General features: G+C 55.4%; 58 protein-coding genes and 1 pseudogene (2 of these 59 only partly in view). 19 read left to right on the forward strand and 40 right to left on the reverse strand.

What is annotated here, in order from left to right:
• Positions 1-743 carry the 3' portion of a 3-isopropylmalate dehydrogenase gene (gene leuB, locus C8N30_RS06790; RefSeq protein WP_025063752.1) on the forward strand. 364 nt of this gene lie to the left of the window's left edge, so 743 of the gene's 1,107 nt are visible here — the last part of the coding sequence; its start codon lies beyond the left edge, outside the window; it ends in the stop codon at positions 741-743.
• 110 nt (positions 744-853) lie between these two features.
• Positions 854-1,945: a cupin domain-containing protein gene (locus C8N30_RS06795; RefSeq protein WP_025063753.1), complete on the forward strand. Its 1,092-nt coding sequence runs from the start codon at positions 854-856 to the stop codon at positions 1,943-1,945.
• 283 nt (positions 1,946-2,228) lie between these two features.
• Here C8N30_RS06795 and arsC read toward each other — a convergent pair whose 3' ends face one another.
• The 4 genes from arsC to C8N30_RS06815 form a co-directional block, all read right to left on the reverse strand.
• Positions 2,229-2,651, reverse strand: coding sequence for an arsenate reductase (glutaredoxin) (gene arsC / locus C8N30_RS06800; protein ID WP_025063754.1), 423 nt, complete (start codon positions 2,649-2,651; stop codon positions 2,229-2,231).
• Positions 2,648-3,715 (reverse strand): ACR3 family arsenite efflux transporter, encoded by a 1,068-nt coding sequence (gene arsB, locus C8N30_RS06805; protein WP_025063755.1) that lies wholly within the window; start codon positions 3,713-3,715, stop codon positions 2,648-2,650. The genes arsC and arsB overlap by 4 nt, the downstream gene beginning before the upstream one ends.
• Before the next feature lie 34 nt (positions 3,716-3,749).
• Positions 3,750-4,082 (reverse strand): ArsR/SmtB family transcription factor, encoded by a 333-nt coding sequence (locus C8N30_RS06810; RefSeq protein WP_025063756.1) that lies wholly within the window; start codon positions 4,080-4,082, stop codon positions 3,750-3,752.
• A 139-nt stretch (positions 4,083-4,221) separates the two neighbouring features.
• Positions 4,222-4,665, reverse strand: coding sequence for a winged helix-turn-helix transcriptional regulator (locus tag C8N30_RS06815; RefSeq protein WP_025063757.1), 444 nt, complete (start codon positions 4,663-4,665; stop codon positions 4,222-4,224).
• 272 nt (positions 4,666-4,937) lie between these two features.
• Here C8N30_RS06815 and C8N30_RS06820 point away from each other — a divergent pair, with 272 nt between their 5' ends.
• The 4 genes from C8N30_RS06820 to C8N30_RS06835 all read left to right on the forward strand — a co-directional run bounded on the left by C8N30_RS06820 (position 4,938) and on the right by C8N30_RS06835 (position 9,237).
• The gene (locus C8N30_RS06820; protein WP_232222842.1) at positions 4,938-6,275 is read left to right on the forward strand and encodes an MATE family efflux transporter; all 1,338 of its coding nucleotides are present in this window, start codon (positions 4,938-4,940) and stop codon (positions 6,273-6,275) included.
• Complete coding sequence (locus C8N30_RS06825; RefSeq protein ID WP_025063759.1) at positions 6,272-6,733, forward strand: MaoC family dehydratase; 462 nt, start codon at positions 6,272-6,274, stop codon at positions 6,731-6,733. Before C8N30_RS06820 ends, C8N30_RS06825 begins: the two co-directional genes overlap by 4 nt.
• A gap of 799 nt (positions 6,734-7,532) precedes the next feature.
• Positions 7,533-7,697: a hypothetical protein gene (locus C8N30_RS19285; protein ID WP_170151149.1), complete on the forward strand. Its 165-nt coding sequence runs from the start codon at positions 7,533-7,535 to the stop codon at positions 7,695-7,697.
• A 640-nt stretch (positions 7,698-8,337) separates the two neighbouring features.
• Positions 8,338-9,237: an alpha/beta hydrolase gene (locus tag C8N30_RS06835; protein WP_170151162.1), complete on the forward strand. Its 900-nt coding sequence runs from the start codon at positions 8,338-8,340 to the stop codon at positions 9,235-9,237.
• A gap of 284 nt (positions 9,238-9,521) precedes the next feature.
• Here the strand turns inward: C8N30_RS06835 and C8N30_RS06840 are convergent, their stop codons facing one another.
• On the reverse strand, positions 9,522-10,094 hold the full coding sequence (locus C8N30_RS06840) for an MOSC domain-containing protein (protein ID WP_025063762.1): 573 nt from the start codon (positions 10,092-10,094) through the stop codon (positions 9,522-9,524).
• Positions 10,095-10,764: 670 nt separating this feature from the next.
• On the reverse strand, positions 10,765-11,835 hold the full coding sequence (locus C8N30_RS06845) for a response regulator (protein WP_147419685.1): 1,071 nt from the start codon (positions 11,833-11,835) through the stop codon (positions 10,765-10,767).
• Positions 11,836-12,328: 493 nt separating this feature from the next.
• On the opposite strand from C8N30_RS06845, the gene C8N30_RS06850 reads away from it, so the two are divergent.
• The 4 genes from C8N30_RS06850 (at position 12,329) to C8N30_RS06865 (ending at position 16,305) form a co-directional block, all read left to right on the forward strand.
• Positions 12,329-12,811, forward strand: coding sequence for a putative pterin-binding protein (locus C8N30_RS06850; protein ID WP_025063764.1), 483 nt, complete (start codon positions 12,329-12,331; stop codon positions 12,809-12,811).
• Positions 12,808-14,172 (forward strand): sensor histidine kinase, encoded by a 1,365-nt coding sequence (locus tag C8N30_RS06855; protein ID WP_025063765.1) that lies wholly within the window; start codon positions 12,808-12,810, stop codon positions 14,170-14,172. Before C8N30_RS06850 ends, C8N30_RS06855 begins: the two co-directional genes overlap by 4 nt.
• Before the next feature lie 166 nt (positions 14,173-14,338).
• Complete coding sequence (locus C8N30_RS06860; RefSeq protein WP_025063766.1) at positions 14,339-14,914, forward strand: TRAP transporter small permease subunit; 576 nt, start codon at positions 14,339-14,341, stop codon at positions 14,912-14,914.
• Positions 14,914-16,305 (forward strand): TRAP transporter large permease, encoded by a 1,392-nt coding sequence (locus C8N30_RS06865; protein ID WP_025063767.1) that lies wholly within the window; start codon positions 14,914-14,916, stop codon positions 16,303-16,305. The genes C8N30_RS06860 and C8N30_RS06865 overlap by 1 nt, the downstream gene beginning before the upstream one ends.
• Positions 16,306-16,362: 57 nt before the next feature.
• Here C8N30_RS06865 and C8N30_RS06870 read toward each other — a convergent pair whose 3' ends face one another.
• The 6 genes from C8N30_RS06870 to C8N30_RS06900 all read right to left on the reverse strand — a co-directional run bounded on the left by C8N30_RS06870 (position 16,363) and on the right by C8N30_RS06900 (position 24,152).
• Positions 16,363-17,457 carry a TRAP transporter substrate-binding protein gene (locus C8N30_RS06870; protein WP_025063768.1) on the reverse strand — a complete coding sequence of 365 codons (1,095 nt, stop codon included), beginning with the start codon at positions 17,455-17,457 and terminating at the stop codon, positions 16,363-16,365.
• A 1,459-nt stretch (positions 17,458-18,916) separates the two neighbouring features.
• Positions 18,917-19,858, reverse strand: coding sequence for an AAA family ATPase (locus C8N30_RS06875; protein WP_025063769.1), 942 nt, complete (start codon positions 19,856-19,858; stop codon positions 18,917-18,919).
• Positions 19,855-22,164, reverse strand: a complete 2,310-nt coding sequence (locus tag C8N30_RS06880; protein WP_025063770.1) for a DDE-type integrase/transposase/recombinase — start codon at positions 22,162-22,164, stop codon at positions 19,855-19,857. The genes C8N30_RS06875 and C8N30_RS06880 overlap by 4 nt, the downstream gene beginning before the upstream one ends.
• A complete protein-coding gene (locus C8N30_RS06885; protein ID WP_025063771.1) occupies positions 22,161-22,907 on the reverse strand; it encodes a hypothetical protein in 747 nt (248 codons plus the stop codon). The genes C8N30_RS06880 and C8N30_RS06885 overlap by 4 nt, the downstream gene beginning before the upstream one ends.
• A 500-nt stretch (positions 22,908-23,407) precedes the next feature.
• On the reverse strand, positions 23,408-23,716 hold the full coding sequence (locus C8N30_RS06895; RefSeq protein ID WP_025063772.1) for a hypothetical protein: 309 nt from the start codon (positions 23,714-23,716) through the stop codon (positions 23,408-23,410).
• A 67-nt stretch (positions 23,717-23,783) separates the two neighbouring features.
• Positions 23,784-24,152, reverse strand: a complete 369-nt coding sequence (locus C8N30_RS06900; protein ID WP_025063773.1) for a hypothetical protein — start codon at positions 24,150-24,152, stop codon at positions 23,784-23,786.
• A gap of 371 nt (positions 24,153-24,523) precedes the next feature.
• Between C8N30_RS06900 and C8N30_RS06905 the strand changes: the two genes are divergently transcribed.
• Together C8N30_RS06905 and C8N30_RS19475 are read left to right on the forward strand one after the other, a co-directional pair.
• The gene (locus C8N30_RS06905) at positions 24,524-25,201 is read left to right on the forward strand and encodes an SDR family oxidoreductase (RefSeq protein WP_025063774.1); all 678 of its coding nucleotides are present in this window, start codon (positions 24,524-24,526) and stop codon (positions 25,199-25,201) included.
• Positions 25,202-25,415: 214 nt separating this feature from the next.
• Positions 25,416-25,610 (forward strand): hypothetical protein, encoded by a 195-nt coding sequence (locus C8N30_RS19475; protein ID WP_025063775.1) that lies wholly within the window; start codon positions 25,416-25,418, stop codon positions 25,608-25,610.
• Positions 25,611-25,621: 11 nt separating this feature from the next.
• Here C8N30_RS19475 and C8N30_RS06915 read toward each other — a convergent pair whose 3' ends face one another.
• From C8N30_RS06915 to C8N30_RS06935, 5 genes are all read right to left on the reverse strand, one after another.
• Positions 25,622-26,653: a reverse transcriptase family protein gene (locus C8N30_RS06915; RefSeq protein WP_025063776.1), complete on the reverse strand. Its 1,032-nt coding sequence runs from the start codon at positions 26,651-26,653 to the stop codon at positions 25,622-25,624.
• On the reverse strand, positions 26,640-26,966 hold the full coding sequence (locus tag C8N30_RS06920) for a helix-turn-helix domain-containing protein (RefSeq protein WP_051567238.1): 327 nt from the start codon (positions 26,964-26,966) through the stop codon (positions 26,640-26,642). Before C8N30_RS06920 ends, C8N30_RS06915 begins: the two co-directional genes overlap by 14 nt.
• An 825-nt stretch (positions 26,967-27,791) precedes the next feature.
• On the reverse strand, positions 27,792-28,340 hold the full coding sequence (locus C8N30_RS06925) for a luciferase domain-containing protein (protein WP_025063778.1): 549 nt from the start codon (positions 28,338-28,340) through the stop codon (positions 27,792-27,794).
• A 43-nt stretch (positions 28,341-28,383) separates the two neighbouring features.
• A complete protein-coding gene (locus tag C8N30_RS06930) occupies positions 28,384-28,878 on the reverse strand; it encodes a nuclear transport factor 2 family protein (RefSeq protein ID WP_025063779.1) in 495 nt (164 codons plus the stop codon).
• Positions 28,879-28,904: 26 nt separating this feature from the next.
• On the reverse strand, positions 28,905-29,384 hold the full coding sequence (locus tag C8N30_RS06935; protein ID WP_025063780.1) for an ester cyclase: 480 nt from the start codon (positions 29,382-29,384) through the stop codon (positions 28,905-28,907).
• Between the two features lie 128 nt (positions 29,385-29,512).
• Between C8N30_RS06935 and C8N30_RS06940 the strand changes: the two genes are divergently transcribed.
• Entirely contained in the window at positions 29,513-30,397 is an 885-nt protein-coding gene (locus C8N30_RS06940; RefSeq protein WP_025063781.1) for a LysR family transcriptional regulator, read from the forward strand.
• Between the two features lie 98 nt (positions 30,398-30,495).
• On the opposite strand, the gene C8N30_RS19290 is transcribed toward C8N30_RS06940, so the two are convergent.
• Positions 30,496-30,828, reverse strand: coding sequence for a helix-turn-helix domain-containing protein (locus C8N30_RS19290; protein ID WP_025063782.1), 333 nt, complete (start codon positions 30,826-30,828; stop codon positions 30,496-30,498).
• 223 nt (positions 30,829-31,051) lie between these two features.
• Here C8N30_RS19290 and C8N30_RS06950 point away from each other — a divergent pair, with 223 nt between their 5' ends.
• Positions 31,052-31,426 carry a hypothetical protein gene (locus C8N30_RS06950; protein WP_025063783.1) on the forward strand — a complete coding sequence of 125 codons (375 nt, stop codon included), beginning with the start codon at positions 31,052-31,054 and terminating at the stop codon, positions 31,424-31,426.
• Positions 31,427-31,975: 549 nt separating this feature from the next.
• On the opposite strand, the gene C8N30_RS06955 is transcribed toward C8N30_RS06950, so the two are convergent.
• From C8N30_RS06955 to C8N30_RS07050, 20 genes are all read right to left on the reverse strand, one after another.
• Positions 31,976-32,782: a copper-binding protein gene (locus tag C8N30_RS06955; protein ID WP_025063785.1), complete on the reverse strand. Its 807-nt coding sequence runs from the start codon at positions 32,780-32,782 to the stop codon at positions 31,976-31,978.
• A 45-nt stretch (positions 32,783-32,827) separates the two neighbouring features.
• On the reverse strand, positions 32,828-34,186 hold the full coding sequence (locus C8N30_RS06960; protein ID WP_120222843.1) for a multicopper oxidase family protein: 1,359 nt from the start codon (positions 34,184-34,186) through the stop codon (positions 32,828-32,830).
• Between the two features lie 14 nt (positions 34,187-34,200).
• Positions 34,201-35,667, reverse strand: a complete 1,467-nt coding sequence (locus C8N30_RS06965) for a TolC family protein (RefSeq protein WP_025063787.1) — start codon at positions 35,665-35,667, stop codon at positions 34,201-34,203.
• Positions 35,667-35,909: a hypothetical protein gene (locus C8N30_RS06970; protein ID WP_025063788.1), complete on the reverse strand. Its 243-nt coding sequence runs from the start codon at positions 35,907-35,909 to the stop codon at positions 35,667-35,669. Before C8N30_RS06970 ends, C8N30_RS06965 begins: the two co-directional genes overlap by 1 nt.
• A 584-nt stretch (positions 35,910-36,493) precedes the next feature.
• Positions 36,494-37,252, reverse strand: coding sequence for a glutaredoxin family protein (locus C8N30_RS06975; protein WP_025063789.1), 759 nt, complete (start codon positions 37,250-37,252; stop codon positions 36,494-36,496).
• Positions 37,253-37,263: 11 nt separating this feature from the next.
• Complete coding sequence (locus tag C8N30_RS06980) at positions 37,264-37,740, reverse strand: DUF305 domain-containing protein (protein ID WP_025063790.1); 477 nt, start codon at positions 37,738-37,740, stop codon at positions 37,264-37,266.
• 69 nt (positions 37,741-37,809) lie between these two features.
• Positions 37,810-38,202: a Cu(I)-responsive transcriptional regulator gene (gene cueR, locus C8N30_RS06985; protein ID WP_025063791.1), complete on the reverse strand. Its 393-nt coding sequence runs from the start codon at positions 38,200-38,202 to the stop codon at positions 37,810-37,812.
• Between the two features lie 10 nt (positions 38,203-38,212).
• A complete protein-coding gene (locus tag C8N30_RS06990; protein ID WP_025063792.1) occupies positions 38,213-40,720 on the reverse strand; it encodes a heavy metal translocating P-type ATPase in 2,508 nt (835 codons plus the stop codon).
• Between the two features lie 174 nt (positions 40,721-40,894).
• Complete coding sequence (locus tag C8N30_RS06995; RefSeq protein WP_232222844.1) at positions 40,895-41,335, reverse strand: c-type cytochrome; 441 nt, start codon at positions 41,333-41,335, stop codon at positions 40,895-40,897.
• Complete coding sequence (locus C8N30_RS07000; protein ID WP_025063794.1) at positions 41,317-42,615, reverse strand: multicopper oxidase family protein; 1,299 nt, start codon at positions 42,613-42,615, stop codon at positions 41,317-41,319. Before C8N30_RS07000 ends, C8N30_RS06995 begins: the two co-directional genes overlap by 19 nt.
• Before the next feature lie 7 nt (positions 42,616-42,622).
• Positions 42,623-43,471: a copper resistance D family protein gene (locus tag C8N30_RS07005; RefSeq protein ID WP_025063795.1), complete on the reverse strand. Its 849-nt coding sequence runs from the start codon at positions 43,469-43,471 to the stop codon at positions 42,623-42,625.
• A gap of 2 nt (positions 43,472-43,473) precedes the next feature.
• Positions 43,474-43,815 (reverse strand): copper resistance CopC family protein, encoded by a 342-nt coding sequence (locus C8N30_RS07010; RefSeq protein WP_025063796.1) that lies wholly within the window; start codon positions 43,813-43,815, stop codon positions 43,474-43,476.
• Positions 43,816-43,835: 20 nt separating this feature from the next.
• On the reverse strand, positions 43,836-44,270 hold the full coding sequence (locus tag C8N30_RS07015; protein ID WP_025063797.1) for a c-type cytochrome: 435 nt from the start codon (positions 44,268-44,270) through the stop codon (positions 43,836-43,838).
• Between the two features lie 189 nt (positions 44,271-44,459).
• A complete protein-coding gene (locus tag C8N30_RS07020) occupies positions 44,460-44,708 on the reverse strand; it encodes a hypothetical protein (protein ID WP_051567239.1) in 249 nt (82 codons plus the stop codon).
• 119 nt (positions 44,709-44,827) lie between these two features.
• Complete coding sequence (locus C8N30_RS07025) at positions 44,828-45,439, reverse strand: class I SAM-dependent methyltransferase (protein ID WP_025063798.1); 612 nt, start codon at positions 45,437-45,439, stop codon at positions 44,828-44,830.
• 10 nt (positions 45,440-45,449) lie between these two features.
• Positions 45,450-47,783 carry a heavy metal translocating P-type ATPase gene (locus C8N30_RS07030; RefSeq protein ID WP_025063799.1) on the reverse strand — a complete coding sequence of 778 codons (2,334 nt, stop codon included), beginning with the start codon at positions 47,781-47,783 and terminating at the stop codon, positions 45,450-45,452.
• Between the two features lie 66 nt (positions 47,784-47,849).
• Entirely contained in the window at positions 47,850-49,157 is a 1,308-nt protein-coding gene (locus C8N30_RS07035; protein ID WP_025063800.1) for an APC family permease, read from the reverse strand.
• Complete coding sequence (locus C8N30_RS07040; RefSeq protein WP_025063801.1) at positions 49,157-49,828, reverse strand: TVP38/TMEM64 family protein; 672 nt, start codon at positions 49,826-49,828, stop codon at positions 49,157-49,159. The genes C8N30_RS07035 and C8N30_RS07040 overlap by 1 nt, the downstream gene beginning before the upstream one ends.
• 1 nt (position 49,829) lies before the next feature.
• A complete protein-coding gene (locus tag C8N30_RS07045; RefSeq protein ID WP_025063802.1) occupies positions 49,830-50,216 on the reverse strand; it encodes a DUF302 domain-containing protein in 387 nt (128 codons plus the stop codon).
• Positions 50,217-50,425: 209 nt separating this feature from the next.
• Positions 50,426-50,917: an EF-hand domain-containing protein gene (locus C8N30_RS07050; RefSeq protein ID WP_025063803.1), complete on the reverse strand. Its 492-nt coding sequence runs from the start codon at positions 50,915-50,917 to the stop codon at positions 50,426-50,428.
• 634 nt (positions 50,918-51,551) lie between these two features.
• Here C8N30_RS07050 and C8N30_RS07055 point away from each other — a divergent pair.
• Positions 51,552-52,019: pseudogene (locus tag C8N30_RS07055) on the forward strand (transposase); the annotation flags it as partial.
• 385 nt (positions 52,020-52,404) lie between these two features.
• Here the strand turns inward: C8N30_RS07055 and C8N30_RS07060 are convergent.
• Complete coding sequence (locus C8N30_RS07060; protein WP_025063804.1) at positions 52,405-53,724, reverse strand: MFS transporter; 1,320 nt, start codon at positions 53,722-53,724, stop codon at positions 52,405-52,407.
• An 8-nt stretch (positions 53,725-53,732) separates the two neighbouring features.
• A complete protein-coding gene (locus C8N30_RS07065) occupies positions 53,733-53,993 on the reverse strand; it encodes a metal-sensing transcriptional repressor (RefSeq protein WP_025063805.1) in 261 nt (86 codons plus the stop codon).
• An 84-nt stretch (positions 53,994-54,077) separates the two neighbouring features.
• On the opposite strand from C8N30_RS07065, the gene C8N30_RS07070 reads away from it, so the two are divergent.
• The 4 genes from C8N30_RS07070 to C8N30_RS07085 all read left to right on the forward strand — a co-directional run.
• Positions 54,078-54,434 carry a hypothetical protein gene (locus tag C8N30_RS07070; RefSeq protein WP_025063806.1) on the forward strand — a complete coding sequence of 119 codons (357 nt, stop codon included), beginning with the start codon at positions 54,078-54,080 and terminating at the stop codon, positions 54,432-54,434.
• Between the two features lie 61 nt (positions 54,435-54,495).
• Positions 54,496-55,224 carry a HupE/UreJ family protein gene (locus C8N30_RS07075; RefSeq protein ID WP_025063807.1) on the forward strand — a complete coding sequence of 243 codons (729 nt, stop codon included), beginning with the start codon at positions 54,496-54,498 and terminating at the stop codon, positions 55,222-55,224.
• A 17-nt stretch (positions 55,225-55,241) separates the two neighbouring features.
• Entirely contained in the window at positions 55,242-55,865 is a 624-nt protein-coding gene (locus C8N30_RS07080; RefSeq protein ID WP_025063808.1) for a hypothetical protein, read from the forward strand.
• Positions 55,866-56,261: 396 nt separating this feature from the next.
• Positions 56,262-56,582, forward strand: the beginning of a protein-coding gene (locus tag C8N30_RS07085) for a TniQ family protein (protein ID WP_232222879.1). Its footprint extends 1,521 nt past the window's final position; 321 of the gene's 1,842 nt are visible here — the first part of the coding sequence; it begins with the start codon at positions 56,262-56,264; its stop codon lies off the right edge, out of view.

Genomic DNA, 56,582 nt, shown 5'->3' on the forward strand with positions numbered 1-56,582 from the left:
AAAAACATCTGATCGCAGGCCTCGATATCATGATCGTGCGTGAGCTGACCTCTGGTGTCTATTTCGGGGAGCCGCGGGGTATCTTTGAGGAAGGCAACGAGCGGGTTGGCATTAACACCCAGCGCTATACCGAGAGCGAGATCGGCCGCGTAGCACGCTCCGCATTCGAGCTGGCACGCCGTAGAGGCAACAAAGTCTGCTCGATGGAAAAGGCCAACGTGATGGAAAGTGGCATTCTGTGGCGCGAGGTTGTGCAAAAAGTGCATGATGAGGATTATCCCGATGTCGAGTTGAGCCATATGTACGCGGACAATGGCGCGATGCAGTTGGTGCGCGCGCCGAAACAGTTTGATGTGATCCTGACCGACAATCTGTTCGGCGATATTCTGTCCGATTGTGCGGCCATGCTCACCGGCTCGCTGGGAATGCTGCCTTCCGCCTCGCTGGGCGCACCCAATGCGGACGGGCGGCCAAAGGCGCTTTACGAGCCCGTTCATGGCTCTGCACCGGACATCACAGGGCAAGGCAAGGCCAACCCGATTGCGTGCATCCTCAGCTTTGCCATGGCCCTGCGCTATTCATTTGATCAAGGTGACGAGGCCACACGTCTCGAAAAAGCGATCGAGAAAGTTCTTGCTGATGGTGCGCGCACTGCGGACCTGATGGGTGAGGAAGGTGGCACGCCTATATCGACGTCTCAGATGGGCGATGTAATTCTCGCAGCTCTCGACGCGAGCCTGTAACGCAGAAAAACCGGCAGGCGCGCCTCTGCGAGATGCGCCTGCCATTTGCAGATTGAGACCTGCTGGAAAAACTGGCACCGTTCGGCAAACCACTGCCGAAGGGCTCCCAGATGACAAAAACACCCATCCTTGCCGAAGTGCTGCTGCCGACGACCGAGCTGCGCAATGATCTGCCGTTTTTTACTAAAACACTCGGCATGCGGCTCGAGAATATCTTTCCCGCCGACGACCCGTCAGTCGCCAGCTTTTCCGGCCACGGCCTGAGAATCAGGATCGAGAAAGGGGCTGATGTGCCGCCGGGACATATCCGCATACTAACCGATGATGTGGACGGCTTTGCAGATGGCAAGCGCGAGTTGAACGCGCCAAACGGCACACGCGTAACCATCATCCCTCTGACGCCGCAGGTCGAACATATCACTACACAGCACGAATTTGCCGTACGGCGGCTTACCGATGAGGCCCCTTGGGTCATTGGGCGCGCAGGCATGCACTACCGCGATCTTATCCCTTCGCGCCTCGGCGGCTCAATCATCGCGAGCCATATCCGCATACCCGATGGCGGACCCGTACCTGACATGGTCCATTACCATACGGTCGGGTTCCAACTTATCTTTTGCTATCGGGGTTGGGTCGATGTTCTGTATGAAGATCAGGGTGATGTAATCCGCCTACACGCTGGTGATTGCGTGACACAACCCCCCGGCATCCGCCACCGTGTTGTCGAAGCATCGCCAAACATCGAAGTAATCGAAATCGGCGTACCCGCAGAACATATCACCACAATTGACCATGACTTTACCCTGCCCAACGGCACCGGTGATCCGGCCCGCGAATGGGACGGGCAGACCTTCGTTCACCACATCAAAGAGCGGGCCGTATGGGCGCCTGCCCACATCCCAGGCTTTACCGCACGCGATACAGGTATCACCGCAGGCACCAAGGGCATCGCTGGTATTCAGGTTCTGCGCCGTGCCGAAGGTGCTTCATCCGCTTTCAGTCATACAGCGGACATCCATTTTACATTCGTCATGGAAGGCACAATGACGCTGCACGCCGAAGGTCAACAGGACCGCACGCTGGAGGCCGGCGACGGATTCGTCATCCCGCCTGAAATGGTCGTCAGTTACACTGACGCATCCGAAGACATAGAGCTGCTAGAGGTTGCTCTGCGCGGTGATTTCAATACCGTTCTGGCATGACCAAACTTGAGCTAAGCAATCATAACGCGCGTTAAGTGCGGCGAACCTGATCTGGGTCAGCCACCTGCGTCATGCTGAAGGAAAACACTGCCCTCAAGGTGGGATATGCAAAGTTCGAAGACTGCGCGATGCGATTTTTAACTGCACAAAGCGTCCCTCCGTTGCGACGGCGGCAATGGACGCTTTGACAGCTAAGCGGCTCGGGACACGTGTCGACCGCACTGTTGCAAACAAGCGATATGTCTCAATGGTTGGAAGATCGACTAATCAGAGGTTTGGAGTATCAGCCAACGCGGTTTCCCTCCGCATCAATCAGGGGCGTACCGTCTTCTTTCGACATCGCACCTGGCGGCAGGCGGTCGAGCAGGTTCAGCACTGTCTCGCTCGGCCGACAGAGCTGTACACCCTTGGACGAGCAGACAATGGGACGATTTACCAGAACGGGATGCTTCAGCATGGCAGCGAGTATCGTATCGTCGTCCACCGAAGGGTCGAGCAGGCCGAGTTCCTCAGCGGGGGATTTTGTTGTCCGCAGAGCGGAGCGCGGCGTGAGACCGGCGGCGGCGAACAGCGCCAGAAGCTGCGGGCGAGTCCAGCCAATTTTGAGGTACTCGATCACCACAGGCATCTCGCCTGAAGCCTCAATGATCGCCAATACGTTACGCGAGGTGCCGCAGTCGGGGTTATGATGGATGACGATGCTCACGAGGCGCCTTCTTCCTTTGGGAACCAGTGCTGCGTTCGGTTGGCGAACGCGACAAGCGAAAGCATTACCGGAACTTCCACGAGGACACCGACGACAGTAGCAAGCGCCGCTCCCGATCCCAGTCCGAACAGGCTGATGGCCACGGCGACGGCCAACTCGAAGAAGTTGGACGTGCCTATCATCGCACAGGGGGCTGCCACATTAAAAGGGATGCCCCAAGCCCGCGCCGCGCCGTAAGCTAAGAAAAAGATACCGTATGACTGAATGAGCAGAGGCACCGCGATCAAAGCGATAACCAGCGGGCGATCAAGAATGACTTCACCCTGAAAACCGAACAGCAAAACGACCGTCATCAGCAGCCCAAGGATTGCGAAAGGCTGCACGCGGGACTTGAATGCACCCACCGCTGCCTCGCCACCCTTCGCGACAAGATTTCGGCGCGTTAAATACCCGGCCACAAGCGGCTGCAGGACATAGAGACCTACTGATATCAGGAGCGTATCCCACGGCACGACGATATCGGTCACGCCCAGCAGAAAAGCCACGATGGGCGCGAAGGCGAAGACCATGATTACGTCGTTCACGCTAACCTGTACCAACGTGTAAGTCGCATCGCCACGCGTGAGGTTCGACCAGACAAACACCATCGCAGTGCAAGGTGCGGCCCCCAGCAAGATGACCCCTGCGAGGTAGGCTTGCGCGTCCTTCGGCGGAATTAGTCCCGCAAAGACGTATTCGAAGAACAGCACGCCTAGCGCTGCCATCGTGAAAGGCTTGACCAGCCAGTTTACCACCAGCGTCACAATTAGTCCCTTTGGCTTGTCGCCGACCTGCCGCAACGCACCAAAATCTACCCCCACCATCATCGGATAGACCATCGCCCAGATCAGCACTGCCACGGGCAAGTTGACCGAGGCTACCTCCAGCGAAGCTAGAAAGGAAAAGAGATTAGGAAAGAGGTTGCCCAGCAGCAGCCCAGCGCCGATGGCAAGTGCCACCCAAATGGAAAGCCAGCGTTCAAAAGTTCCCAGACCCGCCGCAGCGGGAAGTGATATATCGGTCATTTCGAGTGAGTATCCATTCTAGGGGTTTCTCGCATCAGCAAGCACAAGCGAGCTCATTGATGACGGGCTGGCACAGTTCGGGACGTCCTCCGCAGCAATCCTCCATTAGGAAGGCCAACAGACCGCGCATCCCGTCCATGTCAGCGAAGTATCGGATACCACGCCCTTCCCGCTTGCTGCGGATCAGGTCGGCACGAGACAAAATGCTTAGGTTAGCCGACATCGTATTCTGACGAACCCCAAGAGTGTCGCTTATATCGCCTGCAGTCATGCCAATCTCTCCGGCCTTAATGAGCAGGCGGAATACATCAAGCCGCGTAGATTGACTGAGAGCAGCAAAGGCGTTGAGAGCTTTTTCTATATCCATAAATCTGGATATGTCGATATATCATGATGAAAGTCAAGCACTTTTGGGAGGTGTTGGGTGCCCTGCAAAGATAGATAGGATTCACAAGGGGATCATGAAAAACGAAACTGAAAAGCATGACAATGAGCGGACAAAATACTCAATTTTCTGCCACCGCCTTGACATTTCGGTAGCTGATTTTCTTGCCTGAGTTAGCATCGACCAACATGGGCGCAATAGGATCTCCTGTCTCCCGCGAGAACAGCTGCACTGAGGGCACGCCCTCCGTCGGAACATGCTCGTTTGCCCATTCGATCAATGTCACCAGTAGCGGATACAGGGCCTTGCCGCGATCGGTCAGCCGGTATTCATGGCGCAGCGGTCGCTGTTGGTAGGCCTCACGTTGCAGCACGCCTGCCGCCTCGAGTTTGCGCAGCCGATCGGCAAGAACATGGCGTGTAATACCAAGCCGCTCCTGCATCTGCTCAAACCTGCGGATACCCAAAAAGCAATCTCGCAGGACCAGCATGGTCCAGCGGTCGCCAACCACGGAAAGGCCGCGTGCGACGGGACAAGATTCCTTGTGAAGATCATTCCATTTCATGATGATTATATAGCAGGGATTGACAGGTTCTGAAAGAGAACTTACCAATAGTTAGTTCCTAAAAGGAATGCACCTCCTGACTGCTCGTTGAGCCGGTCAAGACTTTACAAAAGGTGAGCAAAAGCAGTGAATAATGTAAGATGCTTTCTGACCTCACAGATTAGTGACCGCCGTCCAAAAGGCGTCAGCGAATGACCTCGGGCGGCCAGACTTCGGCGGCAAACACAATGGCAAATGCGGCCGCGATCTCACGCGCCTCCAGGACGCGGCTCATGCTTGAGGCACCAATCGCACCTACCCTTGCGAAGCTGGCGGCGCCGAACGTGCTGGCGATGTTCGTGCAGGCTGCGCAAAGCATTGCCGAGGCCTATTTCGCAAGCCTACTCGGAGTAACCGCCTTGGCAGGATTAGCACTGGTGTTCCCGTTGGTTATGCTGACGCAGATGCTCTCGGCGGGCGCGATCGGCGGTGCGATTTCTGCCTCCGTCGCGCGCGCACTCGGTGCGGGGGATGTAGGCAGGGCGGCGACGCTTACGCTTGCCGCATGGATCATCGCGATCGGCCTAGCAGTGACTATGGCTGTGCTTGTCGCACTGTTTGGCACATCCTTCTTCATGATGCTGGGCGGCGGAGAAGAAACGGTTGCTGCCGCTACGACCTATGCGCTGGTCTTCTTTCCAGGCTGCGTGGCAATCTGGCTCTGCAATGCTTCGCTCAGCGTAATTCGCGGCACTGGCAACATGCAGATACCCGCACTCCTCTTGTTGATGGTGTCAGTGATCTCCATTCCGCTTTCGGGTGGCTTTGCGCTTGGGTGGGGACCGTTGCCGGCACTCGGCATGGCAGGCCTTCCACTCGGTGTGATCCTCGCCTTCTGCATTGGGGCGATCTTTGCGATCGGGTATATCGCCTTGGGGCGTACGGGTCTGTCGTTTCAAGGGACGATCGGTCGCATCGCTCCAGATATGTTTAGCGACATCCTTAGCGTAGGCACGCTTGCTGCGATCAATACTGTACTAACGACAGTCACAATCATCATGATGACGGGGCTGGTCGGTCGTTACGGCGAGGGGGCACTGGCGGGCTACGGTTTAGGCGCTCGACTGGAATTTCTGATGATCCCGGTTATCTTCGGGATCGGAGCTGCGATGACGGCGATGGTCGGCGCCAATATCGGTGCCGGTCGCACCGACCGCGCGCTGCTTGTGGCTTGGACCGGCTCGCTTGCTGCGGCGGGCATTGTAGGCAGCATCGGCTTGCTGTTGGCGATCTTTCCGGACCTCTGGTTGGGAATGTTCCTTGCCCCCTCCAACACCGCAGCACTCGATGCCGGGCGCAGCTACTTCCGCATTGTGGCGCCTTTTTATGCCTTCTTCGGGCTTGGGCTCGCGTTCTATTTTGCGTCACAGGGGGCTGGCCGTATGCTTTGGCCCGTGATTAGCAGTCTGAGCCGTATGGTCATCGCTCTATTCGGAGCACTGCTTCTCACGACACACACAGGCATGGGGATCGACGGTATATTCACTGCCATCGGCTGCGCCATGCTGGTCTACGGGCTGATCATTGCAATCGCCATCCAGCGCGGTGGATGGAGAAAAAGACAGTTATGACGCAAATGTATCTTGAAGATTTTAAGGCTGGCCAGACTTACAGCTCGGGCCAGATAGTTGTAACAGAGGAGGAAATCATCCATTTTGCTAACCAATTTGATCCGCAGCCCTTTCACCTTGACCCGGAGGCGGCCAAGACAACCTTTTTTCGCGGATTGGCAGCAAGCGGCTGGCACACCGCAGCAATGACGATGAAACTTCTTGTCGGTGGTGAAATGGCACCTGCAAACGGAATTATCGGCGCAGGATTCGAATCTCTGAACTGGCCCAGACCCGTCCGGCCCGGTGACACGCTGCGGGTATTTTCAGAAGTTCTGGAGGTACGGCCCTCGAAATCCCGACCGACCCAAGGTATGATCAAAGTTCGCAGCAGGACATTGAACCAAAATGAAGAGGTTGTTCAGGAGTCCGTCGGTAATTTGGTTGTTATGACACGACAGACAAGCACGATCTCATGATCTGAGTTTTTGACAACAAGGTCGGCAAGAAACTAAGCAAAATTTCAAGCGATAAAGCACGCATCTTTGCGTTTAGCTTTAGCCTATTCTTGTCACAGCTCAAAAGCTAAAGCCGGGTTGGTTTTGCCACCGCTTGAGGTGGACAAACAGCAGTTCAGTTTTCTTCAGCCGGGTGCGGGCAACTTGAACGCCTCAATATCCGCGAGGTCTCGAATGGCGTGTCGAACCTCCTCATCCATCAGCCGAATGACGACGCGCGTTCCAGCCATTTTTATTCAAGTTCTTCAGGCGCGGCCTTTCTTTCATGATTGGCATCGACGTGACGAGTGCTTTCGTCGATCAACGCTACAGTGCTGCGATCATACCATTATCTGCGCAGACACCAACCACAGGATCAAAGGCACGCCGCATGGGATCATCATCAGTAACACGCCTATGTCGGTTCTTGTTAAAGGCTGAAGGTTCTGACACCGCCCCTTCAAGGTCGAGGCGGCGAAACCAGCGTAGGCGAAGTTCACGTGAACTTCTTCGCAAGGTCGGACCTCTCATCAAATTCCTTAAGGTTCGTCTACCAGCGCATCCGGATCTTCAACTCTGGGTCAATCGACGAACGGCCTGTGGGTCTATAAAGCGAGGTCAGTTCAATGCGAAGGGCTGTAAAGTTCCCAAATCGATCCACGTGGCGCAGCAGGTGACCTTTGAAAAGGTAATCTTTCAACCGAAGCCGGTAAAAGAGCTCTTCCTTGCGTTCAATCTGGTCCTTAGGACAGCTAGCGTTTGGACGATCAGCCGCGCCTTAATGAGCAATGATCGCGCAACCTCGGCGGATGACCGCACCGTCCACATCGAGCAATATACTGGGCGCATCCTCGCGGATGTCCGGTTTGCGGAGTATTCGGTATACGCACAGGGCATGGTCGGCCGCTTTGCAGCACCGCCTATGCCAAGCGAACTGCCGCTCTGACAGGGAGCCATACTCACCGGTCTTGGCGTATCGCTGCCTTTCCCAACGGCGGGCATTACGCCCCTGGCGGTGCTGTTACTAGACTGGATATCCTTCTCGCACATTCCGGCAATACATCGGGTTCTATCATAAATAAAACTGCGCCACCCTCCAAGGCATGTGCAACAACCTTTGCCTGTTTCCAAAACGCTGGTCAAAACTCAATCAGTTGTGAAAGATTTAGACCTCCCACATCGTACCTGACTTCTAAACTAGTGCACAAATTTGGCAAAGAAGGCTCGTTTCCGCCCTTGGCTGCAAATGCATTGGCTGAACTTCAATGGATGGCAGCTGTGCGAATATAACGACCTCTTCGATTGTCCAACCCCAAAGGTTGCAGTTGTAATGCTCCAGTCGCATTAAAGCGAAGCATTGAAGGGATGCCAACTTGAACTCAGATGCGCAGGTAAGATCGTTGTAACCTGTAAGTTCGATTGGCACTCTCACGCTATTGGAAGTATCGAGACGGGGCCGCGCTATCTAAGATAGCTCGATACACCTTGCAAATATGCAACCGAGTGTCGCAAGGTCATTGAGTCAGGTGTACAATATTGAGGTCTGTTAAGAAGGTTTGATGATTGGATTAAGGTTAATTAGCTGTTTGGCCCATTTTTGGCTCATGGGCGCGTTGCTGATGACGCCTGCAATGGCAGAGGTCCGTTTTGACAACGCTTTGGGCAGTGAGACTTTGGGGCGGCCCGTAGCCTACGCGCTCTATTTGCCGCCTGGATATGACCAAGACAAACGCGCCTATCCCGTGCTCTATTTACTGCATGGTGGGGGCAGCGGACAACCAAGCGATTGGTTCACTCTTGCAGGCCTCGACCAGACACTGGACCGAATGATCCGCGATGGTAAAATTCGCCCCTTGATTGCGATCGCCCCTGACGGGCGCCGGAACAGCGCTAACGATATTGCAACATATTTTTTGGATGACCACGACGGTCAAGTCGCTTGGCAAACTATGTTCTTTGAAGATTTTATACCCGCCGTAGAAAAGCGCCACCGTGCCATTGGTGGTGGTGACGCTCGCGCAATCCTCGGGATTTCAATGGGTGCGGTAGCAGCAACCATTTACCAAATGCAGGAGCCCAACGCGTTTGCAGGAGTATCCGCCCTGAGCTCAGCATTCAGAACAGAGGAGCAGCTTCTGGACCTCTCCACCGAGGGATACCAAAGTCGGTACGCCGGCATTATTGGGCCTGACTTAAAGGGCAAAGAGCGCCTGAACGTGGCTTGGACAGAATTACTACCTGAGAGTCTTGTAGACCAAACTGACAAAGCGCGCTTTCAGCGTATTCCGAGACTATACTTTGAGATCGGCTCTGATGACCCCTTTTTCGAAGCAAATGCAGATCTACATGTCGTATTCAGAGATGCGGGAATCAAACATCGGTTCCGTGTCACTGAAGGCGGGCATGATTGGAATTTTTGGCGCACCTCACTGGAAGAAGCGTTGTTGCATATAGATGCAGTGCTGACGCGCGGTTATGGAGAGTAACAGACAATTCTGTCACAGAAATCGTGGTTAGGATGTGCTTTCGCTTTTTCCTACAACCGACATTCATACATTGGGCTCTTTGTAGGCTTTCGCTTCGTTTGCATCCAGTTTTTACTTCAGTTGTACACGCCCATGGCCACTTGGCAGGCGGAGCGGCATTTGAGTATTCCGCCTTAATCCTCCGCTTCATTAAGCTCTTTGGCGACCCACCAAACTCAGGGGTAGAGAGGGTAAATATCTGGCAGGTAGTCTAATCCTGCATATTCAGACATTTCCAACGCACATCAAAGTTTGATTAGTCGATCCCCAACCTTAACAGTCCCGTCTCTCACGATTTTACAAAGAATTCCACGTAGGCGAAAATCACGGTTCTCGCGCTTGTTGATCCATCTCAGGCTATCGTTCCCATACCTGTCGCGCCACTTGATGCAAGCCGTGTTGAATTTATCGCTTACTTCCAGCAGCGCCGAACCAACACTTAATCTAGTTCCGACCGGGAGGTTCGCGGCGCTGAGGTCCATATCCACAACAATAGGATCACCAGGATGAACAGTGTTCGTACGATCGCGCCAGCACAGATCCATGACCCGCTGTGAGAGAATAGAAACTTGAATTCGGGGATCCGGTTCGCCGTTAGGTAGGGTTAACCAAGGCTTCTTGGTCCATCTTTCCCCGATGATGCCGTGAGAGACGCTCATCTCTAATGCAACGGGAAACGTCCGGAGGCCAAAATCAGGTCGAAAGCACAACTGCCCTATCGTAGCGCCACTGTTCGGTGAAGCCAAAATGTGATCCAGCGCTGCTTCGCATTCAGAAATCGTTGCGTGTTTGGGAGTTTGTGGCTCTATCGCTTCCAACTTCGTATTCCTTGTCCAGCTTAATAATCGCTTGTCCAGCCTATCATGTCTAAGCCAGTGAAAAGTTTTATTTTTCAAGCATGCACCGCTTCATTCGGACCGAACCTATTGCTGCAGTTTGATCAGCAAGTACCCAGTGCGGGCGGCTTGATGCGCGCCGGATAGCATTAGAACAGAGTATTTGGAAGTCATGTGGTTGGTTACGCGATGAACCTCACCGCCTGTTCACGCCAATTCTGTGAACTAAATGTGATCAGCCAACCGCTTGGCCATTAATTGACAGCAAATAGCAGATCTTTGTCATGCGGCAGCAAAAACAACCGTGCTCTTGCTCTCTTCAACATGGCGATCAACAGCAAGTTGTGAGGTTGCGATCTTTGTTGATTGCAGGTCATAGACGCAATGGCGTCAGCCAAGATCAAACAATGCGTATAAGGCCTGCAAACCACAACCCTAGGGTTAGTTCGTTTCGAGATAGCTGAAAACACGGGTGTGTCAGTGTTTAGGGTATCACGAGCAACTCACCAGCCATTCAATTACTGCTTGCGATACAACTATGCACAACAGCATCCGCAAGATGGGTGTGGAGCTGTGATATGTACTGACAGTTTGGGAAGCCGTCTAAATCAATATTTTAGTCCATTTGACACGGACGGCCTAAAGCTTGAATTTATCGCTTGAACAGACCCGCGACTTTTCTACCCTGTTTGTCCAGCACTCTAGTATCTGCAAGATTTATCAGTTGGTTTGCTGCGATACGAGCGCGTTCGGCCTTCGCGCTTCGCAGTTGGACCGGCCCTCCGACAGATACGGCAATCCCGATATATTCATCAGCATTACGTTTTGAATTGTTGGCATGCATAGCATTCTCGATTTTGGCCTCGATATCAATCGCAAGCATTGGATGCACCGAATTCACCGCGATCAGGAGCGTTCCGTTATTGGTGTAGGCCATCACTGTTTGATCGGGTTTGAAACATTTGGCAGATGATTCAGCAACATCCTGAAGCAGCGGAGCAAAAAATCGAGATGAGAGCTGCATGTCGACCGCTTCGATTGCCTCAATGACAACCGCAAACATCTGGATATCAGTCACCTGTTTTGCGGGCAATTGGCTTAGGTAACTCGAAAATGCTTCGAAATCGACAAGACTTCCAATACCTTCGACCTTTATTTTGTCCGGGAGTTTGAGGGCATAGGTCGGAGCCAAGTCTAATTTGTATTCTGTGTTTGTCTGTCTGACCTGATCTCGCTGAGCGAGGATCAGCTCCTGCGCTATTCGCAAACGGTCGCTCAATTCTGCAATATCGAAGGGTTTCGCGACATAGTCTGTGGCACCGGCTCTGTAGGCGTCACCCATAACCGCGATGTCCCGTTTCGCGGTTAGCATGATTATAGGGGTTTCACTATATTGGGGCATCTGTCGAACAAGCTCACAGAGTTCCACACCGTCCATTACAGGCATACTGATATCGAGCAAGATGCAATCAAAGGAAATTTCGCTGCTTTTCAACAGCTCTAGCGCCTGCCCACCTGAAGCAACGGCTGTCAGCTCGGAAAACCCAGCCTTTGCCGAGATAAGCGGCATAATTTCGAGGATAAATGGGTCATCATCTACAGCAAGGATCCTCATTGGCACCTCGATAGGCGCGGTCAGCTCTTTGTTGGAGGAATTAACAGGATCTGAGTCATCTCCTTGGACCCGATGGTCCGCTGGGGATAGAACATCACCGCGACGCATAAATATATTCGTGATTACCCGGGCAACAGACAAAAGGATGATAGTTGTGGATCCGACCAATGTATAAAGGCCGAAGGCAAGCCAAAGTGATGACCCGAGGTGAAGGGCGGCAGCGAATGCGAACAAGCCAAAAAAGGCCCCGACAATAAGGTATAAGACTATCAATTACTCAACTCGTATATTCTGACTGTTCAAACGCAAAAGTCATTGGAAACCAGTATATTTGGTCGTTGCTCCGAAGGTTCATCCATAATTTCAACTTTGGCAGCCGCTTAAAGCGTTCAAGGGGCAAGGGCTAGGACTACTTTTATTGCTACTTATTGGCGAAATTATGACCTACAAGTCAGCGCCCTGAACACCCACAGTGTCCTCCGATCCCAGCTTTGCCCGCCCTCCCTTCGTACAGAAGGCTATTTATGTCTTAATACCACCATTTTTTTCGCCTATAGGTAGAGTGTGCCAAGAACGCTCAAGTATAAGCAAAGGGAAAAAGATGTCTGTCACGGTAAGAACAAAGCAGCTCTTGGTTGCACTTACACTTTGCTTTTTCGCTCTTCCTGTTGCAGGAAAGACGGAGCAAATTCTTACAGTTGAGGCCAATGGTAAGATCGCAAGCTATACGCTTCAAGATTTATCAAATCTTCCGCAGGCCTTTGTCAAAACCAGAAACAACTACGTCGATGACATAACTACATTTTCCGGCCCAACATTGCGATCAATTCTCGAGCAAAATGGTATCGGCCCAAATGACGATATAGAACTTCATGCGCTAAACGATTTTTTTGTAAGTGCACCTGCCAAGGATGCGTATAACTACAATGTCATTCTGGCCATCCTGATGAATGAGAAAGAGATGTCGGTCCGAGACAAAGGGCCGATTTGGGTTATTTATCCCATTGATGAACATCCAGAGCTGAATGATGACATCTACAATGGTCGGCTCGTCTGGCAACTTGACAAAATAACACTCAAATGAACTTCATAAAACGGCCGATCCGGACCACTTTGCTTGTTCTTTTCATCGTGGCCGCAGCCCTGAGCGGCGGCGTTCTTTGGGCATTGAATGAACATTTGCGGAAAGTTGTTGTCGTTGAGCAAGGTGATCCCTTGTGGGTGACGTCCCAGCTACAGCACGAGTTTTTGAGGCTAAAGGAATCAATAAACCTCTATGGTGATGGCGAGTTAACGGGCAGTAACGTTGCCTTGAGATTCGACATTGCCTGGAGCCGCATCAATATAATGCAATTAGGAGCCATGGCCGCTTTTTCTTCTGCGCTCCCAGAAGAAGAAAATCCTATCGCATCTCTTGAAGAGACTTTCAGGTCAATTGAACACGCGATACAGGCACTTCAAGTATCAGAAAATTCGCTAACAGAACGTGCTCAGAATGCGAAGCTCTTGCAAGATAGTTTGCAGCCGTACGATCCCAGGCTGAAACGGTTTGCACTCCTGTTAGCGCAAGAAAAATCCCGATCTATGTACGAGTACCGCAGCAACGCGCTCTCGCTCGCCGGTGCTATCGGATACCTATTAGCGGCCATTTTGTTACTGACAACAGCATTTTGTGGTTTTCTAGTGCTGGATTTACGAGAAAGCCGTGCAACAACCCTAAAATTAGAGGATCTGGCTAATAGAGCTAGCGCAGCATCGGCAGCGAAAGATCGCTTCATGAGCGCTATCAGCCATGAATTGCGAACGCCGCTAACTTCAATTCGCGGAGCGATAGGGATCCTGATTAACACATTTGATGCAATGCCGGCGGCCCAAGCTAAGAAAGTCATTGCTATAGCTGAGCGGAACTCCGAGAGGCTTTTGACGCTGGTAAATGACATACTGGATGCTCAACAGGTCATGGAGGGAAAGGTTAAGTTGCGTTTGGAACTTATTGATCTATCGCACATCATCTGGGCTGCCGTCGAAGATTGCCAAGCATATGCCGATCAGATGCATGTCACGTACAAGGTCGAAATCCAAGATGAACCGCTGATGGTCGAAGCGGATAAAGACAGGATCTCTCAAGTCATATGCAACCTTTTGTCGAACGCGGCCAAGTTTTCAAATTCCGGCGACGAGGTCACTGTACGCGCCTTTAAATCTGGCAACCTCGTAAAGGTCGAAGTCGAGGACCATGGTGTAGGGATCGCAGAGGAAGAACACGAAAGCATTTTTACACGTTTTCATCAAATCAATCCCGGTGAGACCGGACCAAATAAAAGTAGTGGATTGGGTCTGAACATCTCAAAAGAATTGATCGAAATGCATGGTGGAAATATTAGTTTTTCTAGCTCACTGGCAACCGGAGCAATTTTTAGATTTAGCTTGACGGCAAAAGGTTGATCTATCGGTAAGAGCATCCCGCCCATACCTTCAGTTATCACGCTCGCTTCAAACACTGAGGCCCATCAGTCAATTTCAGCACAAAACCATTTGGCCTCACCAGTTGCATTGCACGGGTACAAATTTTGTGGCAATCGAAACATCATATCACAACCGAGGGCTTGATATGCGGGTACTTGCTATAGGATTCAGGATTATCTGCGGCCTCAATGCCTTGATTGGTCATATTTTTTCATGGTTATCACTCGGGATTGTTCTTGTCTGCTTCACGGTGGTTGTGCAGCGATATTTTTTCGCCACCTCTTATGTCTGGATGCAGGACCTCTATATCTGGCTGAACGGTGCAATGTTTACGGCCGTCGCGGGCTTTGCGCTGATGCGGAACGACCATGTTCGCGTCGATATTTTCTATAGGCCCGCAAAAATGCGCACAAAAGCTGTTGTAGATCTTATCGGTGCGGTGTTCTTTTTACTTCCTTTCTGCGCTGTAGTTTACGCTTACTCTATCCCGTTTGTAACACGCGCGTGGAGCTATTCCGAAGGTTCCGCCAACGTCGGCGGCATGCCGGGACTTTATATACTGAAAAGCTTCATCATTGTATTTATCGCATTGCTGGCGCTTCAAGGGCTTGCGATGATATTGAAATCGATCATCGTGATCGCTGGTCATTCAGACCTGCTGCCTGTGTCGCAGCGCTATCGAGAGAGTGCGAATTTGTCCGACAGTGAAGGTGACGCATGATGGATCCCGTACTCATTGGCGAACTTCTGGCCGGACTCATGTTTTTCGGCATCATCGGCTTTCTATTGCTGGGTTTTCCCGTTGCTTTTACTTTGGCAGGTGTATCCCTGATGTTTGCTGCCGTTGGCATGGCATTCGGGGTTTTTGATCCGTCTAATTTCGGCGCACTTCCCAACCGCTACATCGGATTTATGACCAGCGAGGTTTTGGTCGCTGTACCGCTGTTTATCTTTATGGGTGTGATGCTTGAACGATCCAATATCGCCGAGCAATTGCTTCTGACGATGGCAAAGCTTTTTGGAAACCTGCGTGGCGGGCTTGGCATGTCTGTTATCATCGTGGGCTCCATGCTGGCCGCGTCGACAGGGGTCGTCGGTGCCACTGTGGTAACTATGGGTCTGATCTCACTACCTGCTATGCTAAGGGCGGGCTATGATCCTAAATTGGCAACAGGCGTGATCTGTGCAAGCGGTACGCTGGGTCAGATAATTCCGCCCTCTACAGTATTGATATTCATGGGCGATATGCTGTCCGGCATAAACTCTCAGGTACAGATGGCAAAAGGTAATTTCGCCCCCACTGCCGTATCTGTTGGTGACTTGTTTGCCGGAGCCCTGCTCCCAGGCTTCCTTTTGGTGGGGCTGTATCTTGCCTATACTATCTTTAAGGCAATAACAGATCCTGAAAGCTGCCCGGCCACGCCGGTTCCCCCGGAAGAGAAGAAATATCTCCTGCGAGAGGTCGCCGTGTCACTGTTGCCACCCATGCTGTTGATCCTGTCCGTGCTGGGCTCAATCCTTGGTGGAATTGCTACACCGACCGAGGCGGCGTCGGTGGGTGCAGTAGGTGCAATGATCCTTGCAGCATTGCGCTGGAGGTTGTCCTTTACCATCCTGCGGGAGACCACCGTAGCAACGGCGACGATTACGTCGATGGTGTTTGTCATTCTGCTGGGCGCTTCGGTATTTTCGATCGTTTTCCGGCTGATGGGTGGCGATAATCTGGTACACGAGTTCCTATCCAATCTGCCCGGCGGTCCCTTGATGGCAGTGGCTGTCGTGATGGCCATCATGTTTGTCTTGGGATTCATTCTCGACACATTCGAGATTATCTTCATTGTGATCCCGATTACGGCGCCCGTGTTGCTGATGATGGATGTTGATCCCGTCTGGCTAGGAGTGATCGTTGGGGTGAACTTGCAAACTTCGTTCCTGACACCCCCATTTGGTTTTGCGCTGTTCTATCTGCGCGGCGTCGCGCCGGACACTTTGCCAACTTCAGCCATCTATAAGGGCATCCTACCGTTTGTGGTCCTCCAGGTTCTTGCGATCGCAATCCTGTTCGCATTCCCCGGAATTGTTACGTGGCTGCCACGACTGATCGCCGGATAATACGTAAAAGGCCCGGCACATGTACCGGGCCTTTCAGCTTTTACAAAACAATATAGTTTAGTACTTAAGGTACTTCTGACGCGATACCTGATAGGGTAGGTCAACCATTTCTGTCCGCTCACGCACAAGGCTTAAACCTTCAATAAAGCTTTCAGTCACCTTCTTGACCATCGGATCATCACTGTTGCGCAGCTCTTCGATAACTTCTTGCGATGCCTTTGCACCCGCCTCCATGATATCTTCAGGGAAAGCACGAACAGTAACGCCGTGTTCGTTGACGAGAGTGCGCAGCGCGCGTGGATCATTCGCATAGAAATCTGCCGCGACCTGATCGTATTCCGCCTGACAGACATCTTTTACGATCGCTTGTAAGTCCTCCGGCAGCGCCTGATACTTGGCTTTGTCCACAACAAGCTCTGTCGCCAGGCCGGATTCAACGAAGGATGGCATGTAGTAATTCTTAGCTACCTGATGGAAGCCGAGTGCCAGATCGTTGTAAGGGCCGACGAATTCAGCAGCGTCCAGTGTACCCGATTGCAATGCTTGGAAGATCTCGCCTGCAGCCATGTTGGTGACTGTCGCGCCCAGCTTTTCCCAGACACGGCCACCAAGGCCAGGTGTACGGAAACGAACGCCTTTCAGATCTTCCACGCTTTTGAGTTCGTTCTTGAACCAACCACCTGCCTGCGTACCCGTGTTGCCGGACAAGAAACCTTGAACGCCAAACTGGTCATAAACCTCGTCCCAGAGTTCCTGACCGCCAAGATAGCGCATCCATGCTGTCAACTCTGGCGTGGTCATGCCGTATGGCACACCGGTAAAGAACGACAAGGCAGGTGATTTGTTCTGCCAGTAATAGGCCGCACCGTGGCTCATCTCGGCAGTACCGTCGATGACAGCATCCAGCGACTGCAACGGCGGAACCAGTTCACCAGCCGAGTATACCTGAACAGTCAACCGACCGCCCGACGCGGCCGTGATACGGTCCCCAAGACGCTGCGCGCCGACACCCAGTCCGGGAAAGTTTTTTGGCCAAGTGGTAACCATACGCCATGTTATATTCCCCTGGGCAACTGCAGGCGCAGCAAGCCCTGCAGCAGTCGCGCCGACACCTGCGATACCAGCACGCTTAATAAAAGAACGACGATCCATAGATCCTCCCAAATCTGAAAAATACCCGCCAACAGGACAATGCCTGAACTTGCAGTTTGGCCAGCAAGGCCAACATGGCTAACTAAATATCTACACTAAGGAATGTCCAGCCGACTTGTTTTTTACTCTCATAAAACAAGGAGAATTCCAGAAGCACCATTATAATATAAAAAGGATGCTCTGATGTCATATCGCCTTTGATGATGTGACTAAATCTCTGATAGATTTAAAATCCTGACTCATCGCTGCATAAATATCAATAAAAATGCCGAACAGTTTATTCATCAACAATTGACGATTGCCTGACGTCAGTGCCCGTCCGCAATTTTGTGGATTTGAATGAGTGAGAATTTCTGGTTTGTCTTATCAGGATGAGGCAGAAGCCGAACGCATCGGAATAGAAGATCGGCATTGTCCTCGCGGGATTACGAGGCGTGGAAAGAACCGCCGTTCCTTGTCGCCGATGGCGCACAACCGAGAGCCCTTATAATAGCCGGCCCAGAGCATTCCTTGGAGGCAGGCAAGCATCAGCTTTCTGGCGATACTGCGCGTCAGGCGGCATTGCCCGAGGTGAAGATGCTTAGTGATGTGTCACTGCGTTGAAAGAATGCTTGGCTAATCTGACGCTTGAAAGAAGTGTGCTCAAAAAAAGCATTACCAGACTAAGGGGGACGGAGAATAATGTATCCCGCATTTGGAAAAATTAGAAATCATCCGTGTCGCCGAGGGACCCCACCTAACGGCAACGGGATACAATCTAATATATAACTGTAGGTTGGACGCGTTCGCGGATCATTCGTCGCGTCCTGAGCCGGTTTGGGACCGCATTCCGGATGCACACAGAGAGAATTTGCCTGAGGTTTCATTAGAACACGGGGCACTGTCGACACACCAGCTTTCCGTAACCAAACCGATGAGAAAAGATAGCTAATCTCTGGATCATTAGATTACCCGCTTCCAGTTAGTGAATTGTGCAGTAATGTCCCAAAAGGGGCATATTGAAAGTCAATGGTCTAATCTCGGCACTAAACTATATCGGTCGTTAGAGCGGCTAACTGATTCAAAGGTGAAATCACAGCCATCAACAAGATGTCCCTCTCAGGACAATTCTGCCGGGCGGTAAAAAAGCCGTTTGCGGCATAAAAAATTGCCGCATAAATATTCACAAAAACGAGCATGCGCCTCCAGTGCTAGAGCAGCTCTAATGTCCAATTTTATATAACAACGGACACTAGTCGCAAAAAATTTGCCAATGAGGCATATGAATGCACGAATCATTTAGTGCGGCTTTTAAGCCTTGATTAAAAATGTTTTTTATCAGTCTGTTATGGCGCGCCACTTTGCAGAGGACAGCATAAGGGTGCACCTTTGACCCATAAGTATGCAAAGCTGGCTTAAAAAAAGACCCGCCAAAAGGCGGGCCTGATTTTCTTCGATGGGTATCCTGTCACATGTCGGTTCATCCGTTAAGCGCAAGTAGTCTTTGCGGGTCGAACGCCTGTAAAAAGTCCGGTGCGGTAAAAGGTGAATATTGTTTTGGAAGACCTTTCTTCAAGGCAAACTGAGCGGCGAAATCTTGAACGTCCAACTGAGATTTCCCCGCCACTTTTGCTTCGGCCAGCGTCTGAATCAAGAGTTCAATGACAAGACCCCATCGATGCGAACAAGCATGGTCGAGACGGGCCAAGAAATCTTGAGTCACAATTTGCTCGATCTCAATGTCCACTTCATCGGCGAAAGCAAATAGAAGTTTGGTCAGCTGCTCCTGATCTCGTCGAATCTTGATTGTTGTGAAATGCACCGGGTCCACCAGTGCATCGAGCTGTTCATACGATTGAATGTATTCAGCCAACGACGGCACGCCGGACAAAATCATCATCAATGGCCAGCGTGGCTCTTTCATCATCGACTTGAAACTGTCCAAAAATATCCTGTTCGACTTCGAACCTTCACCAAAGACGTGCTGACATTCATCATAGTGAATTCCTATGACGCCTTGACCAGCTGCTTGGTCGATCACTCTCTCCCAGATATACTCTTGGGTGCGGTTGCGCTGAAGATCATACCCAAGGGCTGTAAGGGTCTTTATCCCCAAGTCTTTGAACGTCACTCGGCCCGAAAGAAGACAACTGACGATCTTCGCAGGCCGCCCGTCTGGCATGAGGGTTTCACTCGCGTTGAAGTCCCGGATCAGCTTCTTCAGCTCGCGTGATTTTCCCACCCGAGACTGCCCGGTGACAATCAACCCACGGACCTCCATGTCTTGGATCTCTTGGTGCAAATAGTACTCCTCTACGCATTTTTGGAAGGCCAGTTTTAGCGTCTTTGCACGTGGAAACTCCAAATGAGGTGCCTTGAGGCGTTTAACGATTGCGATCTTCTCCTCGTTCACAAATGTCATGAGAACTTACCGCCCTTCTTTGGACGACCGAGCGGTACTTGGCTTAAATCGCGTGGCTCAGCAGATTTTGGCCCGGCCGGAGTTATGCCATCATTGCCTTTGAAAGTCACTCCACCGTCGAGTTGAACAGCTGGGCTTTCAGAGTGGTTGGCTTCCTGATGATCGATTGCTGCGTTCCCGTCGCCTATCAGAAAGACTCCCGGACCCTGCATGCTGGCAGTGAGGTCACCCGGACGAACAGTTTGACCACCTTCGGGCGCCCGAACGATACGGGCACCAGCAAAAACGTGCCGCGCCTTTATACGGCACTCTTCGAAAGTCGAGTGGCTCCGGGTCAACCTGCGTTCGACACCGATCTGTTTGAGTAGGTCAAACCTCTGACGTCGAGTTGATGCGATCCGGTCTTCGTAAATTTCCGTGATGGCAGGATCTTCTCTGCGATGCGCCTCAGTGAGCTCAAGAACCTCGGGAATCGTTAGATCGGCGAAGGCCGTCACTTGAAGTTGGAGCCTGAACTCGCGCGCGACCCCAGGAATGATTGCGGTAGCATCGTTTACGTTTTCTGGATCAACGAAAACTGAAACCTTCGATACCGCGTGATCATCAACGGCCACCTGAAACTCAGGCGAGTTAAACCAGATACCAGAGAGAACCCGGACACCCTCATCGTTCGGAGTGACTTCGAATTTCCAACCCAGATGAATGCGCCGCTGATCAGCATCCATCATTTTGAACAGACCGCGTGTTTTGTTCAGCTCCTTAAGAACCTCGGCAGGGCGTCTGCCGCCCATCCCGACACCCATGTGCCGCAAAGAAGGGTATTCATCAATGAAGAAGCGGGTCAGAATACCGTAAAGCTCATCAATATCGAGAAGTCCATTGGCATTGGAGTTGTAGCCAGGAAGCTCCCCCGCTTTCCGACCAGTATAGCCGTGGATCAATTTGATGAGCAGCGATTCGGTCGTACCGATCAGGCGCTCGACGTAGGGCTTGTCTGCCGATGCGTATGCTCTCACCGCAGCGTAGATTGCGGTGGTCCCCAAAAGACCCTCAACTACTGTCTTGTTTCGAAGCCCTACGCCGTTGTCAGTTTTAACTAAACCCAAGCCCATGGCCGGAGCTGGGTCGCCCTCACACCCGTATTTAATTTTTTCCTTTGTCTTGTCTCGGGTCGCCATCCTCAACAGCGCAAGTGTGGCTTCCGCCTTGGGCTTGTCGCTTACGACCCAAGCCAGCGGCATTCTGGTGGCAACATCAATCATCACAAGCAATGTCAGACGAGTTCTGATTTCTTTGTCGATCTCTTCGAGGGTTTGTTGGTCTTCATTCGACAGATTTTCCCAATACCCACGTTCTTTTGCAGACGATATCAGCGACAGCTTGCATTCGTCGGCTTCAACCAACTCCCCGGGAAATAATCCCCGCAGATCTGTACTACCCCTGCCCCTTTTGTTGAGCGCATGGCGCTCACCCTTAGTCGCGACCAAAAACTCTGTTGGGTTGAGTAAGTACTGTTGGTGACGTTTCAACGTTTTGTGTGAAGGGACGACAAGTTTAGCCAGCCCATTTCGAATGCGACGGCCGTTCTCTTCGAATACCAGCATCTCCAGATGATGGTGCACGTTCGAGACGGATGGACCTTTGAGGTCCAGACCGATTTCTTCCCAAGCTTGGGTCATCAACTGCAAGAGTGTCCAATCAATCCGTTTGGTGTTGTTGCCCTTGAGATGATCTCGAGTTGCGAGTGCTGCGATAACGTCGTCATCAACCTCGAGCCTGTCAAATATTTGCAAATATTTCAGGATTGTCCGACCGTCATAGAGAACCCACTCGTTGTTCTGGCCTCCGCGAAAGCCCTTAGGCCTGACCTTTTTACCAAAGATCTCTGTCGCAACCTTGCAAATAAATTTGCGGTTGTCTGCATCGTTCAACAACGCCCCTGTAAGACGAAGGTCGGGCATGCCGTGTTCTCGGCGGAGCTTGGTTCGTAGCATCGCCGTTGCGCAACAGAAGGCATGATGAAACTGCCCACGTTCTTGCTGTGGCGGGGCAAGCTGCTCCGCCACCTTCAGGTTCCCGAGGCGCATTTCCAGCTCCGTAGATGGCAATCCGGCGTCAGCCCCAATCTTCATGGCTGGGGATTTTTGGAGTTCGGCAAACTTGGAGAATGAGGTAACACCAACCTCACCCGTCTCCAGATTGAGCATCTCGTAGCCATTTTCTTGCATGGCGCAGATTGACATTTTTTCGTTGTAGAGTGTTATCTCTGTGCCCGCTGGATAATTATACTGTGGGACAAGGCTCATGCCGCCACCTCCACACGCGAAGTCTCGTGGATGACGTGATCCAAATTGGCGATCAATTTCTTGCGGGCGATGAGACGATAACAAGCACGGAAGACTCGCGACTGTGGCAGATCAACATGGGGGAATATATCCCTCATTTGCCAGATAGACTTCGTGCCCTCGATGGCTGACAGGGTGAGATCATCCGCCTCAGTATCGATCTGCTGCATGAGCTCATGCATCCGGAATAGATTTTCACGCCGCTGGCGAGAGTAGTCCGCCGCACTAACCACGATCATGTCGTTTGCAGAAGACGGCGGTGTCGCTCGACCAATGGCCGCAATTTCACGCCAGGTTTTTGGCTTATCCAAGCTCGCTTGGTTGCGGACGAACACAAGGCGACGATGCCCATTCCTGAGCGTGATTAGCAAATCGTGAGTGTATTCACGTGATTTCCCATCACACTGAAAACGAACGGTAAGTGGCTGAAATCTGACATCATAGATATCAGGGTCAATCAGGAACTCCATTGACACAGCGGCTTCAGCCGCACTTTCGCAGATTCCGACCTTGAGTTTCCAATTGTTTGCGGGGGTTTTATAGGTCAACCAGACCCGGTGTGACGTCGAACTGCGGGAACCGGGGTTGCGCACCCCATCAAACGGCAGAACCCCGTGAATATCATCCAACTTAATCATTGGAGATTTCGCGAGCTTGGGTGGTGAGCAGGCAAACGTATCGTGGTCGATTACATCGTAGGACATAGGATCTCCATTACCGAAATCGACAGATTTCGGTTTCTTTGAATTTGCGGGCGGGACAGAGATCCGTTGTTGCCTGGACCGTTTTCGGTCTCTATGTCGGCTACAGACTAAGGGTGGATCTCATCCCAACTCGGCATCCGTTTCAGATCGAAGCGGATGCCATTTTATTGCGACTGATCAGATCATCGCCGATAAATTCCCTTTTGACCTCGTCTCCGTGACGCAAGCGAAATCACAGACAGCAAAATGTCCGGCTATGGGGTTGTTGCCACCGAAGCTTTTGAAACTCCCTTTGACAAATTCGGCTCTTGAGTAGGTGTGCAGTCGCGTGTGTTTCATCACATTCTCTTTTGTTTCTGGTTGCATGACTGACCGTGCTTTCGATGCTGATTCGTCAGTCACTGTCCTACTAAGAACTTTTCGTAAACCGTGCAGAGCTAACTGCACTCTCCGTGAGCCGGCTGTGACAATTGGGCGAAATAATCCTGTTTGCGGCTCCCTCAGGCCCTCATCAGGGACAGAGTTTCGTCCAGACGCGCACCGTGCCAGCGAACCGCTGCATCGAAGTCCGGACGATCGCCAATATCAGCACCGCCAAACTTCGCGAGGCAGGCCCTGATGATCTCGACTTGATCCCGTTGGTGATCACGAGGCTGGGGACTACTGTCACGCAGCAGCGACAGTGCCGCCATCGCGTTGACATCGGCATATGCAAAGAGCAACTCCGACAAGGTTTCCCCGTTCTCTCTGAGATGGTCTTCCAGTGCGGGGATCATTTCGAATTGCGCTTGTTTCATAGCTTGGGTCATCGCTGACTCTCCTTGGTAGTTTGAACTGGGAGTTGGGGAAGCGGGTGGCGGTGGGATCTTGCTAAGATCACGACAATCCGCAGATATAGCTGGCTTCTTCAGACGCATGCCTCAAACCGTCAGCCAGCAGGCAGAGTTGATCGACCACCGGATCAAACGGATTGATTACATTTAGGAGCACGTCTTCGCTGACGATATCTTCGTCGAGCTCGAGACGGCGCATCATCCGTTCGAGGCGCCGCTTGGCATGTATGCCGATCGTCGCGTGAGTCGTTAGGTCATCGAAAAGGCGATCGGCCTCCTGGGCCGCGCGCTGGCCACCGAGTAGCGCGGCGGCGTTGCGCAAGGCAGGCCAGTTTTGAGCCACGTATTCGTGGACAGGGCTGCGATGTGCCGACACGGCATGGCGCAGGTCGAAAGGGGTTATCGAGTTCATAGGTCACCTCCAAAATTGTTATTTGTTACGTCAAGATTTTGGTTCGGAGGGTGTGCCGCAGCTTCGACGGCTATCGTTGGTTTTCTCGATGTCCTTTGCTTGTTTGCTTCTGTCGTAATCAATGTTGGCCAGATGCGAAAAAGACGAAGCAGAAATAATAGAATTTAGGAATAATCTGTCTGTACGCATCAAATCGGAACTGGTGAGCCCATAATCCCAGTATGCGCACGCTGGTTTCGATGTAGGTCTTGCCGCACTCTGGCCAACGGTGAATCGGAAACCTATCTAACCGTTTGATTGCATTGGCCTTGCGCGGGTGGACGATCGCGCGCGGGGGCTTAGCTGATACCAATACTGAAAAGGAGTACCTCATGACTGACCGCAAGACACTGTTCATAACCGGCGCGTCCAGTGGCATTGGCGCCGCCACCGCCCGGGCGGCCGTGACCGCGGGCTGGAATGTCGGACTGATGGCCAGATCCGAGGACAAGCTCGCCGATCTGCATGCCGAACTTGGTGACGCGAGCCTTGTTGTGTCCGGAGACGCCACCAACCTTACTGAACAGCAGAACGCGATTGCTGCCACAGTTGAGCATTTCGGGGGGCTTCACGGCGCCTTTGCCAATGCAGGCATGGGTCTTGACACGCCGGGGACCGAGAACGGCGATCCGGAAGAATGGCGCAAGTTGATTGACCTGAACATCATGGCGCTCCTCTATACCGCGAAGGCGAGCCTGCCGGAGCTGCGCAAGACACGCGGCCACCTCGTGCTGACCGGTTCTGTTGCGGGGAAGGTGCATATTCCGGGCTCTATTTATGGCGCATCCAAATGGTTCGTGCATGGCTATGGCGGAAATATGGCGCAGGAAATGCGCGGGTGGGGTGGACGTTGTACCGTTATCGCACCCGGCATGGTCGACACGGCGTTCTTTTCCGAACCTAAGCCGGACAAGCTCAAGCCCGAGGACGTGGCAAACGCAGTGATGTTTGCGTTGAGCCAGCCCGAGCGCTCGAACATTCCGGAAATGACTGTCATGCCGACCGGCTAATGAGCCCAACCCCGCTGCGGCCAGAGGTGCAGGGCGGGGGCACGCCCTGCATGGGGACGGTAGGCCCTGTACCCGTCGCAGGCTGAAAGCGGAAATCCGCTATCATAGATTTACTATAGCCGAAAATATGGGGGTGCACATCGTACCGTCAGCTCCCAGCTCGCTCGTGTCGATACGAAAATAGTCAAAAAATTGAGGTGCCCTTCACAACGCGATGCAGGGGCCGACTGACGGGTTTTGTCGCGCGGTTCAGCTCGATCCTGGCCAACAGCGCTTTCCCAGTGAGCTGATCGATCCTGCGGAATTGGAGACGTGGATGACAGCACCGGCGCACGAGGCGATGGCATTGCAGCGGCCTATTGATGTTAGGCTTTTCGAGATTGTGGCAAAGCGTAAGAAGTCGGACTGATAATCTCAATCTCAGAAAGGAATGTTTTCAGTATCTGCCGATGCAGTTTCTGTCTCTTCAGGAGCTGGCAAACTTACCGACGTTTCCTGCAACCACTTATTTCGTTTCTGCCTGAGCATGTTCATCTGATCTGCGGCACGCATCCCAACGTCTGACTTTTGACCAACTATGTGGCGGACGGTACCGAGCTGGCTCATTAGGAGTTGCGCGCATGCGACCTTCTCCTCATTGGTCTCCGCTTCATGTAAATCCTTCCAATACCTTTTAATCCTAAGATTCAGCGAGTTGGGCGAAAGAAGATTCCGACCCACGACACCAATACCGGTTAAAATAACTGGGCGGTTTCCAGATCTATAATTGATCTTGTGTGAGCGAAGGCCGCGCTCTCGAACAGCTTCCCTAATGCTGGTGACAACCTTACCCGGAATGAATTTCCCAGAAACGGTCAGATCATCAACCCACAGAGAATGTCGCAACCCTCGCGCGTCGCATATATCGGAGATATTATCAAACATCGGCCGGTGGACTAAGGTGCAGAGAACGGGTGTCAAAGGTGATCCGAAGGAAACTATGCCGTCGACTGTGCTCAGGCGAGTTAGTAACCCTGCGACATCTTCGTACATACCGAGCTCGTCCACAAACCAACGATAAACCATCGTTTCGGTGGTTGAGGGGTAGAACTGTTTCAAGTCGAGCGTCAGATACTGATCCTGATCAAGATGCAGCTCCGCATTATCGCGCTGACTTCGTTTCTTGCGCGGACTGAACAGGTAATTGGGCTGACGGACCTTGTTCAGATGAAATTTGAGACGCTCATGCGCCCCGCGCAATCTCGACACGGGATAGGCAAGATCGCGAACCTTCCCGCCAATCTTCTCCTGTCGACGGACGATGAACTCGTCCTTGTAGTTGATCAATCGCTGGAGATCAGCCTTAGTTTCGCCCAACAAGGCGGCGACATCGCGCTGAGTTGGTTGCTGGGCAAAGGGAGAACGCTCGAGATCATATCTCTCATACTGGGGTGGTTTACTATTGCGCCGCACCTGAAGTCTCCCTTGGAGAAAATGCCTCCAGTAGTTTCAATACGCGATTTGCGACGATGAGTTTTCCACGCTTCTGAACCGGCTCGCCTTCGAGTTCTTCAGCGAAGAACATGAGCTGCGACATACGCACCCCAAGTCTCTCACTGTAACGCTCCAGAACGTCAATCGAGACCGATTTGGCGCTGCGTTCAATTTCCGAGATCATCGACTGAGACAGTCCGAGCTCTTCAGACAACTCTGCCTGTGAGTATCCGTGATAGAGACGGATCAGGCGAAGGGCGTCATTTATCATTGGTCGTTTTACATCAGACATCTTTCCCTCCGATCGGCTATTTTCGAGGTCGCCGCTCACTCAAGGCCCATAAACCAGAACCAAAAACGAACAACATATTGTATTGCCTGGCCCAACAGGACGATGACTTTCAAAAGCCACCCGTAGTTCCTGCCAGACCGGCGGCGACGCCGCTGGTGACGATTTCGTTTGCTCATCCTAAAGTATCCTTCTAACCCACCGGCGGAAGTGCCGGTGCCCATTGGGAAGAAGGTCAGTTCAGCGACGATTTACCTCGAACATGCCGCACCCGAGCCCAGCGGGTGCGGCGCGCTGCCGCGGTCCCTGCCGACGAACGGGATTGAGACGGAGACCATTGGTCTCCACAGGGCTCATGGCCCCAACTCCAGACGGGTTCTGCTCCTTGGATGAACAATCCTCACGCTTACTAACTACAAGATTCGAACCGAGCTGTCAAATAAAATATCACCAGGAGTAATATTTTATCGGCATGAAGATTTGACGGGTTCTCGGGCCGCTATTTTCGGCGGCAGATTCTCACTCTGAAGTTTCTTTTTTGACAAAAAGTGAGCCGCCTCCTCAACTTCACCCAACTCGTAAAGGACCCCACCTGAGTGGGGGCCAGATCGGCGCGGGATGCCGATGGGTTCTGTCATGATGTTATCTTGCGCCAGTTGGGATCAACCGAAGCCGTGGTCGATGAACGATCCTCTGGCTGCTTTTAGAAAGTCCTGGTGCCTTGGTCTTTTCCTGCTGATTTCACTGACACTGACCTGATCATAAGATCAACGGTAGCTTCGAGCCCAATTGGACCTGTGCTGGACTTTGCACCATTGGCTGCTATCGCTACGTTTCGGGCAAGGCCTCGCCAGTGATGTAGGTATACGACCCTCGGACCAATTGAAGCACCACGTCCAATTCCGCTTCGGTGACTGGGGTATAGATCATCACGAAACCCTCCCAACCTGCGCGCTGATTGGCCCAAGGATGAGCGACGGCCCAACCGGCCTCCACCGCGGCGCGGGCTGTCTCCGGGTGCAATGAGGCATGTAGGCTGCCGTCGGGGTGAAGATGCGCAAACTCTCGGCCACCAACGATGGCCTGCGGTTGTGCGATCGAGACGTCGCCCGTCAATTGGAACCCAACGGCACCGGGGAGTGATACGCGGGTCGCCCCAAGAGCGACTCCGGGAAAGTCGGTGACCTGACGCAGCATTTCCTCCGACAGTTTCGGGACCGGCTGAATGCCAATCTGGACATGTGGCACACCGCTCGTCGTCTCCGGCCGCGCACCATCGCGCATCGGGAACGCTACATCCTGCGCGGACGCGGGTGCCGCTGCGATGAGCAGCGATACTGCGGCCGAGACAAAAATCAGGGGTCGAAGTCTGGGCATCTCTCTCTCCTTAACGTCTCGGCCGCGGCGTTGATCCGTGTCCTCAGGTTGCATGAAAGGCTTGGCTCACGGCGTAGCTGTCCTCGAACCAGTTCCACAGCACGACCTGTCCGTCGCGCACCTTGGCGCGCAAAGCAAAGGTGAACTCATCTGTTTCTGCGCCAGAGCCTGTCAGCAGCAATTTCATCCGACCAAACACGGCCACCGTGTCACCGGAGGCAAAAGCATCCTGGTTTTCCCAGTGGGTCACCTGCACATTCTGTGAAAACGAACCGAGGAAACCAAAGATCGTCTCCTTGCCTTCCCATGTGCCGATCCATGGCAGGGCAGGGTCGCCTTCGTTCTGCCAGACCATGTCGTCGGCCATAAGCGCACCCATGCTGTCCATGTCGCCACCGCCCATAGCCTCCATGAAGGCCATGACTGTGTCAAAAGAGGCTTGGGTTCCATCGTCGGTGGTCTGCGCGGTTGCCCGCGCTGCAAGGGTAATCCCGGTCGCGGCGGCAGCGGATGCGGCAAGAAGCTGTCGTCTGTGCATGTTGATACTCCTGTTGGGGGGTGAGATCACCGACCGGAAAGCTGCTGCAACGCGCTGGCCCAGTCTTCGACATGATAGGTGCGGACAATCACACCATCGTCCAATTCGTGGATGTCGATGGTCAGGATGTCGAAGCTGCGCCCCTCACCATCCACGCCGAAAAACGGGCCTGTTGGCGTTCCCGTTGCACGGCTGCGCACGGTCACGAAATCACCGTCCTGATGCATCGCCTGCACCGACCAGTCGAGATCAGGAATGAGTTGGCTGAAGAACCCCATCTGCCCGACGAACCCGTCGCGGCCCTCGTTCTCGCCAGAGTAGTCGCCTACGCTTTCCCAGCTCTCGGACGTCGCGCCAAGGAACGCCGCCACGTGTGTTTCGGAGCCGGGATTGCTGAGCAGATCGTAGAAGGTTTGCACGTTAGCCATGTCGTCTGCGGCTACACTGGTTGCGATGGCTGTCAGGCCAAGCGAGGCCACTGCGAGAGTTCTTTGGAAAGCGTTCATGGATGTATCTCCTGGTCGGTCATTGACGGCGTTGCGCGTTCTGCGTGCCTTCTGCCACCAAGATGGACAAATCTTGATACCCGCATAAGATAGGATAGATAGATTTAACTGTTCGGATATCTGACGCTATGATTGACCGATTGCGCCAGATGGCAATCTTCGCAAAGACGATTGACCACGGATCGTTCCGTGGCGCTGCTCGGGAGCTGCGGCTGTCGCCCTCGGTGATCAGTCACCATATCTCGCAGCTTGAGGAGAGCCTTGGCGTCGCGCTGATTTATCGCTCGACCCGAAAGCTGACTCTGACGCCCGAGGGCCACAGGCTTCTGGCTGCAACGCACAAGATGCTGGAGGCCGTCGAAGGCGAGTTGGCTGATCTGTCGGTTTCCGCAACTGCGCCAAGCGGCGAGCTTCGCGTCACTATTCCATCCGTTCTGTCACAATCGCATTTCACGGAGCAGATCGCGTCGTTTTCCAGTGCATACCCTCGGATCAAATTGCTTCTGGACTTCTCGGACACACGACGTGCGCTCATCGACGACGGCTTCGATATTGCGATCCGTATGGGGCCGAAGGCAAAAAGCTCCGCGACCTCGCGCAAACTGTTTTCGGTCAAGCGCAAGTTGGTCGGCTCCGCTGAATACCTCTCGTCGCAACCGCTTCCTGCTGATCCCAAAGACCTTATTGGCTGGGATTGGCTGGCACTCACGCCGGTGCACAGCGCGCCCATTGCATTCAGCAAAGCGGGCGGAAACCGCGAAAGCATCAAGCCGGAGCCCCAGGTCTTTGCCAATGACGCGCAGGCTCTCTATCGGCTGGCCCGTGCAGGCGCCGGGCTTGCCATCATTCCAGACTTCCTGGCGGATGCCGATTTGGCATCTGGGCTCATGCAAAATGTCCTCCCCGACTGGGAGTTGAACGCGATCGAAGTCTTCGCCGTCTGGCCCGCCAATGCCCCAAAGCATGGCCTTGTTCATCTGTTGTTGGATGCTTTAACCCAGCAAAAGACTTGAACCTGCCATCGGTGCAGCCGCAGCGAAAGCGCAGTTTGTCCCGCACACCGGACCTCGGTGCTGACCGCAGCGAGGGCCCGCTCCAGGGAGTGAACAGACTACTCCCATGAGGAGTTATCAGATGTATCAGTTAGGCGATCCGACTTGTCAGGCGAGATTACCACTTCGATGCGACCGCCACAGACGACGGCGAAGCGCTCAAGGTCTTCAATGCTTGGAAGCAGCCCGACCAGTGACTCCATCCTCTCGATGTACTGTATGGTCATGCCCGTCGCCTGTGCGACATCAGCCTGGGTCATGCCTTGCGCATCGCGCAAAACACGAAGCTGGATCGCAATGGCGCTTTTACGGCGGTTGCGTTTCTGCCTTGCGAGCACATCCGGACGTGCAAGGTTCATCCGCTCCCGAAATGAAATCGGCTTCTTACTCATCTTTGCCTCCCATACAGATGCTCCTTGTCCTGAAGCTCTGAGCTCAAGAAAATCGCATTTCTGCAATGAACATTGGCCAGATCTGAAAAGGACGAAGGAAAAATTACTGCCACTGGAGCTGTCCTGGATCGGGAAACGCCAAAAACGAACAAACCGGGCGCAATTACTTTGCATTGGTGCACTTTGGCCAAGGTTCTTCTCACAACCAAGGGAGACCGCGATCATGTATGAAAAAAAACTCAAGCCGGGAGAGCGCATCGATCTGTTGCGCGATGACTTGACCGACACCAACGCCTGGCTCGAAGACAAATACCCGTCAGACCACTTTGCGCTGATGGTCGACTATTATCACCATCAAAAATTCACCAAAGAAGTCGCATACGTCGTCATCCTCGGCCCTGCACAGGAAAAAAGGCGTGCGGTCCGAGCTGTTGCCACACGGGCTCTTGAAGCATTCGGCTGGCGGATCATGCCCGAAGGTGGCGGCGATGTCATCGACTCGCAGCCATATCCGACAAGCGATCTATCCGCACATCAACGTTTGCGATCAATAGCGCGGGTGAAAACCGCCCTCAATCAGGCAAAACAACCCAATTGATGGATTAGTACCGATTGCTGCCCCTCCTACTTCCGACTACTCTGAAAAGAAAAGACGGGCAGCAAATGGAATCGTCTGAACTTGCTCAATTTGTGAGCCAGCACGCTTCGGCTCCCGGCCCAGACCAACCGTTCGACGAATGGTCAAGATGCTGCGGTGCAACCCGTCGAAGCGGACTTTCGCTGCAAATGCAAAATTTCCGATGGGTGAATTCACACCGTGCGGGACAAAGTCGCCTTGCGAGAATGAAGTTTAAGAAAATCGACGCCATATTTCCTCAGTACAACATGCAAGCTTGAACATCGTGAGCAACACGCCGTCACGGCGCAGGCAGCCCTTGGTCCGTTTGATGCGGCGTCAGATCGTGGCGACGGCATTCTTAATTGCATCGGACGGTCGAATGCTCAGCCAATGCCGGGTAGAGCACAGGGTTAAAACGCCAAAATTCATTTCAGGCTCCATCAAACCGGTTTTTGAGGCGGCAATGATACCCCGCACCACCTTGTGTGAACGACGGGAGGCGACGCAAAACACCGCCTCCCCTTTGCGTTACTTCAACTGGGTTACGGTCAGCTTGCCTTTGACTGGCTCCGCCACAAACTCTATGTTTTGCCCTTCGGACAGCTTCGAGATGATCTCTTCATCTGCACGAAACACCATCTTCATCCCGGGCATATCGAGGTTCAGCAATGGGCCATGATCAATTGTCACCTTGCCGCCTTTTATGTCTACTTTTGCAACAGTGCCTTTGGTGTATTCCACGTCAGCCTGTGCCACTTGCACCTCCGCGGGTGCCATCGTCATCCTGGCCTTTGCCATCTGGTCTCCAACAGCAACAGCGCGAAACATACCGGACTCGTAGTGCCCTGGCATGAGGCAAGCAGCCTCGAATGCGCCGTCATTTGAGAAGGTCCAGATCACTTCGCCCGACGCACCGGCATCAAGGGTGATGCGGTTTGGATCGTCATGCTCCATCATCATCTTGGCCATTTCGATCTTGTGGGCAGCGTTGCGCTCCACCGTATCAAGGACGAACTCATGCTCCTGCTCACCTTTGTTCTCGATCACAAAGCGGATGGTTTCGCCTTTCTCGAAGGTCATCTCATCCCCTTGAAGCAGCATTTTTCCGTCATCGGTCTCCACCATGGTGACGTTGATGGTCCGGTCTACTTTTGTGGCGTCACCGGGCATCCCAATCATCATCATTGCCGCATGGTTATCGCCATGGCCATCTGCACCATGGGCTTCGGTTTCTTCAACCTTTACCGCATCATGGGCGCCACCATGAGTGCCAGAAGCGTACGCCGGCACGGTAAAAGTAAACGCAATCGCGGTCGTCAAAAGAAGATTTTTCATCTGTTTTTCCTGTAGTTTTGTTGATGTTTCGAGCAAAAGGCCGATTTAGCCCTTTTGCGTTTGCTTCGGTGTAATGATGGTTTTCGAGCTGGTGTTGGACGCAAACTCTGGCAGCTCACCGGTCCATTCATACGCCTGCTCGCCTGGAGGGTTTTCATACCAGCCGGGGTCCTCGTAATCGTCCGCTCCGATCCCTTCACGTACTTTGACGACTGAGAACATACCACCCATCTCGATCGGGCCGTGCGGTCCCCAACCGTTCATCATCGGAATAGTGTTGTCGGGCAGTTCCATGGTCATCTTGCCCATGTCGCCCATACCGGCCGTGCCCATCGGCATATAATCCGGCTGGAAGGTCCGGATTTTTTGCGTCAGCTGCTTTTTGTCCACCCCGATGAATGTCGGCACATCATGGCCCATGGCATTCATCGTATGGTGCGATTTGTGGCAGTGGATTGCCCAATCGCCCAAGTGATCGGCGGTGAACTCATACGCCCGCATCGCGCCCACGGGGATGTCGATGCTGACCTCGGGCCACTGCGCGCTCTCCGGCACCCAGCCACCGTCGGTGCAGGTCACTTTGAAGTCATACCCGTGCATGTGGATCGGGTGGTTTGTCATCGTGAGGTTGCCGACACGCACGCGAACCTTGTCGCCCCTGTTCACAACCAGCGGGTCGATGTCGGGGAAAATCCGGCTGTTCCAGGTCCACAGGTTGAAATCCGCCATCGTCATGATCCGCGGCACGTAGGTGCCCGGATCGATGTCGAACGCGTTCAGCATGATCAGGAAATCGCGGTCCACGGGCATGAATGTCGGGTCCTTGGGGTGGACGACGAACATGCCCATCATCCCCATCGCCATCTGCACCATCTCGTCGGCGTGCGGGTGGTACATGAAAGTGCCGGATTTGACCAAATCGAACTCGTAGACAAAGGTTTTGCCCGGCTTGATCCCCGGATGGCTGAGGCCCACAACACCGTCCATACCCGAGGGCAGGATCAGACCGTGCCAATGGACGGAGGTATTTTCCGGAAGTTTGTTGGTGACGTAGATGCGCACGCGGTCACCCTCAACCGCCTCGATTGTGGGGCCGGTCGACTGGCCGTTATAGCCCCACAAATGTGCAATCATGCCATCAGCCAGCTCGCGCTCGACCGGTTCGGCCACAAGGTGGAACTCCTTGACCCCGTTGTTCATCCGGTAGGGCAAGGTCCAGCCATTGAGCGTCACGACAGGATTGTAATCCACCCCCGACGACGGGCGCGACGTGACCTGGGTGGCGGCGGTGTCCATCAGGGCCGCTTCTGGCAGGCCCATGTTCAGTGTTTGGCCCCAGGCCTGGGAGGAGACCAGCGTGGCGCCTGCGGCACCTGCTCCAAGTAATTGACGTCTGTTCAACATATCATCATTCCTTTTCAATGTCCTGCGCCGCCACCAGCGGCAACCGTTGCGCCTTCTCCACCACCACCACCGCCGCCAGCGCCGCCGCCGTAGATGGCAGCTGTCAGATCGGCTTGAGCCATGTAGAAATCGCCTTTCGCATTTGCCGCCTCAAGAGATGCGCTCAGCTTCTCGCGCACATCTGTCAGTAGTTCGAACGTGTTTGTGATCATCCCGTTGTAGGACAGCAGCCCTTCTTCCTCGACGGTCTGGCGCAGGGGCACCAGAACATCCCTGTAGTGGCGCGCGATCTTGTAGGTCGCGTGATAGGATGCCTCTGCACCGCGTGCCTCGGAGCGCACATTCACGGCCGTCTCAGCCAGCACGTTTGCTGCTTGCAGATATGACAGCTCCGCCTTGCGCATCCGTGCCTTGCCCGTGTCGTAAATCGGAATTGCGAACTCCAGTTCGACCTGTGGAGTGAGGACTTTCTCGGTGTCCCCGTCCTCGCCTGCTTCGCGCTCGAACTCGGCCCCTGCGACGATCTCAAGATCGCTGACAATCCGGGTCTGGTCCGTGAGACCGAAGGCGGCTGCCTGTGCCTCAAGCCCCAATTTTGCAACGCGCAGATCCACGCGGTTGCGAAGCGCCTTGGCCTCAATATTGTCAATCCTGCCGACAGACTTCGGCAATGCAGGCAGCGCATCGGGGACGTAATAGTCCACATCCGTGCCCCACAGCCCCATGAGGCGTGTCAGCTCTTCCTTGGATTTTTCTGCATTCAGCCGCGCCTTTGCCAGTTGCCCCGCCAGTTCTGCGTTGAACGCCTGTTCGCGGGCCTGACCGGCTTTATTCAGGGCACCCGTTTCCCCCAGCTTGCGTGCCAGTTCGGACCCTGCGTCTGATGTGACCTTTGCACGCTTGAGATAGCCCACAGCTTCAAATGCGGCCACCGCTGTGATCCAAGCTTGGCGGGTCTGATTTGCCAGCGACAAGGTATCATTCACAGCCGCCAGTTGCGCCTGACGAAAGCTCGCGTCCGCAATCTCGCGGCGCTGCTTGCGTGTCGTCGCATCCAGAATGTTGGCGCGGATCAGCCCTTCTATGGCGCGGTATGCACCCAGTTCGGGCGCACCAATCCCCAAAACACCTATAGAGACGATCGGATTGACCGGTGTGGATTCTTGCCACGCATCAGCGGCGGACAGTCCGACATTCGCATAGGACGCCTGCAAGCCCTTATTGTTCAGCAAAGCCACCTGCACCGCAGTATCCGCCGAGATCGTTTTGCGATGCACCATGCCATGCACCTGCTTCTTGAGCGCTTCGTTTTCAGCTTGGGTCTCGGCAAATACTGTCCGTTTTCCAATAGCAGGGGTGATCTGGCTCGCCACATTGGCAAAGCCTGCTTTCGGCTCTGTGTAGGCGCCCGGTACGGCCACCGCACAGGCACCAAGGAATAATGGGATGCCAGCAATCAACGGGAGTTTCGAGATACGCATCAGTTACCCTCCGATTGTTCTTCGTTGACCGTCCGCCAGTCGCGCGGGCCAGTCGGGCCGCGATAGGTGTATCCCGCAAGCGGGTCCTGATATCTGATCGGGGACACGACTGCCGCGTTCGTCACGGACTGTTGGGCAGTCACAACTGGCAACGGTGTCTGGGTATATGGCAACGGCTTGATATCTTGAGCACATGCGCCGAGTGCGAGGGCCGAAGCCCCCATAACGAGTTGAATTTTCATGAGATGAGCCTGATTGATGGATTTCAGAACCGCGCACACTGACACGCGAGACGAAAAGCTCCGTTAAGAGCTCCGGATCAAATCAGGAATTGGGGAGGGCGCAAGAAGCCGGACTGCGCGACAGAGTTCATCTGTGGATTGAGCGGCAGATAGCCGCCACTTGTGGACTGCCTCACAAAAACAGTGCCTATCTCACCGAGGACAACAGAGCTGCAAATACCACTGCAACATTTACCGCCTACATGATCCTTGCTATCCGAACTTGCTAAAGCGCCGCATTCTGATTGGGTCACAGCCGTCGCACTATGATCTATACCGCTGTGATCGGCTTTGTCAGATACCGCATGATGGCTGTCATGCATGTTTGAAGACGCGTGCGAAGCGCTCGGTGGGAGAAGCACCAATGCAAAAGCGAACGCCGCGCAAGCGAGCGTTTTGAGCAGTGCAATTAAGGAACTTCTCAATGTCATCCCTCTCGTGTGGGCCAGTTGTAAAGCTCTGTCAATCCGTCCAGCGCTGGAAGGTTTTCAACTTTCTAAAAAGGGTGGCGCCCATTTGCCGACGCCACCGTTCTCCGGGCGTAACTACAGCATTCTGATCAGCATCCAGAACCCCATGCCAAGCATCATCAGGTTTTCCGTCAGGGAAATGAAACCAAGCGGCACGTTGCTATCACCGCCTACGCAGGCGCACTTCAGTTCCCGTTTGTCGATGTAGACCGCCTTGATCACCGATACGGCACCGATGCCGCCGATGATGATCGCCACCGGTGCAGCGATCCACAACAGCGTGCCAGCAGTCATGGCGATCCCGGCAAATGCTTCCCCAAACGGATAGACTTTGCCGTAGGGAACCCAGCGTTTCGCGAGCAAGTCGTAGTTCAAAAACATGGTGGAAAAGCTCTCGATGTCTTGAAGCTTTTGAACTGACAGAAAGCACATCGAGATGGAGATGAACCAGACGAACGCTTGCACCGTGACGATACTTTGGAAGCTATACCACGACAGGCCAAGTGCCATAAGGAATGCGACCGCAAAGATTGCAATTACGGGCTGATAGGAAGTATCGGATTGCTCGTCCTCGGGCTTGTCGAGGCCGAAGTGGATGCGCATGGCCTCGTACCCGCCGATCCGTTCACCGTTGATAAAAGTCTGTGGCGTGGTCTTTACGTCATGCTTTTCCATAAAAGCATCAGTTTGATCCCGGGTCGTCAGATGATGATCTTCGACTTCATATCCCTGCCGCTCCAATAGGTCCTTTGACTTCAGGCCATAGGGACAAGTGTGGTCTGGCATAACCATACGGTAAAGCTCTGCGGTTTTCGTGTTTTGATCTTTGGGCATGTCAGTCTCCTTCACTTGCCGTCGATTTCAGGTGTCGCGGTTGGGCCGCCTTCCAGATCGATGATCAGCGCCTTCATTTCTGCAATCTCCAGCCGTTGCGCCTCAATGATATCGTTAGCCAGCTGGCGCACCCGCGGGTCGGAGATATTTGCCCGCTCGGAAGTCAGGATCGCGATGGAATGGTGTGGGATCATGGCGCGCATCCACGATGTGTCATCGACAGTTGTCTGACTGCGCACCAGAAACAATGAGGCTGCAAAGATCGCCACGCTCCCGATGAGGATAGCGATATTGGCGCTGCGGTTGGTGTACATGCCCAGCATGAAAGCCAACATGATCACTGCCATCACGGCCCCCATATAAAGCGCCATGTAACTGCGGGTTTCACTGAAAAATACATGATCGAGAGCGTAGGTGTTTAGATACATCAGACAGAACATCACCACAGTCGATGTGATGATCATCGCTAAAAAGCGCCAATAGGACATGAAAATAACCTCCGGATAAATTGCGTCTCTGGGGTTAAAACCCCATTCCAGCGCTGGAGGGTTCCATAATTACGTCGAAAATTTCTCGAGTTTGTTCAGGATTGGACAATCAGGACGCCCGTCACCGGCGCATTCACGCACCAGATGGGACAGCGTATCGCGGATGGCAGCGAGGTCTGCGATCTTGCTCTCGATCTGGGCCAGATGCTCTTTGGCGATTGCGCGCACGTCGGCGCTGGCGCGGTCCTGATCATCCCATAGCGCCAACAGATTACGGCAATCCTCGATGGTGAACCCCAGGGCGCGCGCGCGGCCCAAAAACGCCAGCTTGTGCATGTCGCTGTCACGGAAACTGCGATACCCGTTTGGATCGCGCAGGGGTGTGATCAGGCCGATATCCTCGTAGTAGCGGATCGTTTTGGGCGGCAGTCCCGCCTTCTTCGATACTTCACCGATGTTCATGGGGTGTCTCCTATTCCGCCGCCGCTGGCACAAGGTTGACGGTTTCAACTTTTTGCGTGCGCCCTTCCGACAGCGTCGGCGCGATCCAGCGCAGGCGCAGCGCGTTAGAGAGCACAAATACACTCGAAAGCGCCATAGCCCCCGCCGCCAGTGCAGGCGACAACATCAACCCGAACAGGGGATAAAACACACCCGCAGCGACGGGGATCAGCAGGGCGTTATACCCGAACGCCCAGAACAGGTTTTGATGGATATTGCGCATCGTTCGTCGGCTGATGTGCAACGCATTCACCACGCCTTTCAAGTCTCCAGACATCAGCACCACATCCGCCGCCTCGATCGCAACATCAGTGCCGGTGCCGATCGCCACGCCAACATCCGCATGAGCCAAAGCGGGCGCATCATTGATCCCGTCCCCGACGAATGCGACCTTGCGGTCCCCTGCCTGAAGCTTTTGGATTGCTGCAACTTTGCCCTCCGGCAGCACTTCGGACACAACCGTATCAATGCCAAGTGTCGCCGCAATCGCATTGGCTGTCGCGTGATTGTCGCCGGTGATCATGGCGACCTTGAGCCCCAAGGCATGCAAGGCAGAAATCGCTTCGGCTGTGCTGGGTTTGATCGGGTCCGACACTGCGATGATGGCGGCAAGACGCCCGTCAATGGCAGCATACAGCGGCGTCTTGCCGGCTTGGCCCAGCTTCATTCCCACATCTTCGACATCGTCAAGTGCGATTCCTTCACGGATCATGAAGCGGTCTGCCCCAACAAGGACTTTGCGCCCCTCTATGACGGCGCTGACCCCGTAGCCCGTGACGGAGTTGAACTCCTCGACGGGTGCAAGGGACAGCCCGTCCTGCTCAGCGCGCCGTAGGATGGCCGCCGCAATCGGATGCTCCGATGTGGCCTCAACCGAGGCTACCAGCAGCAAAACATCGGCTTCCTCGAATCCGTCCGTCACTGTCAAATCGGTCAGTTCCGGACGGCCCTGTGTCAGTGTGCCGGTCTTGTCCAAAGCAACTGTCTGCACGTTGCTAAGCGACTGCAAGGCATCGCCGCGCCGGAACAGCACCCCCAGTTCGGCCGCGCGCCCCGTGCCCACCATGATCGATGTGGGCGTGGCCAAACCCATCGCGCAAGGACACGCGATGATCAGGACCGCCACCGCAGCGACCAGCGCAAAGCTGAGCGCGGGATCGGGGCCCACCAGCAGCCACGTTAGAAACGTCACCGCCGCCACTACCATAACGGCAGGCACGAACCATAGCGTGATCCGGTTGACCAAATCCTGAATGGGCAGCTTGGCCCCCTGTGCCTCTTCGACCATGCGGATGATCTGAGCCAGCATCGTATCGCTGCCAACGGCTGTCGCGCGGAAAACCAGCGCGCCGGTTCCGTTCACAGTGCCGCCCACCACACCCGCGCCTTCGGTCTTTTCGGAAGGCACAGGTTCGCCCGTAATCATGCTTTCATCTACGTAAGACGCGCCTTTGACCACGGTTCCGTCCAGAGCAATTTTCTCGCCCGGCCGAACCTGCACCAGATCACCGACAACGATCTCATCCACCGGCAGCTCAATCACTTCGCCGTCCCGTTCCACATGGGCGGTCTTTGCCCTGAGGCCGACCAGCTTGGCAATAGCCTGTCCCGTGCGTCCCTTCGCCCGTGCCTCAAGAAACCGTCCCAGCAAAATGAGGGTGACGATGACCGCTGCTGCCTCGAAATAGACAACGCGTGTGCCAGCAGGCAAAAGCGACGGTGCGAAAAGTGCGACAGTGGAGAACCCCCAAGCGGCGGACGAGCCAAGCGCCACCAGCGAGTTCATATCGGGCGCGCCTTTGAACAATGCGGGGAAGCCTTTTAGGTAGAAATCCCGTCCGGGCCACGCCAGAACGATGGTCGTCAGGACAAACTGGATGCCCCAGTTGAGCCCCATGCCCAGCGCGTTCATGATCCAGTGATGCAGCGCGGGGACCATGTGACTGCCCATTTCGAGAATGAACACAGGCATCGTCAAAATCGCCGCAACCAGCGTCATGATTTTGAGATGTGACGTTTCTGCCGCTTTTCGCTCTTGGGTAACATCGACGCTGCCCTGATCCGTGATCACACTCGCAGGATAACCCGCAACAGTTACCGCCTGTGCAATCGAGGCCGCCGATACACCCAGTGCCTGAACGGTCGCCTCCTCTTGCGGCAGGTTCACCGAAGCGGATACCACACCCGGAACGGCTGCAAGGGCGCGCTCGACACGGCCGACACAGGACGCACAGGACATATTCTCGACAGAAAAGCGGAACGCTTGCAACTCGGCTGGATACCCTGCGGTATCGAGCGCTGTGGCGATCAAACCCATATCGAAACTATCGCCGACCACCAAAGTGGCAGTCTCGGCGGCGAGGTTGACTGTAGCCTCTTGCACCTCCGGCACGGAAAGCAGCGCCTTTTCGACCCGACCCACGCAGGAGCCGCAATTCATCTCGCGGACGTAAAAGGTGAATGAATTTTCGCTGCTCATAATGAGACTCCTGATCTGACATAATCAAGAGATAGTGCTTCCAGTGGATGGAAGGTCAAGGGGCAATACCGATTTGGTCGACTCATCCGTCATCGTCACGGGTCCATGCAAGACTATCTGGTGCAGGGCCGAGAGCAATCACTCTCGGCGTAGGATTCACACAGCCCTCTTGCGTCAGTGAGGCGGGTTTCTGCTTGCCTGAATATCGCGCTCCCGCGCGGGCCAGGTTGATCGAATATAGGCGAGGATATTCCAGATATCACCGTCGGGGATCACACTCTCATAGGCAGGCATGCCACTGTTGAAATCCTTGATGCCCAATGCGGCCAGTGCGCCTTTCCCACCCAGTTTTGTGTAATTGAACAGGAGGGCATTATCGTGGTGCCACGTATGGCCATTCGCATCATGGGGCGGAGCGGGCAGCACCCCGTCCGCATCGGGCGACTGCCAGTCAGGTTGACCTTCGAGGTCTGCGCCATGACATGCTGCACAGTGCTGATCGTATAAAGCGCTTCCCGCAGATAGATCCCGGTTTTCCAGTTCGTGATCCGCGCCAGCGGCAGTGGCCAAGACAATCAGGAGTGGCGCGAGCCATTTCATACGACATTGACCCATGTGCGCATCCCGCCAACAGCATGGCTGAGCATGTGACAGTGCAAAAGCCAACGCCCGGGGTTATCGAAGACGCAGATGATATCGCGGCTTGCCCCTGCATCCACCAGTGTCGTGTCGCGCAGATCGCCCAAGGCATTGCCCTCGCCCACCTCATAGAAATGATGACCGTGCAGGTGGATACCATGCGGAAACGACGTATCGTTCACCATGGTGATCCTGACGGTCTCGCCCCGCTGGAATGTCCCAAACGGTTCTTCCTGCAAGTCGGAAACATCGTTGAATGCCCAGATATTATCGCCGTCGTGCCGTCCGCCCATCGCACCACCCATCATTGTCAGCGTCAAATGCTGGCTTGGCGTGTCAGGTATCGGCAGATCAGGCGGTGACAGCGCTGTGATCGGGCTTGGCATCCTATCGGTATTTGTGCCCTCGGCTGCAAGGTCGGCCAAGCGATATAGTCCGTCACGGATGACCATATCAAAACCGACATCGGCCTCTACATCGACAATCAGATCGGCACGCTGCGCCGGAGCCAGAATGACCTGTGTCAGGGGGCGCGGCACAGCCAAGGCCATGCCATCATAGGCCATGATTGATCCGCTCACACCAGTGACCTGCACCGGAAAGATACGGTTTGTAGCCGCATTGATCATCCGCAATCTGACGCGATCCCCGACCTGAACCGTAGATTTGGACAGGAACCCGCGCGCGAAGTTCCCCATGTATCCGCCGTGGGCGACACTATGCATGTCGCTGTATTCTTCAACAAGGCTGCCATCTTCCTGCATCCGCCAATCCGACAAAAGCACAGTAATATCGTGATCAACATCCGGCGGCACGTCATCCTCGACGATCAACGGCCCCATCATGCCCCGTGCAACCTGTTCATTGGAGATGTAGTGAGAGTGATACCAATAGGTTCCTGCATCCGGAGGCACGAAGCTGTATGTTTTGGTCCTGCCGGGATCGATAAGGCTCTGCGTCAAAACAGGAACCCCGTCCATCTTGTTCTCCAACCGGATTCCGTGCCAGTGGACCGCCGTGCCTTCGTCCAATCCATTCTCGACTTCCACAGTAACGCGCTGCGCACGGCGCACCCGCAGTTCAGGCCCGGGCATCGCGCCGTTGAACCCAAGCATCGCGGTCATGCCATCGCCCTCCGGCAGGACCTGCTGAACGACCGCTTCAGCCTTCAGCCGCAGCGGATCTTGTGCTGCCATTACTTGGCGCGGAAGGAGAGCGAGAGCCGAAGCCGAAGCGAGAAACTGTCGTCTGTTCATGTGAACCTCATGTTGGCAAAGTAAGATTGGACGTCAAAAGCGCTGTCGTCCCGATAACAGCGAGGATCACCCCCCACTCAACGGATATGGATTTTGACAGATGGCCTGCCGCATGCGGGTCTTTTGCCTGTAAAGCCGGGATGAACCGCAGTTTATTAGCGGCACCCAAGGCAAGCAACCCGGCGACAAATACGACCTTCAGGATCAGGGCCTGCCCATAACCTGTATTCACCAGCGATTTGAACGAACCGACAAGGACATAACTCATATACACTCCCGCGACAATCAATACAGGGATCATGATCTTCGCGAGGATGCCAAACCGGTGCCCGAGATCAGCGGCCTCGGGCCATGTGGCCTCAGCCGATGCCAGCCGCTTTAGCGGGATCAGAATCCCGATCCAAAAGCCGATGGTAACCAGGTGCAGCATAAGCGAGATATCAAGGAGCACGTTTTCTCGGGTCGATACATGGCTCACCTGAACAAACGACCAGAGCGAGACAAGGCCACCAACGGCCGAGAGCCATAGCCCGCCCCGACCTAAAAACAGACCAAGGATCAGCAGCCCCAGACCGATCAGCCGGACCATAAATGCTGTCCCGACGGACGTGGTCCAGAGAAGCCCCAGCATTTCCGGATCTGACATGCCACTTGCGTCACCGGTCAGGTTAGCACCGCTCAACGAAAAGGACAGCGCGGCAGCCACAAGGCCGACCACCGCAAAAACCAGCGCCACCCCTCGCAAGCGCTCCAGCCGGAATACCAATGCGACGATGACACTTCCGACTGCTGTCAACACGCCAAGATAAAGCGCAACCTTGATGATGATCGCTGCCTGCCCCCAGATATCAGGCATCGTTACTCTACAACAAAGCTGAACGAGCCAGTCATCGCGTGGCCGTCAGCCCCCAATCCGCGCCAGTCAATCACATAGGTCCCGCTTCCCACGGACTGCATAGGGACAGTGAAATCTATTTCCATTCCTTTGTAGGCACTCAGATCCAGATCGACGGCAGGGTTATCAGCTTGTGTCAGGCGCACCTTTGTCAGGCGAATATCGTGCAAGAAGTTCATGACAATTTCGGATGGAGCGTCAGTCAAAACCGCCTCATTGGCCGGTGTCGTCTCGTCCATGGCCGAATGCGCCACAGCGCCTGTGGCCCAAAAGGCAATCATGCCAGCAAGTATTATATTTTTCATTTTCTCGTCCTCATAGGCCATCAGTTGATTCCGTTGGCGCGTTGTAATTCCCGAATGTAGGTGGTGATCAGTGTGACCTCGCCGCGTGTCAGACCCTCAACCGCACGCATGTCTCCGAACGGCCAGTGGTGCGCGCGCACACCCGATGCCACCGCCCGCTGAAAGCTCTCGTCAGCGTGGTGGCTTGGCTCATAAATTTTGTGGACAAGGGGTGGTGCTACTCCTTCGCGTCCTGCGGCGTTTGTGCCGTGGCAGGACGCACAGTTTGCCTCGAAGGCACGTTTTCCGATTTGCGCATTTTGCGTCAGGGTATCCGGCACTGCGACGTCAGCCATTTCACCACCGGCAACGGGTGTATCGGGCGTATTTTGAACACTCTGACCAACAGCGGTCCAAATAGCGTAGGCGAGCCCAGCAATAAGTATTATCGTCACCACTGCAATTGTTTGCCTCATCAATACCTATGTTTTTACTTTACTTTTTCGCAGCGATAGCCGTTCCAGCAGGGGTAAGGTCAAGCATTCATTTATAAGAACTTTGAAGATGAGTAGAACAATATTGGCTGATTGAGGCAGACGCGCGATACGCCCAATGTTAGCTGATCGTGAGATGACCCCTGCCACGAGGCAGGGGCCAACACTTTCCTACGGGCGCACAATCTCCCTGTAATCGCCGCGCAGCTTCAGCGTTACCCTACGGTCAGTTTTGTCGCGGTTGCGCCAGAACCAGCTGTGGTCGCCTGCGAAGGGCGCTGTGATGCTGCCATCTCCTGCTGTCTGGCCACGGCCTCTCTCGTAGGCGACCTCTTCGATGCCTGAATGTGCACGAAGATCAAAGCTGATCCTCCCGCCTGTGGCAAACTTCCGATGAGCAGCCTCACTTGAGTGGTCCAAATTGAAAGTTAGTATATGAACTATTTCAGGCCGTTCGCGAGTATGCGCGGAAATAGTGTTCGCTGCGGAAGCCCACGCTGAACTGGCCCCAGACGCGGGTCAGCGGACTGGCTGATGGATCAAGTTTTCCTGAACAAGCCAAAATGGAACCGCTGCATGCTGCCCCAAGGCGTGTGGTGATCGTGTATCAAGGACTGGATCAGCCGGTAGTTCGGACCCAGCCGTTCCGCGAGCAGCCTTGCGTCATAGCGGGCAACCGGCAGTCCGCTGCATTTTTCCGGTCCATCCAGCGCAAATGTGCCGATGATGGCATGGCCACCGGGGCCAAGAGCTCGATCCATGACCTCGAAATAGGCCTGCTGATCGGCGACATCGGTGAGGAAATGAAACGCTGCCCGGTCATGCCAGACATCGAAGTGCCCTGGCGGTTGCCAATCGAGGATGTTCGACACAACCCACTCGACGGGCACATCCTCGGGCAGTCGCGCGCGGGCCTTTGCCAGCGCTGAGTCCGACAGGTCGAGCACAGTGATCCGGTGATAGCCCAGTTCCAGCAAGCAATCCACGAGCCGCGACGCCCCCGCGCCAACGTCAAGAATGGCGGCGTCGCTGGTCGCCTCTGTCGCCGCGATCAGGTCGAGCGAGACCTGCGGACGATCCTCGAACCAGCTCGTCTCGGCCTCAGCCTTGCTTTGGTAGACGTTTTCCCAGCGGTTCGGTTTTTCAGCCATTGCCATTTCCTCACAAATCGATTCGCCGCAACCGCAGCGCATTGGTGATGACCGAGACAGAAGACAGGCTCATCGCGGCCGCCGCGATCATCGGTGAGAGCAGAAGACCGGTGAAAGGATAGAGCAGCCCCGCCGCGATCGGCACGCCAAGGGAATTGTAGGCGAAGGCGAAGAACAGGTTCTGCTTGATGTTGCGCAGGGTCGCCCGCGCCAATTTGCGGGCCCGTACGATGCCCACAAGATCGCCACCCAGCAGCGTGATCCCTGCGCTTTCCATCGCCACGTCGGCCCCGGTCCCCATGGCGATGCCGACGTCAGCGGCGGCCAGCGCAGGCGCGTCATTCACCCCATCACCTGCCATGGCGATCTTGTGGCCATCCTTGCGCAACTGGTCGATCAGGTCCTTCTTGTCTTCCGGCAGGACACCCGCGCGCACCTCGTCGATGCCGAGCTTGCCCGCCACCGCCTGCGCCGTGCGTTCGTTGTCGCCCGTCGCCATGATGACGCGCAGCCCCTGCGCATGTAGTTCCTTTATCGCCTGCGCTGTGCTGTCCTTGATCGGGTCGGCCACGGCAACGATCCCCACCAGCGCCCCGTCGACCGCGATGAACATCGCTGTCTTGCCCTCAGCTCGCAGGGCATCGGCCTGTGCCTCGGCCGCGCCCGTGTCCAGACCCATCTCCATCATCATCGCCGAGTTGCCAAGTGCTACGGCGCGACCGCCGATTAGTCCGTGCACACCCTTGCCAGTGACCGCCTCAAAATCGGTGGCCTCTTGCCGTGCGGCGCCCGCCGCTTCGGCCCCTTCGACAATCGCTTCGGCAAGAGGATGCTCGGACCCGCGTTCCAATGCCGCGGCCAGCGATAGCAGGTCCGCCTCGGCCAAATCCCCCAGCGCCAATGTGTCAGTCAGCTTCGGCTTGCCCATGGTTAGCGTGCCGGTCTTGTCCACGATCAGCGTATCGACAGATGCCATGCGTTCCAGCGCCTCTGCGTCCTTGATCAGCACGCCCGCCTGCGCCCCACGCCCTGCCGCCGTAGTGATCGAGATCGGCGTCGCCAGTCCCAGCGCACAGGGGCAGGCAATGATCAGCACCGACACTGCCGAGGCGATGGCGAAGACCAGCGCTGGTTCCGGCCCGAAGATCATCCAAAGGGCGAACGCAAAGATCGCGGTTCCCACGACCGTTGGCACAAATATGGCTGAGACCCGGTCCGCGAGGCCCTGGATGGGGGCACGTGACCGCTTCGCGTTCGACACCATGGTCACGATTTGCGCCAGAACGGTATCAGCGCCGACCTTACCCGCTTCGATCACCAGAGAGCCGTTCTTGTTAATCGTGGCCCCGGTCACAGCATCGCCGGGGCCTTTTTCGACGGGCATCGACTCTCCGGTCAGCATGCTTTCGTCCAAGCTTGACCGCCCCTCGATCACCGTTCCGTCCACCGGGACCGCATCGCCGGGGCGTACACGCAGCCGGTCGCCTTCCATGATGTTTTCCAGCGGCGCGTCGTATTCATTGCCGTCCGGCAAGATACGCCGCGCAGTCTTTGGCGCGAGGTCGAGAAGCGCGCGGATCGCGTCGCCCGTGCGTTCGCGCGCCCGAAGTTCCAGCACCTGGCCGACAAAAACCAGTGCAACGATCACCACTGACGCCTCGAAGTATGTGCCGACGCCTTGGCCCATGCGATATTGTTCGGGGAAAAGGCCCGGCAGGAACGTCGCGAAAATCGAATAGAGATAGGCCGCCGACACCCCAAGGCTGATCAGCGTCCACATGTTTGGTGATCGATTCACGACGGAATCCCAGCCCCGCTTGAAGAACGGCCATGCCGCCCAAAGCACGATCGGTGTGGCCAGCACGAATTCCAGATAGCTGGCCATCTGATGCCCGATCCAGTCGCGCACCGGCAGGCCGACCAGCCCGCCCATGGTCAGCACGATCAGCGGCACCGCCGCAGCCGCCGAAATCCACATCCGGCGGGTGAAGTCGGTCAACTCCTCGCTGGGCTCGTCGGTTGGCAGCATCGGCTCCAGCGCCATGCCGCAGATCGGGCAGGCTCCGGGCGCGTCGCGGATGATCTCGGGGTGCATCGGGCAGGTGTACTGAACGTCGGCGGGTGCTGCCTTCTTCTTGCCCGCAGCGCGGCCTGACGCATAGTGCCAAGGGTCGGCCTTGAACTTCGTCTGGCATTTTTCGGAGCAGAAATGGAAGGTCTCGCCCCCAAACTCCGCGTACCGCCCGTCGGGCTTGACCGCGACCGTCATCCCGCAGACCGGGTCCTTGGCAGTCTCTGTCTCCGACGGGATTTCGGGTGCCGCGTGTGGGTGATCGTGGTCCATGAGGTGCCAGCCTTTCAGTTGTTTCTCAGCCTAAGGCTTCCAGTCATTGGAAGCTCAAGCCATTTCTCAATGGTCATCGTGAGCGTCTTCCCTGACCGGATTGCGCGCGAGGAAAACCCGCGCGAAGAGGAACACGAGCGCCATGCCGATGACGCCAATCACGACTATCAGCGGGTCGGAATGCCACTTCATCACGGCGAAGGCGGTCAGCACTACGGCATCGAGTACGATGGCCGTCAGCAGCACCCAACCCCGCGCGCCGATCTCCTCGCGCACATGCCGGAACACGCCCAAGTGGATGATCATGTCCATCACCAGGTAGAAGAACGCGCCAAGCGAGGCGATGCGGCTGAGGTCGAAGAAGACCGTCAGGAAGCCTGCGATCACGACGGTGTAGACCAGTGTATGATCCTTGATCGTGCCCGGCATCCCAAAATGGCTGTGGGGGATCATTTTCATGTCGGTCAGCATCGCCAGCATCCGCGAGACCGCGAACACGCTGGCGATCAGACCTGACGCCGTGGCCACCAGCGCCAGCGCCACCGTCAGGTAGAAGCCGGTCTGGCCGAGGGCGGGCTGGGCCGCCTCGGCAAGCGCGTAGTCCTTGGCTGCCACGATGCGGTCGAGAGGCAGGCTGGAGCCGACGGCGAAGGCGACAAGCAGATAGGCGATCACGCAAATCCCAATGGACAGGACAATGGCCCGCCCCACGTTTTGATGTGGCTTGGTGATCTCGGCACCGCTGTTGGTGATCGTGGTAAAGCCCTTGAAAGCAAGGATCGACAGCGCGACCGATGCCACGAAGCCGGTGGCGCCCGCGTCTCCACCCGTCGCCTCGAACGTCAGACCGCTGGCCCAAAGTGCCGAAACACCGAACAGCGCGATGCCGCCCACCTTCAGTACGGCCATGACGATGGAAACCAGCCCGACCGAACGGGTGCCCGAGGCATTCACGAGATAGGCAATGACGATCAGCCCGACGCCCAGAACCGGAACAAGAATGCTGTCGGCATCGCCGCCGAACGCCCGCAGCGTGTAAGTGCCGAAGGTGCGCGCGACGAGACTTTCGTTGATGACCATCGACAGCGCCATAAGGAGCGAGGCACCTGCCGCCACTGTTGTCGGCCCGTAGGCTTTCTCCAGGATCATCGCGATGCCGCCCGCAGACGGATAGGCGTTCGACATCTTGATGTAGGAGTAGGCGCTGAACGCGGTCACGATGGCACCGACGACGAACGAGAGCGGAAAGAGCGGCCCGGCGAGTTCCGCGATCTGCCCGGTCAGCGCGAAGATGCCAGCGCCGATCATAACACCAGTGCCCATGGCCACTGCGCCGGGCAAGGTGATGCTGTTTTTCTTGTAGGCGTCCGCCATCAGAATTCCTTTTGAGTTTTGCGTCGGGTCGCGATCCAGAGCAGCGGCAATCCGGTGATCAGGCCGAGGCCAAGCACCGCCCATGTCGCCCGGCGGAGGTCTCCGCTCACCGCTTCCCCGCCGAAATGGGCGAGCAGGAAGCTCGCCGGAACGATCCCGGCCAGTGTCGCAACCGCGAAGCGCCAAGCGTGCAGTCGGCTGAGCCCCGCCGCGTAACTGATCATGTCGAAGGACACGAAGGGCATCAGCCGACTGGCAAAGACCGTCGCCATCAAAGCAGTCTGCGAGCCGAGCAAACCGGCATCGACCCGATCACCGAACACCCGCCGCAAGACGTCATGCCCCAGAGACCGCGCCAGACCGAAGGCGATCAGCGCCCCCAGCTCGGCGCCGATCACGACCAGCACCGTGCCCCAGAGATGTCCGTAGGCAGCCCCGGCGGCGAGCGCGATCGGTGCGCTCGGGATCGGGCTGGCCACGACCGCAACGGTCATCAGCGTGACGATCACGACAGGACCCCAGAGGCCAGCGCGGGCCACCAATTTATCGAGACGCTCAGCGTCCATCAGCCCGCGTACCTCGGTGAACACCGATGGCGCGAACTGCCACACGCTGAGCAAGGCGATCCCGAGGATCGCCAGCGCTGCCAGGATGACGGCGCGCAGGCTCATCTCAGATCGCCGCGACGGCCTTCGCCAGAAGGTCGCGGACCTCTCCTGCAACGGCCGTGAGTTCAGCGTTTTCTATCGCCTGCATCGACGCCACCGGGTCGATGGCGCTGACCTCCACGCCGCCTTCGACCTCTCGCAGGATGACATTGCAAGGCAGCATCGCGCCGACCCGCGGCTCGATCCCGATCGCCTGATGCGCCATCTTCGGGTTGCAGGCGCCCAAGATTCGATAGGCTGGCATCTCGACATCGAGTTTCTTCTTCATCGTCGCCCGGACGTCGATCTCGGTCAGGATGCCAAAGCCGTGATCGGTCAACGCATCGCGAGCGCGGGCGTCAACGGCGTCAATACCGGCGTCCGGTATCAGGCGATTCATCGTGTAGTCCATCGGAAGTCCTTTCAGTTCATTTGCGCAAGTATTTTAGAAGCGCCGCAATAGCGAGCCCGACCAGTACGATGCACACGATCGCCCAGATCCAGCCAAAGCCCATTCCATTCCCCATGCCGTAGTCGTTCATCATTGTTTTCTCCTACAATTACTCATGAGACTGCCCCCGCCAACCGGCGCTTGGCGCGATTGACGGCGAAACCTGCGCATCAGTTGTCGCCCATCATGCCTCGATGTCTGCCCTGCATATCGCCATGCTGCCAGCCGCTGTGGCTTTCCATCATCGCGGCCATTGCAGCCATTTCGGCTTCCGTCACCTGTGCGTCGCCGTCAGGGTCGTGCATCTGGAAGGCGCGCACGGTCATTGGTCGCGTATGAGCCGCGTGCATCACCGCAAATTCCTCAAGCGAAAGCGTACCGTTGCCGTCAGCGTCATACGTCTTGATTTCGGCCTGAATGCCGGCTGTCATTTCTTCAGGGCTGAGCGTACCGTCCTTGTTAGTGTCAAACGTGGCCATGGCATAGTTCTGACCTCCGCCCATCATCATGCCCATCCCACCATGGTCACCCATCATACCGATTCCGCCACCCATCATCTGGCCTGGCTGCATCTGGGTTTGCTGCGCGACCACCGGCACCGCAACGGCGGTCAGGCAGAGCGTGGCAACGGCTGCAACCGCGAAATTTTTCGAATGTCTCATGGCATCTCTCCTCAGTTTATTGGCACATCGCCATGGAAGCGTGCATAGGCCCTTCCGGGCTTCAAGAACTGACTTGGATCAATCATCGGATTCACAGACCTGGTAGCATGAAAATGACGCCTGCACTTCACATTGCTCTGCCGCACGTCTAAGCCCAAGATATTACAGGAGCAGTTTTCCGGATCACTAAGAGATCGGCGCCCCCAACATCTATATCACTATGCCCAGGCATGATTAGATTATCGCTGAGAGGGATTGCCCCCCAAGGGGGACGCTGGACCCACCGTCGGCCCATCAGGCTCGCTCCATGAACCCCCTGTTGACGCAAGCCACTGTGCAGCGCGGCGGAGAAAAGTTTTGCCTCGAGGCCGCCTGAATGGCAGCTTTCATCTTCGCAGCCAGATTGGCTCGCAAGTGCAGCGAAGGTCCGGCGTCCGCCGTTTTTTTTGAATGCTGCGTTAGCGAAATTTCGACCCAAGCGACATTTTTATTATCTTTTTTCTCGGTTCACGAATCCAAGGAAGGATTGGAAAAACGGACGTTGTTATGGCCTGTATAGTATAAACGTTCCAGGCACCTTCGCTATCAAGGACTACGAAATATTGTTGCGTAGGTTCGAATCGGTTTCTGGAGCCTGGTCTTGTATCAGCACTTTCTTGAACTGGACCGCCGTGTCAAACGTGCCGCCGCCCGGGATGAGGTCTGCCTCCGGATGATGACCGTTCCGCGTGTCGGGCCGATTGCCGCGCTGACCTTCAAGGCTGCCGTTGACGATCCTGCGCGCTTCAAACGGTCTCGGACGGTTGCCGCTCATTTTGGGCTGACACCAAGGCGCTATCAATCTGGCGAGCATGACAATCCCGGCAGAATTTCCAAAGCCGGAGACCGGGATGTTCGAGCGACGCTTTATGCGGCAGCGAATGCCCTACTGATGCGCACGATGGCAGGCTCTCAGATCAAATCTTGGGGCATAGGACTGGTGCGAACCAAAGGACGCCGCCGCGCCGTTGTCGCGGTGGCCAGAAAGTTGGCCGTCCTGCTGCATAGAATGTGGGCAGATGGCACCGAGTTCCGTCCGGCAGAGGTGAAGGGCACAGCATGATCTGATCCGCCACCCTCCAAAGCCGAACGGGATCGTCCCTCACCGGACGAGGTCTGTGGAAGAAACCGAAAATAGCTGCTGCGCAACGAGAAGCGCGTCCCAAAGCAAGGCTCTCCACTGCCAATCCGACACATGCGTGCAGCGATGCGCTATGGCATCAACCAGACTGCGAAGAGAAGCGTGACTCGGATGAGTGACAATGATCCACAAGAAAGAAGGAAAACGAGCTTGACCAAAACGCCCAATTAGAGAAGCGGACTCTCAAACTCGATGTGGCGAATATCCCCTCCCAATTCGATTTGACCGATGCGGCTCTATGGATGGATATCAATGTCACTAAAAGCAGAAGCGAAATTTCTCCGGTCACGGTTTCGGCTTGCTACCTTCAAAAATGCGTAGCCCAGCGAGGATGGCTTTCGTCGATAACCAGGGCATGGCTGTGCCTGCGATGCCCATTTAAGTGGGGATGACTGAGCGGCAGGTTGTCGTGGGTGTGTTCAAGCTCCACGGGGTCGCCGGATGGCCACAGATTCAGCGCTACGAGCATCCCTAAAGCCGCGATGAGGGCCAGCCCAACCAGCGCAGGAACGACGCCATAGGCCGTCAGTAGCCATCCGGACAGCGGATAGGTCACCAGCCAACAGGCGTGGGACAGCGCAAATTGCGCCGCGAACAGCGTAGAGCGATCCCCTGCATGGGCGGAACGGCGCAGCAATCGGCCAGACGGGGTGAGGACGGCGGAATATCCGATCCCGACCAGCAACCATGCCCCCAGAAGGATGGACCAGCCGAGACCGGCCACCACGACCGTTGCCGCCAGCCCCAGAAGTGTCGCCACCATCAACCCTGCACCGCCAAACATCACGGCCCGGTCAGGTAGTGCATCCAGAATGCGTGGGAGGACCAGCGCGGCCGTCATGGAGCCCGCGCCAAAGGCAAACATTGTCCATGCCAGTCCGCTTTCCGACAGGCCAAGTGAGCCGCGCACCAGAACTACGGTATTAACCAGCACCATCGCCCCTGCCGCCGCTGCCGCGAGGTTCAGCGCCAAGAGGCCGCGTAGGCGGGGCGTGGCAAGGTAGATGCGGATACCCCGTGTGGTCCGATCATAGGTTCCGCGTGGCTCGGACGGGTTGGGGCTGGGCAGCAGCACCGAAACAACCAGAAGGGCCGAGGCCGCGAAACCTACAACTGTTCCGAGGAAAAGCGAATTGTAGGACATCACCGTGAGCAGAAGTGCCGCCAGCGTCGGACTGACGATGTTTTCCAGATCGTAGGCCAGCCGCGACAGCGACAGCGCGCGGGTATAGCGCTCCTCTTCTGGCAAAACATCCGGGATCGTCGCCTGGAAGGTCGGCGTAAAGGCGGCAGAAGCCGATTGCAGCAGGAAAATCAGTGCATAGACCTGCCAGACCTCGGTCACGAAAGGGAGTGCCAGCGCAACGCCGGCGCGCACCAGATCGAGCGTCACCAGAAAAGCGCGGCGCGGCACCCGGTCCGCGAATGCCCCGGCAATGGGAGCGATACCCACATAGGCCACCATCTTGATGGTGAAGACCGTGCCGAGGACCAGCGCGGCCCCGTCGCCCGCAAGATCGAAGGCAAGCAGACCAAGTGCGACCGTTGCGAGTCCGGTTCCCAGAAGCGCCACGACCTGCGCCAGAAACAGATGGCGGTAGGTGCGGTCGGAGAGGATATCGAGCATGGCGGGCCTCAGAGATATTTGGCGATCGTCCGCAGTTCTGCGCGATCTGTTTCGGAACCTTCGACGTTCAAGCAATGGTCCATATGGTCATGGATCAGCGCCCGCTTGGCATTCGTGACAGCCTTTTCGACCGCCTGCATCTGTTGGGCGATCTCCAGGCATGGCTTGCCCGCCTCGATCATATCAATCACGGCGCGCAGGTGGCCGTCAGCACGTTTCAGCCGAGCGATAAGGGCGGGATGGGTTGCATGAACAGGGTTAGTTGTCATATGAATTTCTTATCCTCCCCTGGGGGATAGAACAAGATGGTGCCGCGACGCATCACATGAAAGACGAGCGGACAGGCAGTATTGATGACAAGTTTACGAACAATCGGAAAGGCCGCCTTCGCGACGCTTCTCTGCGCGGCCGTTATTGTCTGGTCGGTCATGCCTACAACCTCGCACGCGCCCGCAATCCTCGACGTGCTTCAGGAGCATGCCGAGATGATCGCCGAGCATGGGCATTCGCATGGTCTGGAAGAGGACCTGGCTTGGGCCATGCACGGACACAGCCACGACAGTGTCGATCACGACCATAGCCAGGCGGTTGTGCCTCGCCCCGATCTGTCGTCGCAGCCGCTCGACATCTACAGGACCTCATGGCGGCTCGGTTCGGCCACGGCGAGTACGTTGCGGACAGAACAGATCGAACGACCTCCGCGCGTCTGATCGACCGCGCGCCCTCGGCGCGTTTCATCCGATCATCAAACACATATGCGGAGTTCAACCCATGAACACAGTCCATCGGGGCTGGACCGATCCCGGCACGCGTCGGATCGCGATCCTGTCCTTCATTGCGCTATCGGCGCTCATCTCAAGCACGGGCCACGCGCTTGCCCACAATGTCACCGAAGGTGACGCGGGCTACATTCAGGAAATCTGGGGAGTGAACATCATTCCCTTCATGTATCTCGGTGCCAAGCACATGGTCACGGGATATGACCACATCCTGTTCCTGCTGGGCGTCGTCTTCTTCCTCTACCGGATGAAGGAGGTCGGCATCTATGTCAGCCTCTTCGCGCTGGGGCATTCGACCACGATGCTGGCGGGCGTCTGGTTCGGATGGGGCATCAACGCCTACATCATCGACGCTATCATAGGCCTCTCGGTCGTCTATAAGGCGCTCGACAATCTGGGCGCCTACCAGCGCTGGTTCGGGTCTCAGCCCAACACCAAGGCCGCGACACTGATCTTCGGCCTATTCCACGGCACGGGCCTCGCCACCAAGATCCTCGACTACGAAATCGCCTCGGAGGGGCTGCTGGCCAATCTTCTGGCGTTCAACGTGGGCGTCGAGCTTGGCCAGATCATGGCGCTCGCCGTGATCCTCATCGTGATGGGCTTTTGGCGGAAATCCCCGAACTTTTTCCGCCAGGCCTACACCGCCAACGTCGTCATGATGTCCATGGGGTTCATCCTCATGGGCCTGCAAATCACCGGCTATTTCGTAGCCACCTGAGAAAATTGGAGACCCAAATGTTCAACGCAGAAAAACCGAGCCTTGAAGAGCTGCCAAGCTCCGCGCAGCTCCTCCGTTCCACCGCTATCGCGGCAGTCAGCGCCGTCGCGATCCTTGTAACCGTCGTTCTGCCCGCCGAATACAACATCGACCCGACCGGGATCGGAGGAGTCCTCGGCCTGGCAGAGATGGGAGAAATAAAGACCCAGCTCGCAGAGGAGGCCGAGGCCGACAGGTTGATGGAGCTTGAGGGAGAAGAGCAGTCCAGCCTGATGAACGACATCTTCGGGCTCTTCGTCGGCGCGGCACACGCGCAGGAGGTCGAGGTCTGGCGCGACGAGATCACTTTCACTCTGGCACCTGGTGACAGTGCCGAATGGAAGCTGGTGATGGAAGAAGGCCAGACGGTGGAATATCGGATGCTCGTTGAAGGCGGGCGCGTGAACTTCGACATGCATGGTCATGGTGGCGGTCAGTCGGTGACCTACGAGAAGGGCCGCGGCTCCACCGGCAACGAAGGCGAAATCGTCGCCGCGTTCGACGGCGAACACGGCTGGTTCTGGCGCAACCGCGACAGCTCGGATGCTACTGTGACCGTGCAGGTGCGCGGCGAATACGCCGAGTTCAAAGACGCCAGCTGACACCTGAAGCTGCCGTTCGTGCGATGTGCGGCGAACGGCAGCTCTCCGCCCTGATCTACAGCTGCGGTCTATAGCCGTGTTTTGTCAGCAGCCGAACTTTGCCTATTTTTCTAACAAAAGCCGCTGAAGTGATCCAAATCACCCCAACGGCCAAGCTTTGCCTGCAAAATGGACAACGAATTCACCAAAACGGTCAATTTATGGTTGTCGATTCATTAAGTATCCATGCCGTCAACAAAGCCACTTGGAATACCCTTAGCATGCGCAAGTCATGCACCCTTCACACTAATGCCAGCCTCAGGTGCCTGATCCGGAAACTTGATACGTCATACCTTTCGCATTCGCCTGCACAGACCTATATTATCCAATGTGCTAAGTCCTCTTCCCCTACGTCCCGTGCCTATCCACAGGGAGACGATACTATCGTTCCTGTCGCGGATAGCAGCGATAAATGGTGTGTCGGCTGCCGACCTTGCAATGGATATGGGTTTTTCAATCAAGAAGATTATCAACCTTGAGGAAAATGCTGTGCGCGGTCTTGCTGAATGCGGCGGCCTAACTGACGAGCAAATTCAAGAGCTCGTGTCTTGGACCGGCCAAGCAGTGGGAGGTGTCCGGATGGCATTTCGCGATGAGATCTTCGTCTCAAGAGCGGTCAGGAACCCAATCATGCGGGGCTGCCCGATTTGCCTTCGCGAGGATGCCAGTAACCATCCC

The sequence above is a fragment of the Sulfitobacter guttiformis genome (assembly GCF_003610455.1).
GTDB lineage: Bacteria > Pseudomonadota > Alphaproteobacteria > Rhodobacterales > Rhodobacteraceae > Sulfitobacter > Sulfitobacter guttiformis.

What these genes read in the sequence shown, in the direction of transcription:
- C8N30_RS07060 (WP_025063804.1), bottom strand. Translation starts at nt 53,724, where the DNA reads ATGCTCGATATCCTCTCCGACCGCACCTACCGCCATCTGTTTCTGGCG.
- C8N30_RS07010 (WP_025063796.1), bottom strand. Translation starts at nt 43,815, where the DNA reads ATGAAAAATATAATACTTGCTGGCATGATTGCCTTTTGGGCCACAGGC.
- C8N30_RS06880 (WP_025063770.1), bottom strand. Translation starts at nt 22,164, where the DNA reads ATGAGCCTTGTCCCACAGTATAATTATCCAGCGGGCACAGAGATAACA.
- C8N30_RS06960 (WP_120222843.1), bottom strand. Translation starts at nt 34,186, where the DNA reads ATGTTGAACAGACGTCAATTACTTGGAGCAGGTGCCGCAGGCGCCACG.
- C8N30_RS06810 (WP_025063756.1), bottom strand. Translation starts at nt 4,082, where the DNA reads ATGGATATAGAAAAAGCTCTCAACGCCTTTGCTGCTCTCAGTCAATCT.
- C8N30_RS06865 (WP_025063767.1), top strand. Translation starts at nt 14,914, where the DNA reads ATGGATCCCGTACTCATTGGCGAACTTCTGGCCGGACTCATGTTTTTC.
- C8N30_RS06905 (WP_025063774.1), top strand. Translation starts at nt 24,524, where the DNA reads ATGACTGACCGCAAGACACTGTTCATAACCGGCGCGTCCAGTGGCATT.
- C8N30_RS06975 (WP_025063789.1), bottom strand. Translation starts at nt 37,252, where the DNA reads ATGCCCAAAGATCAAAACACGAAAACCGCAGAGCTTTACCGTATGGTT.
- C8N30_RS07050 (WP_025063803.1), bottom strand. Translation starts at nt 50,917, where the DNA reads ATGAGACATTCGAAAAATTTCGCGGTTGCAGCCGTTGCCACGCTCTGC.
- C8N30_RS07025 (WP_025063798.1), bottom strand. Translation starts at nt 45,439, where the DNA reads ATGGCTGAAAAACCGAACCGCTGGGAAAACGTCTACCAAAGCAAGGCT.
- C8N30_RS07000 (WP_025063794.1), bottom strand. Translation starts at nt 42,615, where the DNA reads ATGAACAGACGACAGTTTCTCGCTTCGGCTTCGGCTCTCGCTCTCCTT.
- C8N30_RS07030 (WP_025063799.1), bottom strand. Translation starts at nt 47,783, where the DNA reads ATGGACCACGATCACCCACACGCGGCACCCGAAATCCCGTCGGAGACA.
- C8N30_RS06845 (WP_147419685.1), bottom strand. Translation starts at nt 11,835, where the DNA reads ATGCGTCGCGGTGATGTTCTATCCCCAGCGGACCATCGGGTCCAAGGA.
- C8N30_RS19290 (WP_025063782.1), bottom strand. Translation starts at nt 30,828, where the DNA reads ATGAGTAAGAAGCCGATTTCATTTCGGGAGCGGATGAACCTTGCACGT.
- C8N30_RS06970 (WP_025063788.1), bottom strand. Translation starts at nt 35,909, where the DNA reads ATGAAAATTCAACTCGTTATGGGGGCTTCGGCCCTCGCACTCGGCGCA.
- C8N30_RS06990 (WP_025063792.1), bottom strand. Translation starts at nt 40,720, where the DNA reads ATGAGCAGCGAAAATTCATTCACCTTTTACGTCCGCGAGATGAATTGC.
- C8N30_RS06820 (WP_232222842.1), top strand. Translation starts at nt 4,938, where the DNA reads ATGCTTGAGGCACCAATCGCACCTACCCTTGCGAAGCTGGCGGCGCCG.
- C8N30_RS06995 (WP_232222844.1), bottom strand. Translation starts at nt 41,335, where the DNA reads ATGGGTCAATGTCGTATGAAATGGCTCGCGCCACTCCTGATTGTCTTG.
- C8N30_RS07040 (WP_025063801.1), bottom strand. Translation starts at nt 49,828, where the DNA reads ATGAGCCTGCGCGCCGTCATCCTGGCAGCGCTGGCGATCCTCGGGATC.
- C8N30_RS06860 (WP_025063766.1), top strand. Translation starts at nt 14,339, where the DNA reads ATGCGGGTACTTGCTATAGGATTCAGGATTATCTGCGGCCTCAATGCC.
- C8N30_RS06870 (WP_025063768.1), bottom strand. Translation starts at nt 17,457, where the DNA reads ATGGATCGTCGTTCTTTTATTAAGCGTGCTGGTATCGCAGGTGTCGGC.
- C8N30_RS07080 (WP_025063808.1), top strand. Translation starts at nt 55,242, where the DNA reads ATGTTCAACGCAGAAAAACCGAGCCTTGAAGAGCTGCCAAGCTCCGCG.
- C8N30_RS06935 (WP_025063780.1), bottom strand. Translation starts at nt 29,384, where the DNA reads ATGAACGCTTTCCAAAGAACTCTCGCAGTGGCCTCGCTTGGCCTGACA.
- arsB (WP_025063755.1), bottom strand. Translation starts at nt 3,715, where the DNA reads ATGACCGATATATCACTTCCCGCTGCGGCGGGTCTGGGAACTTTTGAA.
- C8N30_RS07065 (WP_025063805.1), bottom strand. Translation starts at nt 53,993, where the DNA reads ATGACAACTAACCCTGTTCATGCAACCCATCCCGCCCTTATCGCTCGG.
- C8N30_RS06895 (WP_025063772.1), bottom strand. Translation starts at nt 23,716, where the DNA reads ATGACCCAAGCTATGAAACAAGCGCAATTCGAAATGATCCCCGCACTG.
- C8N30_RS06980 (WP_025063790.1), bottom strand. Translation starts at nt 37,740, where the DNA reads ATGTCCTATTGGCGCTTTTTAGCGATGATCATCACATCGACTGTGGTG.
- C8N30_RS06920 (WP_051567238.1), bottom strand. Translation starts at nt 26,966, where the DNA reads ATGTCTGATGTAAAACGACCAATGATAAATGACGCCCTTCGCCTGATC.
- cueR (WP_025063791.1), bottom strand. Translation starts at nt 38,202, where the DNA reads ATGAACATCGGTGAAGTATCGAAGAAGGCGGGACTGCCGCCCAAAACG.
- C8N30_RS06940 (WP_025063781.1), top strand. Translation starts at nt 29,513, where the DNA reads ATGATTGACCGATTGCGCCAGATGGCAATCTTCGCAAAGACGATTGAC.
- C8N30_RS06950 (WP_025063783.1), top strand. Translation starts at nt 31,052, where the DNA reads ATGTATGAAAAAAAACTCAAGCCGGGAGAGCGCATCGATCTGTTGCGC.
- C8N30_RS07035 (WP_025063800.1), bottom strand. Translation starts at nt 49,157, where the DNA reads ATGGCGGACGCCTACAAGAAAAACAGCATCACCTTGCCCGGCGCAGTG.
- C8N30_RS06815 (WP_025063757.1), bottom strand. Translation starts at nt 4,665, where the DNA reads ATGAAATGGAATGATCTTCACAAGGAATCTTGTCCCGTCGCACGCGGC.
- C8N30_RS06955 (WP_025063785.1), bottom strand. Translation starts at nt 32,782, where the DNA reads ATGAAAAATCTTCTTTTGACGACCGCGATTGCGTTTACTTTTACCGTG.
- C8N30_RS06795 (WP_025063753.1), top strand. Translation starts at nt 854, where the DNA reads ATGACAAAAACACCCATCCTTGCCGAAGTGCTGCTGCCGACGACCGAG.
- C8N30_RS06885 (WP_025063771.1), bottom strand. Translation starts at nt 22,907, where the DNA reads ATGTCCTACGATGTAATCGACCACGATACGTTTGCCTGCTCACCACCC.
- C8N30_RS06930 (WP_025063779.1), bottom strand. Translation starts at nt 28,878, where the DNA reads ATGCACAGACGACAGCTTCTTGCCGCATCCGCTGCCGCCGCGACCGGG.
- C8N30_RS19475 (WP_025063775.1), top strand. Translation starts at nt 25,416, where the DNA reads ATGCAGGGGCCGACTGACGGGTTTTGTCGCGCGGTTCAGCTCGATCCT.
- C8N30_RS07070 (WP_025063806.1), top strand. Translation starts at nt 54,078, where the DNA reads ATGACAAGTTTACGAACAATCGGAAAGGCCGCCTTCGCGACGCTTCTC.
- C8N30_RS06855 (WP_025063765.1), top strand. Translation starts at nt 12,808, where the DNA reads ATGAACTTCATAAAACGGCCGATCCGGACCACTTTGCTTGTTCTTTTC.
- C8N30_RS06850 (WP_025063764.1), top strand. Translation starts at nt 12,329, where the DNA reads ATGTCTGTCACGGTAAGAACAAAGCAGCTCTTGGTTGCACTTACACTT.
- C8N30_RS06825 (WP_025063759.1), top strand. Translation starts at nt 6,272, where the DNA reads ATGACGCAAATGTATCTTGAAGATTTTAAGGCTGGCCAGACTTACAGC.
- C8N30_RS07015 (WP_025063797.1), bottom strand. Translation starts at nt 44,270, where the DNA reads ATGAGGCAAACAATTGCAGTGGTGACGATAATACTTATTGCTGGGCTC.
- C8N30_RS07005 (WP_025063795.1), bottom strand. Translation starts at nt 43,471, where the DNA reads ATGCCTGATATCTGGGGGCAGGCAGCGATCATCATCAAGGTTGCGCTT.
- C8N30_RS06965 (WP_025063787.1), bottom strand. Translation starts at nt 35,667, where the DNA reads ATGCGTATCTCGAAACTCCCGTTGATTGCTGGCATCCCATTATTCCTT.
- C8N30_RS06875 (WP_025063769.1), bottom strand. Translation starts at nt 19,858, where the DNA reads ATGACATTTGTGAACGAGGAGAAGATCGCAATCGTTAAACGCCTCAAG.
- C8N30_RS06900 (WP_025063773.1), bottom strand. Translation starts at nt 24,152, where the DNA reads ATGAACTCGATAACCCCTTTCGACCTGCGCCATGCCGTGTCGGCACAT.
- C8N30_RS06925 (WP_025063778.1), bottom strand. Translation starts at nt 28,340, where the DNA reads ATGCCCAGACTTCGACCCCTGATTTTTGTCTCGGCCGCAGTATCGCTG.
- C8N30_RS19285 (WP_170151149.1), top strand. Translation starts at nt 7,533, where the DNA reads ATGAGCAATGATCGCGCAACCTCGGCGGATGACCGCACCGTCCACATC.
- C8N30_RS07075 (WP_025063807.1), top strand. Translation starts at nt 54,496, where the DNA reads ATGAACACAGTCCATCGGGGCTGGACCGATCCCGGCACGCGTCGGATC.
- C8N30_RS07045 (WP_025063802.1), bottom strand. Translation starts at nt 50,216, where the DNA reads ATGGACTACACGATGAATCGCCTGATACCGGACGCCGGTATTGACGCC.